Annotated in this window: 41 protein-coding genes and 8 tRNA genes (1 of these 49 running past the window's edge); 42 read left to right on the forward strand and 7 right to left on the reverse strand. The window is 36.8% G+C overall.

The genetic code is table 11. From position 1 onward, the window contains the following. From B3D94_RS02595 to B3D94_RS02635, 9 genes are all read left to right on the forward strand, one after another. On the forward strand, positions 1–1,208 hold the 3' portion of the coding sequence (locus tag B3D94_RS02595) for a penicillin acylase family protein (protein WP_291754333.1). The gene continues 1,162 nt to the left of window position 1, outside the view; 1,208 of the gene's 2,370 nt are visible here — the last part of the coding sequence; its start codon lies off the left edge, out of view; the stop codon is at positions 1,206–1,208. A 146-nt stretch (positions 1,209–1,354) separates the two neighbouring features. Then, positions 1,355–1,726: an ArsR/SmtB family transcription factor gene (locus B3D94_RS02600; protein WP_291754336.1), complete on the forward strand. Its 372-nt coding sequence runs from the start codon at positions 1,355–1,357 to the stop codon at positions 1,724–1,726. After that, entirely contained in the window at positions 1,707–3,830 is a 2,124-nt protein-coding gene (locus B3D94_RS02605) for a heavy metal translocating P-type ATPase (RefSeq protein ID WP_291754339.1), read from the forward strand. The genes B3D94_RS02600 and B3D94_RS02605 overlap by 20 nt, the downstream gene beginning before the upstream one ends. A gap of 164 nt (positions 3,831–3,994) precedes the next feature. Then, a complete protein-coding gene (locus B3D94_RS02610) occupies positions 3,995–4,297 on the forward strand; it encodes a late competence development ComFB family protein (RefSeq protein WP_069482844.1) in 303 nt (100 codons plus the stop codon). A gap of 122 nt (positions 4,298–4,419) precedes the next feature. Continuing rightward, positions 4,420–4,839, forward strand: coding sequence for a transcriptional regulator MntR (gene mntR / locus B3D94_RS02615; protein WP_008177112.1), 420 nt, complete (start codon positions 4,420–4,422; stop codon positions 4,837–4,839). A 29-nt stretch (positions 4,840–4,868) separates the two neighbouring features. Continuing rightward, a complete protein-coding gene (locus B3D94_RS02620) occupies positions 4,869–5,726 on the forward strand; it encodes a CvfB family protein (RefSeq protein WP_069482843.1) in 858 nt (285 codons plus the stop codon). 140 nt (positions 5,727–5,866) lie between these two features. After that, positions 5,867–6,781, forward strand: coding sequence for a DUF1002 domain-containing protein (locus B3D94_RS02625; RefSeq protein WP_069482842.1), 915 nt, complete (start codon positions 5,867–5,869; stop codon positions 6,779–6,781). A gap of 132 nt (positions 6,782–6,913) precedes the next feature. Beyond that, positions 6,914–7,195, forward strand: a complete 282-nt coding sequence (locus tag B3D94_RS02630) for a GNAT family N-acetyltransferase (protein ID WP_069482841.1) — start codon at positions 6,914–6,916, stop codon at positions 7,193–7,195. A gap of 443 nt (positions 7,196–7,638) precedes the next feature. Beyond that, entirely contained in the window at positions 7,639–7,947 is a 309-nt protein-coding gene (locus B3D94_RS02635) for a hypothetical protein (protein WP_008177106.1), read from the forward strand. A gap of 17 nt (positions 7,948–7,964) precedes the next feature. Here the strand turns inward: B3D94_RS02635 and B3D94_RS02640 are convergent, their stop codons facing one another. The 3 genes from B3D94_RS02640 to B3D94_RS02650 all read right to left on the reverse strand — a co-directional run bounded on the left by B3D94_RS02640 (position 7,965) and on the right by B3D94_RS02650 (position 11,748). After that, positions 7,965–9,107, reverse strand: a complete 1,143-nt coding sequence (locus tag B3D94_RS02640) for an MFS transporter (protein WP_291754356.1) — start codon at positions 9,105–9,107, stop codon at positions 7,965–7,967. A 120-nt stretch (positions 9,108–9,227) separates the two neighbouring features. Beyond that, a complete protein-coding gene (locus B3D94_RS02645; protein WP_069482839.1) occupies positions 9,228–10,748 on the reverse strand; it encodes a succinate CoA transferase in 1,521 nt (506 codons plus the stop codon). Between the two features lie 349 nt (positions 10,749–11,097). Continuing rightward, entirely contained in the window at positions 11,098–11,748 is a 651-nt protein-coding gene (locus B3D94_RS02650) for a LytTR family DNA-binding domain-containing protein (protein ID WP_008177095.1), read from the reverse strand. A gap of 505 nt (positions 11,749–12,253) precedes the next feature. On the opposite strand from B3D94_RS02650, the gene B3D94_RS02655 reads away from it, so the two are divergent. From B3D94_RS02655 to B3D94_RS02670, 4 genes are all read left to right on the forward strand, one after another. Next, a complete protein-coding gene (locus B3D94_RS02655) occupies positions 12,254–13,048 on the forward strand; it encodes a helix-turn-helix transcriptional regulator (RefSeq protein ID WP_069482838.1) in 795 nt (264 codons plus the stop codon). A gap of 168 nt (positions 13,049–13,216) precedes the next feature. Next, positions 13,217–13,975, forward strand: coding sequence for a membrane protein insertase YidC (gene yidC, locus B3D94_RS02660; RefSeq protein ID WP_069482837.1), 759 nt, complete (start codon positions 13,217–13,219; stop codon positions 13,973–13,975). A 51-nt stretch (positions 13,976–14,026) separates the two neighbouring features. Beyond that, positions 14,027–14,278, forward strand: a complete 252-nt coding sequence (locus B3D94_RS02665; RefSeq protein WP_175423086.1) for a hypothetical protein — start codon at positions 14,027–14,029, stop codon at positions 14,276–14,278. A 150-nt stretch (positions 14,279–14,428) separates the two neighbouring features. Continuing rightward, positions 14,429–15,211 (forward strand): D-alanyl-D-alanine carboxypeptidase family protein, encoded by a 783-nt coding sequence (locus B3D94_RS02670; RefSeq protein ID WP_069482835.1) that lies wholly within the window; start codon positions 14,429–14,431, stop codon positions 15,209–15,211. 52 nt (positions 15,212–15,263) lie between these two features. On the opposite strand, the gene cls is transcribed toward B3D94_RS02670, so the two are convergent. Together cls and B3D94_RS02680 are read right to left on the reverse strand one after the other, a co-directional pair. After that, positions 15,264–16,721 (reverse strand): cardiolipin synthase, encoded by a 1,458-nt coding sequence (gene cls / locus B3D94_RS02675; RefSeq protein ID WP_069483435.1) that lies wholly within the window; start codon positions 16,719–16,721, stop codon positions 15,264–15,266. A 167-nt stretch (positions 16,722–16,888) separates the two neighbouring features. Continuing rightward, complete coding sequence (locus B3D94_RS02680) at positions 16,889–18,049, reverse strand: MFS transporter (RefSeq protein WP_069482834.1); 1,161 nt, start codon at positions 18,047–18,049, stop codon at positions 16,889–16,891. Positions 18,050–18,384: 335 nt separating this feature from the next. Here B3D94_RS02680 and B3D94_RS02685 point away from each other — a divergent pair, with 335 nt between their 5' ends. Then, the gene (locus B3D94_RS02685) at positions 18,385–18,522 is read left to right on the forward strand and encodes an Lmo0850 family protein (RefSeq protein WP_164908744.1); all 138 of its coding nucleotides are present in this window, start codon (positions 18,385–18,387) and stop codon (positions 18,520–18,522) included. 57 nt (positions 18,523–18,579) lie between these two features. Here the strand turns inward: B3D94_RS02685 and B3D94_RS02690 are convergent, their stop codons facing one another. Next, on the reverse strand, positions 18,580–19,767 hold the full coding sequence (locus B3D94_RS02690) for an FtsW/RodA/SpoVE family cell cycle protein (RefSeq protein WP_069482833.1): 1,188 nt from the start codon (positions 19,765–19,767) through the stop codon (positions 18,580–18,582). 341 nt (positions 19,768–20,108) lie between these two features. Between B3D94_RS02690 and B3D94_RS02695 the strand changes: the two genes are divergently transcribed. The 8 genes from B3D94_RS02695 to B3D94_RS02730 all read left to right on the forward strand — a co-directional run bounded on the left by B3D94_RS02695 (position 20,109) and on the right by B3D94_RS02730 (position 28,839). After that, positions 20,109–20,861, forward strand: a complete 753-nt coding sequence (locus B3D94_RS02695; RefSeq protein WP_069482832.1) for a hypothetical protein — start codon at positions 20,109–20,111, stop codon at positions 20,859–20,861. A gap of 114 nt (positions 20,862–20,975) precedes the next feature. Then, positions 20,976–22,055: a D-alanine--D-alanine ligase gene (locus B3D94_RS02700; RefSeq protein WP_069482831.1), complete on the forward strand. Its 1,080-nt coding sequence runs from the start codon at positions 20,976–20,978 to the stop codon at positions 22,053–22,055. A gap of 11 nt (positions 22,056–22,066) precedes the next feature. Beyond that, a complete protein-coding gene (locus tag B3D94_RS02705; protein WP_291754378.1) occupies positions 22,067–23,434 on the forward strand; it encodes a UDP-N-acetylmuramoyl-tripeptide--D-alanyl-D-alanine ligase in 1,368 nt (455 codons plus the stop codon). 78 nt (positions 23,435–23,512) lie between these two features. Beyond that, positions 23,513–24,205: an alpha/beta hydrolase gene (locus tag B3D94_RS02710; RefSeq protein ID WP_069482829.1), complete on the forward strand. Its 693-nt coding sequence runs from the start codon at positions 23,513–23,515 to the stop codon at positions 24,203–24,205. Between the two features lie 352 nt (positions 24,206–24,557). Next, positions 24,558–26,087 carry a DEAD/DEAH box helicase gene (locus B3D94_RS02715; protein WP_069482828.1) on the forward strand — a complete coding sequence of 510 codons (1,530 nt, stop codon included), beginning with the start codon at positions 24,558–24,560 and terminating at the stop codon, positions 26,085–26,087. Between the two features lie 119 nt (positions 26,088–26,206). Next, positions 26,207–26,686 (forward strand): PH domain-containing protein, encoded by a 480-nt coding sequence (locus B3D94_RS02720; RefSeq protein WP_069482827.1) that lies wholly within the window; start codon positions 26,207–26,209, stop codon positions 26,684–26,686. After that, entirely contained in the window at positions 26,679–28,157 is a 1,479-nt protein-coding gene (locus B3D94_RS02725) for a PH domain-containing protein (protein ID WP_069482826.1), read from the forward strand. Before B3D94_RS02720 ends, B3D94_RS02725 begins: the two co-directional genes overlap by 8 nt. A gap of 106 nt (positions 28,158–28,263) precedes the next feature. Beyond that, positions 28,264–28,839 (forward strand): GNAT family N-acetyltransferase, encoded by a 576-nt coding sequence (locus tag B3D94_RS02730; RefSeq protein WP_069482825.1) that lies wholly within the window; start codon positions 28,264–28,266, stop codon positions 28,837–28,839. A gap of 73 nt (positions 28,840–28,912) precedes the next feature. Here the strand turns inward: B3D94_RS02730 and B3D94_RS02735 are convergent, their stop codons facing one another. Next, on the reverse strand, positions 28,913–29,536 hold the full coding sequence (locus B3D94_RS02735; protein WP_069482824.1) for a rhomboid family intramembrane serine protease: 624 nt from the start codon (positions 29,534–29,536) through the stop codon (positions 28,913–28,915). Positions 29,537–29,600: 64 nt separating this feature from the next. Between B3D94_RS02735 and acpS the strand changes: the two genes are divergently transcribed. The 20 genes from acpS to B3D94_RS02835 all read left to right on the forward strand — a co-directional run bounded on the left by acpS (position 29,601) and on the right by B3D94_RS02835 (position 40,458). Further along, the gene (gene acpS, locus B3D94_RS02740; protein WP_069482823.1) at positions 29,601–29,954 is read left to right on the forward strand and encodes a holo-ACP synthase; all 354 of its coding nucleotides are present in this window, start codon (positions 29,601–29,603) and stop codon (positions 29,952–29,954) included. A gap of 125 nt (positions 29,955–30,079) precedes the next feature. Then, entirely contained in the window at positions 30,080–31,138 is a 1,059-nt protein-coding gene (locus B3D94_RS02745) for a LolA family protein (RefSeq protein WP_069482822.1), read from the forward strand. A gap of 191 nt (positions 31,139–31,329) precedes the next feature. Then, positions 31,330–32,451, forward strand: a complete 1,122-nt coding sequence (alr, locus tag B3D94_RS02750; protein ID WP_069482821.1) for an alanine racemase — start codon at positions 31,330–31,332, stop codon at positions 32,449–32,451. 291 nt (positions 32,452–32,742) lie between these two features. Continuing rightward, positions 32,743–33,006 carry a hypothetical protein gene (locus B3D94_RS02755; RefSeq protein WP_036121020.1) on the forward strand — a complete coding sequence of 88 codons (264 nt, stop codon included), beginning with the start codon at positions 32,743–32,745 and terminating at the stop codon, positions 33,004–33,006. A gap of 4 nt (positions 33,007–33,010) precedes the next feature. Then, positions 33,011–33,361, forward strand: coding sequence for a type II toxin-antitoxin system PemK/MazF family toxin (locus B3D94_RS02760; RefSeq protein WP_008177055.1), 351 nt, complete (start codon positions 33,011–33,013; stop codon positions 33,359–33,361). A 352-nt stretch (positions 33,362–33,713) separates the two neighbouring features. After that, positions 33,714–34,115 carry an anti-sigma regulatory factor gene (locus B3D94_RS02765; RefSeq protein ID WP_193833228.1) on the forward strand — a complete coding sequence of 134 codons (402 nt, stop codon included), beginning with the start codon at positions 33,714–33,716 and terminating at the stop codon, positions 34,113–34,115. A gap of 57 nt (positions 34,116–34,172) precedes the next feature. Further along, positions 34,173–35,123, forward strand: coding sequence for a SpoIIE family protein phosphatase (locus B3D94_RS02770; protein WP_069483434.1), 951 nt, complete (start codon positions 34,173–34,175; stop codon positions 35,121–35,123). Between the two features lie 63 nt (positions 35,124–35,186). Beyond that, positions 35,187–35,519: an STAS domain-containing protein gene (locus B3D94_RS02775; protein WP_025114281.1), complete on the forward strand. Its 333-nt coding sequence runs from the start codon at positions 35,187–35,189 to the stop codon at positions 35,517–35,519. Beyond that, positions 35,519–35,989: an anti-sigma B factor RsbW gene (gene rsbW, locus B3D94_RS02780; protein WP_008177047.1), complete on the forward strand. Its 471-nt coding sequence runs from the start codon at positions 35,519–35,521 to the stop codon at positions 35,987–35,989. Before B3D94_RS02775 ends, rsbW begins: the two co-directional genes overlap by 1 nt. After that, positions 35,967–36,752: an RNA polymerase sigma factor SigB gene (gene sigB, locus B3D94_RS02785; RefSeq protein WP_069482819.1), complete on the forward strand. Its 786-nt coding sequence runs from the start codon at positions 35,967–35,969 to the stop codon at positions 36,750–36,752. The genes rsbW and sigB overlap by 23 nt, the downstream gene beginning before the upstream one ends. A 143-nt stretch (positions 36,753–36,895) precedes the next feature. Then, positions 36,896–39,067, forward strand: coding sequence for a Tex family protein (locus tag B3D94_RS02790; RefSeq protein ID WP_069482818.1), 2,172 nt, complete (start codon positions 36,896–36,898; stop codon positions 39,065–39,067). Between the two features lie 67 nt (positions 39,068–39,134). Next, positions 39,135–39,593, forward strand: coding sequence for a SprT family protein (locus B3D94_RS02795; RefSeq protein ID WP_069482817.1), 459 nt, complete (start codon positions 39,135–39,137; stop codon positions 39,591–39,593). 91 nt (positions 39,594–39,684) lie between these two features. After that, positions 39,685–39,761: transfer RNA gene (locus tag B3D94_RS02800), tRNA-Asn, on the forward strand. A 1-nt stretch (position 39,762) separates the two neighbouring features. Then, positions 39,763–39,834: transfer RNA gene (locus tag B3D94_RS02805), tRNA-Glu, on the forward strand. A 29-nt stretch (positions 39,835–39,863) separates the two neighbouring features. Beyond that, a tRNA-Asp gene (locus B3D94_RS02810) sits at positions 39,864–39,939 on the forward strand. Between the two features lie 5 nt (positions 39,940–39,944). Next, positions 39,945–40,019, forward strand: a tRNA-Gln gene (locus tag B3D94_RS02815). Positions 40,020–40,034: 15 nt separating this feature from the next. After that, positions 40,035–40,107: transfer RNA gene (locus B3D94_RS02820), tRNA-Lys, on the forward strand. Positions 40,108–40,173: 66 nt separating this feature from the next. Next, positions 40,174–40,259, forward strand: a tRNA-Leu gene (locus B3D94_RS02825). A gap of 30 nt (positions 40,260–40,289) precedes the next feature. Beyond that, a tRNA-Arg gene (locus B3D94_RS02830) sits at positions 40,290–40,366 on the forward strand. Positions 40,367–40,384: 18 nt separating this feature from the next. Further along, positions 40,385–40,458, forward strand: a tRNA-Gly gene (locus B3D94_RS02835). The last annotated feature ends 148 nt before the right edge of the window (positions 40,459–40,606 follow it).

Here is a 40,606-nt window from a genome sequence, read left to right on the forward strand (position 1 = left end):
AGCCAACTGCACAATTTTCCATGCAGTGGACAGCGCTTCAATCAACTGCAGAATTGCGTGCAGTAATTGGTTTTAATAAGGCGAAATCTTGGGATGACTTTGAAAAAGCTTTAGAAGACTTTAAAGCACCTGCACAGAACTTCGTTTTTGCCTCGAAGGATGGCACAATTGCTTATAAAGCAAATGGTCAAATTCCTATTCGTAAGCAAGGTGATGGTCAATTGCCAGTTCCAGGTGATTCTAGTGACTATGGTTGGGATGGTTTTATTCCATGGGATGAGCTACCAACAATAGTGAATCCAGAGGAAGGCTTTATTGCGACCGCCAATAATCAAGTAGTAGGAGAAGAATATCCTTATCACATTACAGATTTCTGGGCTCAGCCTTACCGTTTTGAACGAATTAAAGAAGTACTTGAGGCGAATGATTCGATAACGGTAGAGGATATGATGAACTTGCAAATGGATCAACATAATCTCTATGCAAGGGAATTCCTTCCTAGTTTATTAACATCTATGAAAGCGCAAGATCAGGATGGTAAGTACGCAGAGATTATTACCATGCTGGAGAATTGGGATATGGTGGATGCTAAGGAATCAGGAGCACCACTCGTATTCCATACGCTAATGACCAAATTACAGGAAGTGTTGTTTAAAGATCAAATGCCTGCAGATATGTACGACATTATGCATGGTAAATTTAATATTACAGACCAGCTTTTACGCACTGCCTATGCAGGGGGAAAGAGTATTTGGATAGAAGAGCAAGGTGGAGTTGATGCAACAGTTTACAAGGCACTTGAACTTACCATTGCACAATTAGAAGATCAATTTGGTAAAAATGCATCCAAGTGGCAATGGGGTGATTTCCACCAACTCACTTTTAATCATACTTTAGGTAGTGCTTCTCCAATTTTAGCTGCCTATTTTAATGCTAAAAAGGTTCCAATTGGAGGCTCCAAAGTGACGGTACAGGCCGCTGATAATGATCTTTCTGGCAATGTGGATCATGGTGCTTCTTGGCGTTTTGTTGTGGATGTGGGTGATTTAACTTCAGGCTATCATATTGTTGGACCTGGTCAAAGTGGTCATGTTAAGTCTGATTGGTACCAAGACCAAGTACTTGATTGGGCAAATGGTGATTATCATCAAACTTTTGTAAAACAGGAAGATATTAAAGGTAAAACATTAAAATTAAAAGCGAAGTAACAAAAAAGATTAGCGTACTGTTTTAAAGTACGTTAATTTTTTTTACTAGGATATAAATCACAACATTCAAATATTCATTTGAATAAGATGGAATAATATGTTACATTGAATACAATCAAACGAATATTTGAATGAGGTGAGGTACAATGCCAAAAGAAATTTGTGAGGTGACGCAAGTACATGAAGAAGCAGTCATTAAGGTACAACAACAAATGCCTGATCTATCAGGGGTAGCAAAGTTTTTAAAAGCATTATCTGATGAAACAAGGCTTAAAATCGCATTTGCTTTAACGGTAGAGGATGAATTATGTGTTTGTGATGTAGCATCGATTATTGGCTCGTCAGTCGCAACAGCATCACATCATTTACGTTATTTAAAAGATAATAATTTAGCAAAGTCACACCGCAAAGGGAAGCAGATGTATTACTCTTTAGCGGATGAGCATGTATTTCAAATTGTAACAATTGCCTATGAACATGCGAAAGAGGGGATTGCGAATGGTAGCGACGCCAACTAAACAAGAATACAGATTGCAAAATCTTTCCTGTGCTAGCTGTGCAGCGAAGTTTGAGAAAAATGTAAAGGCTATTCCTGAGGTGGAGGATGCACAAGTCAACTTTGGTGCTTCTAAAATAACGGTAGTCGGCAATATTAGTGTGAATCAAATTGAAGAAGCAGGTGCCTTTGATGGGATCAAGGTGTCGCAATCAGCAGTGAGAACAGTTGAAAAATCTACACCTTTTTACCGTAAAAAAGAAAATATTTTGGCAGGGATATCTTTGTTCTTTGTCATTCTAGGATATTTATTTGTTTCTATGCAGGGAGAAACAAACCCGATCCCAATAGCCATGTTCATCATAGCTATTCTTGTAGGGGGAATTGGTATTTTTAAAACGGGCTTCCGTAATTTAGCTCGCTTTGAATTCGATATGAAGACCCTTATGACAATCGCTATTATTGGAGCTGCTATTATTGGGGAATGGGAAGAAGCGGCAGTTGTAGTCTTTCTATTTGCGGTAAGTGAAGCACTTGAAGCTTACTCTATGGATAAGGCAAGACAATCTATTCGAGGGTTAATGGATATCGCTCCACCAACAGCTATTATTAAAAGAGCACATGGCGAGCATTTTCATGAGCTTGAACTGCCGACGGAAGATATCGAGATAGGGGATATTTTACTTGTAAAGCCTGGGCAAAAGATTGCGATGGATGGCATTGTCATTAGCGGGCTATCTGCAGTGAATCAAGCTGCTATAACAGGTGAGTCCATTCCGGTGAATAAAACAGTGAATGATGAAGTATTCGCAGGTACATTAAATGAAGAGGGTGCGCTTGAAGTTCGCGTGACAAAGCGAGTAGAAGATACAACAATTGCTAAGATCATTCATCTTGTAGAAGAAGCACAGGCAGAAAAAGCACCTTCTCAGCAATTTGTAGATCGCTTTGCCAAGTATTACACACCAGCTATTATAATTGTTGCTTTTTTAGTAGCTGTTATTCCACCTTTATTTATAGGCGATTGGCAGCACTGGATTTACCAAGGCTTAGCGGTGTTAGTGGTAGGATGTCCTTGTGCACTCGTTGTTTCTACACCGGTGGCTATAGTCACTGCGATTGGGAATGCTGCAAGACAAGGTGTACTTATTAAAGGCGGGATTCATTTAGAACAATTAGGACATATTGAAGCGGTAGCCTTTGATAAAACAGGTACATTAACCGAAGGACAGCCAGCCGTTACGGATATAGTGACAATGGATGGTTGGTCAGAGGACTATGTTTTACAACTAGTAGCAGCAGTAGAAAAACAGTCCCAGCACCCTTTGGCAAAAGCTATATTAAATAGATTACACGATAAAAATTTATTTGAGCTAGTGCCTACAGAATTCCAATCAGTCACAGGCAATGGAGCCTTTGCAACGGTCGATCAGCAGATTATTTACGTAGGTAGCATGAAGTGGGTATCCACATTAGCTTCTATCGATAAAAATATAGAAAATCAGGTTAAAAAACTACAGGAACAGGGTAAGACAGTAGTAGCAGCAGTTTCGAAAAGCCAACTCATTGGATTAATTGGGATTGCTGATCAATTGCGTCATGAAAGTAAGGATGTATTGAAAAAACTTAATGCCCTAAAAGTAAAGCATATGGTGATGTTAACAGGAGATGCAGAGCCTACTGCTAAGGCAATTGCTACATCATTACAGGTAACAGATGTGCGTGCTGGTTTATTACCAGAGGAAAAATTAATGGCGATTAAAGATTTACGTGCACAGTTTGGAGCCGTAGCAATGGTTGGGGATGGCGTTAATGATGCGCCAGCATTGGCCACTGCAAATGTGGGAATTGCAATGGGAGGAGCAGGCACAGATGCAGCCCTTGAGACAGCTGATATTGCCTTAATGGGTGACGATTTAACAAAGCTCCCATACACAATTGGGTTAAGCAGAAAAACACTACGCATTATTAAAGAAAATATTATTTTTGCCCTAGCCTTAAAATTAATTGCGTTATTGCTAGTTATCCCAGGATGGCTGACATTATGGATAGCAATTTTTGCAGATATGGGTGCAACCTTATTAGTTGTTTTTAATTCATTAAGACTAATAAAAGCAAAAAAGTAGTAGGTAAGATGTGATTTTACTGTAAAAAGTAGGAGATTAATCTTACTTTGACACTACTAATTTTGTGCGAATAGATGCTACTAGTGATTCTTGAAAAAGAACTTTTTAAAAGCTATTATAGTTTCAGGAGTAATGTAACCATTCAATATAAATGAGGCGAAAGTTTGAATAAGTCAGATCCTATTTTAGTAAACGTTACAGAAGAGATTGTGCGTGGTTTAGTAAGCTTTTTACTACGAGGACCGGAATATCAAACATTTTGTAAATGCGAAATCTGTGAACTAGACACGGTGGCACTTACACTAAATGCATTGCCGAGTAAGTATGTTACATCTATGGAAGCTAGAGACGCGGCATTTAAGGAAATGAATACTCCTGAAAGTATTGAGCGCATTAACAAAGAGATTATTCACGCGTTACATGTGGTAAATAAGTATCCTCGACACAAAGTGGAGCCTACTTCTTAAATGAAGAGGCTCTTTTTAAGTTGTACAGGTAGTGATTTTCTGGCATATGTATTTTCAGTTAACTTTTAAGCCAAGCTTGTAGTAAACTAGAGAGTAAGAAAAGGAAAGAGAGGGAAAAAGATATGCCAACACCTAGTATGGAGGACCATATCGAACAAATTTATTTACTAATCGCTAACAAAGGATATGCGCGAGTGTCTGACATTGCTGAAGCATTATCTGTTCTTCCTTCTTCTGTTACAAAAATGGTTCAAAAATTAGATAAAGATGGTTATTTAGTTTATGAAAAATACCGTGGACTGACATTGACGCCGAAAGGCGAAAAGCTTGGAAAGCGTCTTGTGCAGCGCCATGAATTGCTCGAGCAGTTTTTACGAATGATTGGTGTGGATGAAGAGCGAATATATAATGATGTTGAAGGAATAGAGCATCATTTAAGTTGGAATTCAATCGATCGTATAGCAGACCTTGTGCAAGTAATGGAAGAGAATCCAGACATCGTGAAAAAATTAGAGGCATCAAAGACACAGCACAATCTATAAAATGATGGTGTGAAGGAAAGGGAGACAATATGGACGCATTAAAATCAGGTGAAGTCGTTACATTAACGGTATTAGAGCAACAAACATCAAAATGGATTTTAACAAATGGAGTTGAAGAACTTCCTTTAAATGCTTCAGAGGTAACAGAGCCGCTAACAGTAGGTGATCGCCTTGAAGTATTTTTATTTGTAGATCGACGAGGGGATCTGGCTGCTACAACAGCTATCCCAGCTTTTACACAAGGAGAATATGGTTGGGCAAGAGTGCTAAAAGTAGTAGAACGTGAAGGGGCTTATGTAGATATTGGTTCCTCCCGTGAAGTATTAGTAAAAGCAGAGGATTTACCACCATTAAAAGAGGTGTGGCCGGTTTCAGGTGATCATTTATTTATGACACTACGCACAGATCGTAACGGTGATTTATTTGGACGATTAGCAACAGAAGAAAAGATTTCTGAGCTATATGAAGGTGCATTTGAAGATTTGCATAATAAAAACATTCAGGCACGTCCATATCGTTTGTTACCAGTTGGCTCGTTTTTGCTAGGTGTAGAACATCCATATCGTATTTTTGTGCATGAATCAGAGCTCAATGTGGAGCCACGCTTGGGACAAGATGTAGTAGTTCGAATTATTGATGTAAAAGAAGATGGTTCCATGAACGGTTCTCTTTTGCCGAGAAAACACGAGCGCCTTTCCGATGATGCGCAGCAAATTTTGAGCTATCTACAGGATGTTGGGGGCAAAATGCCATTTGGCGATAAATCCTCTCCTGAAGAAATTCAAGAAATGTTTCATATGAGTAAGGGTGCCTTTAAACGTGCCTTAGGAACATTGATGAAAGCTGGTAAAGTGAAGCAACAGGACGGCTGGACTGAGGAAGTCTAGTGAACGTTTAAAAATAAACCAAAAAATAGCGACAAGAGACATCCTTGAAACCTTCTCTTCTTTTTTACGTACTAATAACTGTATAGTGGTATACATTATACAGGCTAATTATGAGGTTTTATCGAAAGGGGTCACACGATTTGAAAAAAACTTGGATTAAAATACTAACAGCTACTATGTTGGTATTTGGTGTGATGGCACCAGCGACAGGGTTTGCATCTGATAATACGCCTCCGAAAGCAATTGATGAGAAGTTAGGCGTACCAATCATTGTATATGGGGCAAATTTATCTGAAGCTGAAAAAGAGTCAGTAAAGAAATCATTGAAAGTAAATGAAGAACCGGAAATCGAAGAAATAACGGTATCAGGTCAGGATTTAGTTAAATACATTAAAGATAGTAATTCAAGTTCCCGCATGTATTCTTCTGCTAAAATTACACGAAGAGATGCAGGGGAAGGTCTAGTAATAGAAATTGTCACACCAACAAATATTACACAGGTGACATCTGAAATGTACGCGAATGCAATGTTAACGGCGGGGATTGAAGATGCTATAGTACAGGTGGCTGCACCTAAGGCGGTAACAGGGCATTCGGCGTTAGTAGGTATTTACAAGGCATACGAGGTCACTACAGGTGAAACGCTTGATATTGAACGAACAGATGTAGCAAATGAGGAGTTATCAGTTGCGACATCTATTGCTGAATCTGCAGGTGTGGATGATGCAAAGGTAGCTGAATTATTAACAGAAATTAAAAAACAAATTGCTGAATTGAAGCCAGCTACACGTGAAGACGTTGAAAAAATCGTTCAAGAGCAATTAAACAAGCTTGAAATCAATTTAAGTGAAAAGGACCGTCAATTGCTTGTAGATTTAATGGATAAAATCAGTAAGCTGGATATTGATTTCAGTAAATGGTCTGAACAATTAAACGATATTAGTAATACGATTCAGGAAAAGTTTGGCTCTCTTATGGAAGATAAAGGCTTCTGGGAGAGTGTGAAAAGCTTCTTTGCTAATTTAAAAGATACTATATCTTCTTGGTTTAACTAATAATGAATAATAAAAGAATCTGTCATACTCATATACTTGAATGAGTGGACAGATTCTTTTTGTTTAGAAGAGTCGCAAGTTTTGGGAAAATCCAAAAAGCTATGGTACTATGAATAAAAGGAGTGGTGAAAAATGGAATTTCAATTACAGCAATTAGCAGGGAATAAATTTGCATTTTTGAATGAGCAAGCAGGGGAAAGACTTGCAGAAATTACTTGGCAGCAAAACGGGCAAGTAATGGTAATGGATCACACATATGTATCAGATAAACTCCGAGGTCAAGGGGTGGCCAAACAATTGCTTGATCAGGCAGCACAGTATGCGCGAGAACATGACTATAAGATGGAAGCGGTTTGTTCCTATGTAGTTGCGGCCTTTGCCAAATCAGATGCTTATAATGATGTAAAACGATAAAATAAAGGCAATCTGCTTATAGGGTAAGCGGATTGCCTTTTAATTGCTAAAGTAACTCATTCAAGTAGCTCCTTACAAAAGAATAACACCATAAATTAGTACGGTTAAAAGGCCTGCCCCACCTACTAATGAAGCCATGTCTATCCAATCATACGCTAAATCGAATTCCTTCATCATAATCACGCTCCTATTATTAGTATTAATTTATTAATTCCCTTTACTTGCCTTTTATAATCATAAAAAATTACATAATTATAATAAATGTCGAAAATTAAGCTAAATGTTAATAGAAGAATGGTTAGTACGGCGGATATTTAGGCAAGTATATTTCTTATTCTTATATATATGCAGATAGAGATAAAAAAATAAATGTTTATTCTTCTAAGAATAGGGAAAAACTATAGTACAGAGCTAGTTTCTATATTTTTAGGAGGTAATAAATTATGGCTAAACGAAAAGGAACAGGTGTTGTCATTGCAGGATTAGCGGGATTAGCAGCATCTTATTTAAGTAAAAAAGAGAACCGTGATAAAGCACTATCGATGTTTAATAATATGAAATCAAGATTAGAATCCTATCTGACTACAGGTCCTGATATGCACGACAATATTGCAGAACGCGTATCAACAGAGGTAGCAACAGAGGCTGGTACTTCTCCAACGAAGATCGCCTCAAATGAAATGGTCGCTGAAGGTGGAGGACATACTGGTGTCCACTTCTATAATGAGGAAATTCAAGATAAGGAAAAATAATGACAAAACCTTCTCATCTATGCATGAGAAGGTCTTTTGTGTGGGAATAGGATTACTCCTGCAAATATTAATAATACAATTCCCGTAAAGATAAAGCCGCTGATCACTCCAAGTGATAGCCATCCTAACAAGGAAGAACCTAATACTACACCGAGAGAGAAAAATGCATAGAAATAACCATATGCTTTTCCTCGTATTTCAGCAGTTGTGGAATCTATTAAAAGTGAATTGACGGAAGGGAAAAGGAATCCAAACCCTACCCCATAACATGCCATTGCTAGGTAAAGCAAAGAGCTAGAATCCGCTTGGCTAATTAATAATTGGCTTAATCCCATTAATCCAATACCGAGTGACAATGTTTTTAGAGGATTAACCTTATCAAAAATACGATTAGTTGGTAATAAAAAAACAAGTACAGCGATAATACCAAATGTGCTCATCAATGTGCCACTTAAACGGGAGTCAAAGCCTAGAGATTGAACTTTGAGCGGTAGAAGATATGCAATTACACCTTGTGAAAACATTAAAAAGAAGGCTCCTGAAAATGCCTTTAATGTTCCTGTATTATTAAAGAATACACTTATCGGAATATATGTACTTGGTGCCGCTTTCTCTTTTTTTACTTCATTTGCTCTTAGTAAAAAGAAAGAAAGGATACCTAATAAAAGCATGAAGCTAGCAGAGATATTAAAAACAAATGGGACACTTGTCCGGCTTGCTAGAATACCACTAAAAGCAGGGCCAATAATAGCAGCAATGCCAACAAATGCGCCAGAAATAGCACTACCCTTACCTCTTTTTTCTTGCTCAGTAGCATTTGCTAAAAATGTAAAGGCGGCAGGGACAATGAAGCCTGCAACAAGTCCATGAATAAAACGGACTGCTAAAAGCGCAATAGGCTCCTCTACTAAATTATAAAGTGTTAACGATAAACCAGTTGTTAAGAGACCAACGATGAGTATGATAAAAGGTCCTTTGCGATCCGTTAAAAAGCCTGAAATGATATTACCAAATGTATTGGATAATGAATACATACCTACTGCAAGACCTGTAAGGAATGCCGATGCGCCTAAAGACTCTGCATATGTACTCATAACAGGTAGCTGGGTAAAAAGGTCGAAAAAAGAAAAGAAAATAATTACATAAATAAATTTTTTCATAGCTCCTCCCATGAATTAGAACAAATTAGTAAGTTAGTTGCATATATTCTATTATAACATTTCCAATAAAAAAGAACGCCCAATAAGTTTTCACTTAGTAGGCGTCCAGAAAATTGATGATTAAGCTTTTGAAACTTCTTTTTTCATTGTTTTGTTTTTAGCAAGGTTTACATGCCAAGAAAGTGCTTCCTCTAAAAGGTGAGGCGTTTGATGGCTACCAGTTGCTTCGACAGCACGGTTATAGTAATCCCATAATTGCTCTTTATAATCTGGGTGTGCACAGTTTTCAATAATTAAAGGTACACGTTCTTGTGGTGCAAGACCACGTAAGTCAGCGATACCTTGTTCTGTTACGATAACATCTACATCATGCTCAGTATGATCAACGTGAGATACCATTGGCACGATAGAAGAAATTGCTCCACCTTTTGCGTATGATTTTGTAACAAAAATACCAAGGCGTGCGTTACGAGCGAAGTCTCCTGAACCACCGATGCCGTTCATCATACGAGTACCAGAGACATGTGTTGAGTTTACGTTACCATAGATATCTAACTCAAGAGCTGTGTTGATTGAGATAAGACCCAAACGACGGATAAGTTCAGGGTGGTTAGAAATTTCTTGTGGACGTAAGCAAATTTTATCAGCATATTTTTCTAAATTGCCATATACTTTTTGCTGTAATTCTTCAGTAAGTGTAATTGAAGTTGCAGCGGCAAATTTAACCTTACCTGCATCGATTAAGTTAAATACTGCATCTTGAAGTACTTCTGATGCCACAATTAAATCTTCAAATTCTGAATCTGCAAAGCCATCAAGTACAGCGTTTGCAACAGAACCAACACCAGATTGTAATGGCATTAATTGTTTTGTTAAACGACCTGCTTTAATTTCATCGCGGAAGAAGTCTAATAAAATGTTTGCCATAGTTTGTGTTTCTTCATCTGGAGGTACGATTAATGAAGGAGCATCTGGCTCTTCAGAAATAACAATTGCTTTAATTTTAGCTGGATCGACTTTAATACCGATATCACCAAGGCGTTGCATAGCGTCTGTCATTGGAATAGCTTCACGCTTACCTTGTTCGCCAGGTACATAAATATCATGGATGCCGATTAAAGCTTCGGGATGAGAAATGTTTAACTCGATAATAATATTTTCTGCATATTCTGCAAAGATAGGTGAGTTACCTACAGAGTTTGTTGGAATGATTAACCCATCTTCAGTAATAGCAACCGCTTCAAGAATTAAATACTTGATTGGTCCGATAATTCCTTGGCGCACTAGCTCAGCATTATGAGAAAGGTGAGCATCTACATATAAAACATCACCAGAGTTAATTAAATTACGGATACCAGCGTCTCCTTGGAATGGTCCACGTTTTCGAATGGCACCAGCTTCTGCTAAGTACTTATCCACTTCTGGTCCTAAAGATGCACCTGTGTATACATCAATTTTGAATTCTTCATTTTTTGCTCGCTCAACTAATGCCATTGGCACAACTTTTGCGTCCCCAGCACGAGTAAAACCACTCATCCCAACTACATCACCATTAGAAATAAGCGCTGCTGCTTCTTCAGCAGTGACAATTTTACTCTCAAGTTCTTTTAAACCTAGGCGTTTTTGAACATTTGCATCCATAAAAAAATCCTCCCCTAAATAATTTTGATGGAAACCGATTACAAAACTAGAAAAAACATTTGAGAATTTTCTGTTTATTCAGTTGTAGTATGACTCCAACCATTTGAATAATACTATCACCAAATTGTCACAATTACTTTATGAATAGCATTAAATTGAGTAAAAAAAGGAAAATCGAGCATTAAGATGATTTTTCGACAGAGAAAACGTTTTATTGTAGAGCTGTATAAATATAGGAAATTTCTACATAAAAACTATGCAAAAATTGTTAATAGAGGATAAGAGGGGGCACTTTAGGAATAAAAAAATACAGCGAACAATCCACATACATTGCTCGCTGTACTTAAAACTAGAAACCTAAAGATCGACGGAAATAGCTTGCATAGCGTTGGCTAACAGGGATACGAGTACCATCTTTCATAATTAATAAAAACGTTGAGTGAGAATCTGGTTGAATTTCATCGATGTAGTCAATGTTAACGATGTAAGAGCGGTGACAACGAATAAATGAATCAGGTGCTAAAAATAGCTCTAAATCACTTAGGTTTAAACGGTGATAACCTTCACGAGACATTGTTTTAACAAATGTTTTACGGAGTTGTGTTTCTAAATAAATCACTTGATCATGCTTAATTGGGTACCAGCAATCATCGATTTTAATGGTAATGTAGTTTGTTAAGAATGCTGATGGTTTTTGCGGGAAGATAGCAGTAATAGCTCCTTTAGTTTCGCCTTCCTCCATTAAAGGAATACTCATACCGTAATATGCTACACCGAAAACATCAGGTTCGATGTATGAGCTAATTTTTTGGCCATAGCTTAGGGCTTTATGAGCCGCTGAACCTTCTTTAATAGGATCGCCAGGTTTAATTTTTAAATCAACTTTTTTACTTGGCTGGTAATACAAATACTCATTGGTATCAGAGATAGCAATGGAAGTATTCTCAGGGAAGAATTCCTTAATAATCTCCATAATTTCTTCTATTTGTTTTGGTTCCACTTTATACACCTCGTCTAAACTTTTAAAAATAGTATTATCATCTATTTTACTACATAATCATATAAATTATATAGAGAAGATTTAGGAATAAAATAGAAAAATGTCGATTGACTCATTAGAATGGTGAAATTTGTCTTGTATAATTTGTAAATACATTTATATAATTACTAATTTATTTTGATACGTATATGGTAAAATTTAATTGTTAGGAATAAGTTTACAAGGTTTCTACTATGCCTATGTGATAAATTAGAACTAGAGTAGCAATTAAAATTTGGTTGAAAGGAAATCGCAGAATATGGTAAAATTCACTGTATAGTCTATTTTCTTGTGTTCTGGTGTTTAAGTTAGGTTATTTATAAGGTTGTTTTTTTAAAAAAATGTGAAATAGGACTCAGTTCTCAAGATAAATTAATAAATACTATTTTCTTATTTTTTATTCATTGGGATTGATGTCAAATATTGTAATGCAGTTCGTGCACTCTGAGGAAAGATGGGGAAGATTATGCAACTACATCAACATTCTATGTCAGAAACGATTTCCAAAAGATATTTCCAAGAAATCGATAATATAAATCAATATATCGGCGTCGAAGAATTTTTTAATATTGAGTCGAAATTAATTTTTGAAATTTACCATTTAGAATCCACCAAAGCGAAGAAATCTTTACATGAATTAATTGATATTCTTTCAATTCGTTTTGGGAAACAGGTCATTAAAATTGTTCGAGGTTATTTTTCCGTTTTGTCTTCGATCGTTGCTCGAAAATTGCTAGACAATCAAGTACCTTCGAAAAAGGCATTTGCTTTCAATATCGCTTGTAATGATATGATCGAAAACCAAATGAAAGACGCAGAATTTTTGCAATTTGCCGATGATTTAATTGATTTCTTTGTTTATTTTATTGCAGATCGCAAACAACCGACTTTCCGTCATCAGACTGTCAACAAAGTGATCATGTATATAAATGATGAATTAGAAAATGATTTAACTGTGGAAAGTATTGCTAACAACTTCCATATAAGTACTAGTCACTTATCACGTATTTTTAGAGAACATGTAGGTATTACATTAGTTGAATACTTAAATGTTAGACGTGTAGAAGAGTCTCAATACTACTTACGACATACAAACAAAAGTATTACATCTATATCTGATCAATTCCATTTCTGTAACCAAAGTTATTTTACACGTATTTTCAAAAAGTATACTGGTGTTACGCCAAAGCATTTTAGAGATGAGCTTCATCATGAATTTTATCGATTTGAAATGACTGAGACAGAATTACAAAATGCATAGCTTTTGAGCATAGAAAAATAATAGGTGCGGAGGTGTTAGCTATACTGCTATAGCTCGCACCTTTTTTTATGAAAATAACAAACATAAATAGTAGCACTTGCTATTTGATAAAGATAGACCCTATAAGGTATACTTCACAGTAGTTGATAAATTATAGTAGGTGGAAAAATGAAAAATTTGAAACTATTTTCAATGCTTGGGCTAGCTGTTTTTGTACTTAGTGGCTGTCAAGCAGTGCAAAACAAAGAAGGTTTTTTCTATAGTATCTTTGTAAAACCTATGGAATTTTTACTGGAATTTTTCGGGAACGATATCTTTGCAGGTAGTTATGGTTTAGCAATCATTGCGATTACTGTTCTAATCCGTTTAGTCTTAATGCCAATTATGTTGAAAAATTATCGTCAACAACAATTGATGAAAACAAAAATGGATGCGTTCAAGCCTGAAATGGAAGCAGTTCAGAAAAAAATGAAAGAAGCTAAGACAAAAGAAGAGCAAACGCAATATCAACAAGAAATGATGGCTCTCTATCAAAAGCATGGCATTAATCCATTAAATATGGGATGCTTACCAATGCTAATCCAAATGCCGATTATTATGGGTCTTTATTTCTCGATTTTATATTCAACAGATGTGAAGTCACATGAATTTTTATGGTTTAGCTTAGGGTCACCTGATATCGTCATGACGATTGTAGCGGGGATTGTGTACCTCGTTCAGGCACGAGTATCATTATGGACTGTACCTGAGCAGCAAAAAGCTCAAATGAAAATGTTTATTTATATTTCACCAATTATGATTGTCTTTATTTCAATGTCATCTATGGCAGCATTACCTTTGTATTGGTCTGTCAGCGGTGCGTTGTTAATTCTACAAACATATATTGGGCGAAAGTATTATTCGCAACATCCAGAAAAAGCAAAATAATTTATTCATGTCGAGGCGCCTCTGTTGCCTCGATTTTTTTAGGGGGACAACATGATGAACAGAAAATGGCTATCATCCATTTTAGTCGCTATTTTTAGTATTGCGGCACTTGTATTTATTATTATAGGGAAATTCAATTTTGCAGTACTTGCAATGACGATTATGTTTGCCATGTCAAATGGCTTTAGAGCAAAAAGTTTTGAAGAACAAGGGTATGGAAAAGAAGCGAAATGGATGAAGTATATGGCGATATTTTTTGCGATAGCTTCAATCATCGTATTCATCATTATTCTTACAGACTAATATTTACAAAATAACAGGTGAATTTCACACCTGAAAATGTGAACAGTGCTAAAATGAGATTATATTAATCAAGTAATAAAATAAGATAAGTATTTACAGAGGGAGGACCTACTCTTTTCGTATGTGCTATTTTTAAAAGGGGCATAAATAGTGAAAAACAATCGTCTTTTGCTCATCATGGGTGCTTTGATTTCTGTTGCGTTAATCGTATCTATTTTTGTAGTTTACAACTATAAAAATAATCAAGTAAATAGTGCATCTGATGAGCAACCAAAATCTACAGAAACAAATAAATCAACAGGGCAAGATTCTTCTACAACTGAGAAGACAGACACTACACCTGAAACACCTGAAAAGCCAGAGCAGCAACCAGACGAAAATGGCTATCTGCCTAATCAAACATTACCTACCGAACCAACTTATATAAAAGGCATTCTGCTAGCAAATAAAATTTATCCGCTTCCTTCTACCTTTGCACCTGAGGAAAATCCAGAAGCAAGACAAGCGCTAAATCAAATGCTAGAGGCTGCCAAGCAACAAGGGTTTGATTTAGTTGCTTTTAGTGGTTATCGTTCTTTTGAATATCAAACAACACTTTATAACAACTATGTTAATCGTGATGGACAAGCAGCGGCAGATCGATACAGTGCTCGTCCAGGCTATTCTGAACACCAAACAGGCTTAGCGTTTGATATAGGAGAGCGAGGAAAAGAAGATTTATGGCTGACAGAGGAATTTGGAGAAACACCAGCAGGGCAATGGTTATTTGCACACGCTCAAGAGTATGGATTTATTCTACGATTCCCTCAAAACAAAGAGGAAATTACAGGCTATATGTATGAGTCTTGGCATTATCGTTATGTTGGTAAGGATATAGCTAAAGAAATTGCTAAGCAAAGTATTACGCTAGAAGAATATTTAGGCGTGAAATAAGAAAAAGGAAGAGATGCCGTTCTACACGAACAAGCTCTCTTCCTTTTTCATTTTATAAGATAGGAGTTAATAACCGAGATATTGATTCTTTAAATTTGATCAATGATGAACGGTTTTGGTACATCTCCCACGTCAGCTCTGTACAATCAAAAATATCCTTTTCAAACAGCTCCGCCAGCTGATGCGAAATGTTGGCATCATAGATAAAGGCATTAACCTCGAAATTTAAGCTAAAGCTTCGAACATCGATATTAGCTGTACCAACAGAGGAAGCTTCATCATCGATAATAATGGCTTTGGCATGAATAAAGCCCTTTTCATATATATATACTTTTGCTCCTGCTCGAAGTAGCTGTCCAACATAGGAATATGTAGCCCAATAAACAAACATGTGATCTGGCTTGTTAGGGATCATAATTCGAACATCGATACCGGACAATGTCGCAATTTTAATGGCATCTAAGAAGCTTACATCCGGAATAAAATAAGGCGTTTGAATATAGATATACTTTTGGGCCATATTTATCAGCTTTAAGTAACCAATCTTAATTTGTTCCCAATCGGAGTCAGGTCCGCTTGATACAATTTGTAAACCAACATCACCTTTTTTCGGAATAGCAGGGAAGTAGCGGTCCGAATAGCCCATCTTTTGCTGGGAACTTGCTTGATTCCAATCTAATAAAAAGCGTGTTTGGAGTGGATGTACGGCACTACCTTCAATGCGTAAATGTGTATCTCTCCAATACCCAAACTTTTTTTGTAAGCCTAAATATTCATCCCCAACATTAAAACCTCCGATATAGCCAATACGGCCATCAATGACAACGATTTTTCGGTGATTCCTAAAATTTAAACGGGGATTAAGTAGTGGGAAGATGGAAGGGAAGAACACTTCTACCTCGCCTCCGGCATTAAGTAATTCTTTAAAATGACGTTTCTTCACATTACGTGATCCCATCTCATCATAGAGGAGGCGTACCTTGACACCTTGCTGTGACTTTTTAATTAGTGCTTGAACGATTCGTGTTCCTAAATCATCTAGGCGGAAGATATAGTATTGAATATGGATATGGTCCTTAGCCGCTTCAATATCTTTAAGGAGCTGTTCAAATTTATTGGCCCCATCATCAAAAATATCTAGATGGTTGTCCTGCGTTAAAACAGCATTGTTTGTTCTAAGGTGCATGTAAATCATCTCTTGATAATTCTCTGCATTTGAAATACGAAACTCAAATGTTTCATCACGAATGGCATCCATTTGATAGTTGATGAGCGTATCAATACCGATATCTTTACGCCCTTCCCAACGGAATAAATGTTTTTTTCGTAACTGTCTTCCAAGTAATAGATACAAAATAAACCCAGCTAATGGTATGAAAAATAGTACGAGAATCCATGCCCATGTAGATGTAGCATCTTTACGTTCTAAAAAAATGATAGTCATGGCTAATAAAATATTAAAAAATAAAGTTAAAGGAACTAAATATTCTATATCTGTAAAAATGCTCATTCCTACACCTGCCTTTACTATTGATAATAACATACTTAGTATAGCCTACTTCAAATGAGGAAAGAAGATTTTAAGTAGCTAGTTAGCATAGAAAAGGATTATCTCTATGACTTATTAGAGATAATCCGAATTGCCTGTTAATCATTCTATCGTAGCCATGATGAATGTTAATCAAAACGCAACGATTTTTTAGAGGCTTTAAAAATAAAAATTAAGCTAATGGAAAGAATGGCGATTACTGCTGATGTATAGTAACCGAGACTTGCATGCATTGTAAATAACCAGGTGAAAAATAGTGGGCCAAGTATCCGTCCTAGATTATCCATGGAATAAGATAGTCCTGCCGCTGTACCATATTGTCCGCCAGATTCTTTAGAGGATAGCGAAACAACACATGTTCTCGCAAGTGCGTTTCCAGCTGTAAAGACACATAATGCTAGCCCTGCGATAAATAGGTTGGCGGTTAACGTGAATAAAAGCATCCCTACGGCTGTTACAATTTGTGCACCGATTAGCCAAGTTGTCTCACTGCCGTTTTTAATTCGGCGAACGACACCACCTTGTATCGCAGCATCAACAAAACCACTAAACATAAATAAATAACCAATTTGTAATGGTGTAATTTGAATTTTTTCAATTTGGAACAGTTGGAATGTAGCTTCTACACCTGCCAACATAAATGTTACTAAAAACGAAAACATAAATAAGTAACGCACACGGTATCGTAGCATTTTCCCAGCACCTTTTGGCACAATAGCACGTTTATTTGAATCTTTTCGTTTTTCAGGTTCTTTTAAGACGAAACTTGCATAAATAAATAATAGTCCAATTAATATAGCTGATGCGATAAACGGTAATTGCAAGCTATAATGCCCTAGCATTCCACCAATTGCTGGGCCAAAAATAAATCCTAGACCGATGGACATACCCATAAAGCCCATATATTTATTACGTGTCTCCTCGCTAGACATATCTGCAATAAATCCTGTTACAGCCGTATATAAAGCTCCAGAAAATAATCCTCCTACAACGCGGGAAACATATAAAATAGCTAAGTTATCAATAAATAATGAAAAAATAACAAAGCTTAGGCTAAAACCAATTAGTCCCGTTAAGATTAGCTGTTTACGACCTACCTTATCTGATAGCATGCCCCAAAATGGCGCAGTGAAAAAGCTAGCTAATGAATAGACAGTCAGTAAGCCACCGACATGGAGATTATCCCAATTTTGCTGCACAATAACCTCTGGTAAGACTGGGATAATAATACCGAATCCTAGGTAAACGAGGAATTGAACTGACATTAATAATAAAATTGCCTTTTTCATACAGTTCCCTGCTTTCATACAATATTTCAATATGTATATTCTAACCCCGTTGTTCTTGCTATTACAAGAAAACGGAGGGAGAAACATAGATAGGCGACTTTTCTTTTGTTGTGAAATAAAGTAAATGAATAAAATATGGGTGTTTAGGTTAGTTTATAAATGTTTGGTGGTGAACATGGCAGGGTATAAAAAAATTACAATGTCACAAAAAAGAAAAATTTCAAAGCAAAGTTAAATGGTATGATAAACTTGTCAGACATCATACTCATAGAAAAATGAAACTTTTTTGCCAATTAAACGTTATATAAAATCGAGGAAAGATTGAGGTGGAATGTATGAGGAAAGAAGTAGATTTGAAAAAGATTGTTTCGAATTTATCTAAGTTGGGTGTAACAGCCACTGTAACAAAGTCTCGACTAGAACTTTTAAAAGTGCTAACACCACCAACGCAGACACCGCAAGTTCAAGCTTAACTCGTTTAAAATAGAAAAAGGGAAGTCTCTGTAATAGAGGCTTCCCTTTTTCTATTTTTATTCATCTTCATCATGTGTAGTAAACATGTAAGTCCGATAGTGGAATCTCATACTAAAGACAAGTCCGATAGCTAGAGCATTCCCCATTAATGAACTACCACCATAGCTAATGAATGGAAGTGGAATACCGGTAATCGGTAATAATTGAATCGTCATTCCTATATTCTCGAACACATGGAATGTAATCATAGCGATAATACCAGCACAAACATATGTTGAAAATGGATCTTTCAATAAAAGAGTAGTTTTTGTTAAATGATAAATTAGTAGGAAGAAAATACAAATAACAATACTTGCCCCAATAAAGCCCCATTCCTCACCGATTACAGTGAAAATGAAATCGGTATGGTTCTCTGCTACATATACTTCTCGGTTTCGAAAGCCCTTACCGAAAATTTCACCTGATCCAATAGCATTAAGTGATGTGATTAAATGGTAACCATCACTGGAAGAATAGGAGTAGGGATCGAGCCAAGAATAGATTCGAGCGAATTGATACGTTTTAAAACCGAATGTTTTCTCTAAGAAATCTTGCATATAGAGAGCCATCCATAGTAATGAACCACCTGCTACTATGCCACCTAAAAATGTAGGTAATATTATTTTCCATGAAATACCTGCTACAATAATAAGGGCAGCGGTAATGGCAAAGAATACAAGTGCTGAACCAAGGTCTGGTTGTTTCATAATAATAGCTAATGGAACGAAAAGGGTTAAACCGATTTTTCCTAATAATAAGAAGTCTGTTTTTAATGATCTTAATGAGTAGACTTCATGGTGCTTACTAATTAATCGTGCCAGTGCTAAGATGTAGAATGTTTTCATAAACTCTGAAGGCTGAATGTTTCCAAGCGGTGTATGGTACCAGCTTTTTGCCCCATTGACTGGTGCACCGATTTGGCCTTCTCCTTCAGGCATAAAAATAAGCAGTACCAATAAGGCAATCCCTGCTCCATACATATACCATGACATTTTTTTATATTGATCTGGCTCAAAAAACATCACTATGCCAATAATTACTGCACCAATTACATACCATTGCATTTGTTTTGGAACGTAGTTAATGCCATATTGACCGGATGTTTGGGCAGATGCAATAGCTAACAAACTAATGACTAGAAAAGTGAAAAGAATAAAAGCAAGGGTCCAGTCAAAACGATTTGCGAAATTTCGTTTATTTTCCATAAAATCCACCTAAATTAAAATAGTATCTCAATATGAGTAAATATAATGCGTTTCTCCCATTTTCGTTTATAATGTTGAAAGAATAAGCAAATGCAAAATCAGAAAGAATGAATGTCTACTGATAAGATTGCAATTTGCTTTGAACGTTGTCAATGGAACTTTTAAGCAAATATATTTTAACTCATTGAGTAATCGAAAACCTGTATGCAAATGCATGTTTAACATTCCTATTATAACGCAAAAAACACTTTTATGCCTGCGTATATAGTTGTGACGACAATTAACATAAAATGTTTCAAAAAAATCGAGTTTAGTCTTATAATGTAGTGAAGAATGGGGTGATGGTTGTGGCTAAAAAATTAAAGTCAGCTGATGATTTTATGTATCATATTTATGTTCATATGAATGATGTCGAAAAATTTGTCATTTTTAGCGGGTTGAAATTCTCTCAATTTGCGGCTTCGCTTGAACCACTGCATCACTTACTTTTATTAAAACATTCCTATGAAGACGGTTCTTTTAATATGCATACACAATTTGAATATGTATTGGATGAAGAGGTACCCCATTTTGTAAAAAAATCGGCTGAGTCCAAGGAATTATGTTGGGTCGATTTTATGGATGAGAAGAGGCTAGACCATCTAACGCCGATGGAACAAGGGGAATTGCTTTACATAAGTCATAAAAAAGAACCGATTACATCTGCATTTTTTAACAAATTGCAAAATAGATTCGTCTATTATTCTTCAGATTTAGAAAAAATGACAAAAATTTATTTCCGACATTTAAGTGATTCGGATTTATTGGTGGCAAATGTTTTTAATAGTTTAATTCGAGAAAAGGAACGTAGCTCTGGATTTTGGCGTCGAAAAGTAAAATCGAGTATCCCTACCATTTCACCTGATTTCTTACGTTCTTATCGATCCTTTGCTAAAGACGGTGCATTATTATCGTTGTATCGTATTGAAAAACCAAAAGTGGCTTATGGGATAGAAGTTCGCAATCTGTCAGAATATTCTTTTCCTGATGAAGTTTGGGACGATTTAAATACCATTTTGAAAACTGAGCACGATGAATTGATTTATATTATTTAACGAAATATACACTCAAATCTCACCGTCGAAAATTACGGTGGGATTTTTATGTCATTTGTCAAGACGTTTCGTGATAAACTAATAGTACTCAAGAAGTATGTGGAGGGCACAAAAATGAAAAAAAGAATCGGTTTATTATACGGCGGAAAGTCAGCGGAGCATGAGGTATCATTATCGACAGCTCGTGCAGTCACTGGTGCTTTGAATTTCGAGGAGTATGAAGTATATCCGATTTTCATAACATCTGAAGGAGAATGGCGACGCGGAGATCGTTTAGAAAAGCCTGTAAGTACTATCCAAGAACTACAATTTGGTGATAATACTACAATTTTAGAAAATAATATTACTGATTTTTTAATCGATGAACATGGCAATTCAGTGCAGTTCGATGTTATTTTCCCATTGCTACATGGAACAAATGGTGAGGATGGAACCGTGCAAGGTTTACTAGAAGTTCTAAATCTGCCCTATGTAGGAAATGGGGTTTTAGCATCTTCTGCTGGTATGGATAAAGTGGTTATGAAGCAATTATTCGAGATTGCTGGTTTACCACAAGTGCCCTATACGTACTTTGTTCGCAGTGAGTGGAAGAATGAACAACAAGCTATCATTGAACGCTGTGAAGAAAGATTGACTTGGCCAATGTTTGTGAAACCTGCAAATTTAGGATCTAGTGTTGGGATTAGCAAAGCAACAAACCGTGATGAATTAAAAAAAGCAATTGAGGTTGCCTTACAATACGATCGTAAAATTGTTGTCGAGCAAGGTATTATCGCTCGAGAAATTGAACTTGCCGTCTTAGGAAATGATTATCCGGAAGTTTCGGTACCAGGTGAAATTAAACCTGTTACAGAGTTTTATGACTATGATTCTAAGTACAAGGATGGCTCCACAGCACTGATTATTCCAGCTGAGCTACCAGAGGAAACAGAATCAAGCTTAAAAGATCTGGCAAAACGGGCTTTTAAGGCGATTGATGGTAGCGGCTTAGTTCGTGCCGACTTTTTTGTAACAGCTGATCATAGCGTTTACATTAATGAAGTAAATACACTGCCTGGCTTCACGCCAGTAAGTATGTATCCACTACTTTGGCAACATACAAATGTAAGCTATCCAGAGCTAATTAATCGTTTGATTACGTTAGCCATTGAACGTTTCGAAGAAAAACAACAGCTTCACTATAAAAAAGACTGAGTGGGATTATTGTGAAAAAAACATTAAAACAATTAGCTGCATGGTTAAATGAGGATATGTCGGCTTACGATGATACGGTTGTATCAGGAATTTCCATTGATACAAGAACGATTCAACAGGGGGATTTATTTGTACCATTTCGTGGTGAGCAAACAAATGGACACCGGTTCGTTGCTCAGGCAATTGAAAAAGGTGCAATTGCTTCTCTCTGGCAAAAGGATGAACCTAATCCGCCCAAAGGTGTACCTTTATTGTTTGTGGATGATCCAGAAATAGCTTTGCAGGAAATGGCACGAGCTTATCGGAAGGAACATAAAGCTAAATTTATTGGTATTACAGGCTCTAACGGTAAAACATCAACAAAAGATATTATAGCGGGTACACTCGCACCGTTTTTTAAAGTTCAAAAAACAATTGGGAATTTTAATAATCAACTTGGTTTACCGATTACCATTTTACAGCTTGATGAAGAAACAGAGGTAGCTGTCCTTGAAATGGGAATGAGTGGATTCGGGGAAATTGAATTTTTAACAAAGCTTGCTCAGCCACATATGACAGTTATTACAAATATTGGTGAGGCCCATATGCAGGACTTAGGGTCCCGTGCAGGTATCGCACAGGCAAAGTTTGAGATTATTCAAGGAATGCAGCCGGACGGCCTATTATTCTATGATGGAGATGAACCATTGCTACAGGAATTAGTGGCTAAGGAACAGCATTTAAATGCTGTAGCGTTTGGATTAGAGCCATATAACCTTTTATACGCTGATCATATTCATGCTAATGCTAATGGTAGTAGCTTTACTACACACGGTACGATAGAGGGTGACTTCTTTATTTCCGTACTTGGAAAGCATCAAGTAAAAAATACTTTGGTTGCCATGTTAATTTCTCATCAACTAGGTTTAAATAATGAGCAAATTCGTACATCCTTAGAGCATGTAGTATTAACAGATATGCGGATGCAACAAGTACAAGGTACAAATGGTGCGTTATTTATTAATGATGCTTATAATGCTGCACCAACCTCTGTAAAAGCGGCAATCCAATTTATCGCTACTTCAACTATTCGACCTGAAAAATGGCTTGTATTAGGGGATATGCTAGAACTTGGGCCAGATGAAAAACGTTTCCACGAAGGGCTAGCGGAGGATATAGATGAGCAAGAAATTGATTACGTTTGTCTATTTGGACCTCGAATGACTCATCTTCATAAAGTATTAAAAGAGCACTTTGAAGCAGAACGATTGTTATATGCCGAAGATGACTATACGGCTATTATTGAAAAACTAAAACTTGCTAATGAGTCATCTATTGTTTTACTGAAGGGTTCCCGTGGTATGAAATTAGAGACAATTTTACAAGCTTTTACGTCATAGTTTTCAGTGAATCGGTGGGATAAAATGCTCACCGATTCACTTATTTAAGAGGTTTCTTTGTTAAACGAGGTGAGGGATTTGTCAATAGGTGTACTATGTATACATGGGTTTTCAGGTGGTCCCTATGAGATGGAGCCGTTTACAACATACTTACGGATGCATACAGATTGGCTCATTGTAGAACCAACATTATCGGGGCATGGTGAAGACTTGCATATGGATGGATTTACTGCAAAGCACTGGTTAATGGATGCAGAGCTAGCCATACGGTTATTAGCTAAAAAAGTAGATGAGATCATCGTTGTTGGATTTTCAATGGGGGGCATTATAGCTTTATATTTGGCGAAACGTTATAAGGTAAAAAAGCTAGTATTATTGAGTGCTGCTGCAAAATATATTAGTCCCAAGCAACTAGTCATTGATTTCAAACTGCTTGCTACAGATGCATATCATCATAATTTAACGAATAATGAGCTGTTTTTACGTTATCGACATAAGTTTAATAATGTGCCATTAGCTTCAACAATTGAATTTATGAAATTGGTTCGAATTGTGGAACCGTATTATCAGCATATCCAAATTCCTGTCTTTATTGTGCAAGGGAAACAGGATGGAATTGTGCCATTTAACACAGCACAATTTCTTTATGATGAATTGGCTTCTGCTGATAAAATTTTGTATTTTTCTGATAATGGAAGGCATCATATATGTCTTGAGGAAGATTGCTCCGATTGGTTTCCGCGGGTTTTGCTGTTTTTAAAGAATACTTGAAGTAGTCAGATTATTACGACTCATGCGTTATCGTTGCATACGTATTAAAGCCATGTTAGACTAGTGTAAGCAATGGATACATTTTGTGCGAAGACTCTTCATATTTGGTTGAAGAGTACTTTTTTTTGAACACAACGGTTTTATTCTAAAGTGAATAATTACGACAGAATCGAACCGCTCGGTAAAGACCGGGCTTTCCTTTTCATATAAGAGAGCTCTATATGAACGATCATGTAGAGAGAATTTTTAAGTAACGGAAACGTTCCACTACACAGGCTCGAATTTGCCGACAACTTCATCTGAAAATGTAACCATTTGTCAACTTAAAAGGAAAAAAAGGAGATTGAGAAGTTTGACAAATTTTTCAGAATTAAATATTAGCGAATCTACATTACGCTCTGTAAAGCGTATGGGATTTGAAGAAGCAACACCAATCCAAGAAGGTACTATTCGTTTTGCTATTGAAGGCCGCGATGTATTAGGTCAAGCGCAAACGGGTACTGGTAAAACTGCCGCATTCGGGATTCCACTAATTGAAAAAATTGACCCAAAAAACCCTAATATCCAAGCATTGGTTATTGCTCCAACTCGTGAATTAGCTATTCAAGTATCTGAAGAGCTTTACAAGATTGGCTATGATAAACGTGTGAAATTATTATCAGTTTACGGTGGACAAGAAATTGGCCGTCAAATCCGTGCACTGAAAAATAGACCTCAAATCATTGTTGGTACGCCAGGACGTATTATTGACCATATTAATCGTCGTACGTTAAAATTAGAAGATGTGCAAACATTAGTACTGGATGAAGCAGATGAAATGTTAAATATGGGCTTTATCGATGATATTAATTCCATCCTAGAAAACGTTCCAACTGAACGTCAAACACTTCTGTTCTCAGCAACAATGCCGCCAGCAATTCGTAAAATTGCGGAGACATTTATGCGTGATCCAGAAATCGTAAAAATTAAAGCAAAAGAATTAACTGTTGATAATATTGATCAATATTTCGTGAAATCTGCTGAACGTGAAAAATTCGATGTTTTATCTCGTTTATTAAATGTTCACCAACCAGAACTTGCTATTATCTTTGGCCGTACAAAACGTCGTGTAGATGAGCTAGCACAAGCTTTATCAATTCGTGGCTACCTTGCTGAAGGTATTCATGGTGATTTAAGCCAAGCTAAGCGAATTTCTGTATTGCGTCAATTTAAAGAAAATAAAATTGATATCCTTGTTGCGACGGATGTAGCGGCACGTGGTCTTGATATTTCTGGTGTCACACATGTATACAACTTTGATATACCGCAAGACCCTGAATCTTATGTTCACCGTATTGGTCGTACTGGTCGTGCAGGTAAGTCAGGTCTTGCTGTTACGTTTGTAACGCCACGTGAAATGGGTTACTTACGTATCGTAGAAGAAACTACGAAAAAACGTATGACTCCACTTCGTCCGCCAACAACAGATGAAGCATTAGTAGGTCAACAACGATTAGCTCTTGATACTCTTGAAGGTCTAATTGCTAATAACAACTTAGGTGATTACCGTACACTTGCGTCAGAATTACTTGATAATCATGAGGCAATTGATGTTGTAGCAGCTGCTCTTCGCTCATTAACGAAAGAGCCAGATGATACACCGGTAACAATTTCAGAAGAACGTCCATTACCAATGCGTCGTGAACGCTCTAGCAGTAATCGTGGCGGTGGTGATCGTGGTCGCGGTGGTAATAATCGTAACTACGGTGGACGTCGTGATTCTCGTGGTGGAGATCGCCGTAATAGTAGCAGTCGTCGTGAAGGTGGTCGCCGTGAGGGAGGCCGTCGTGAAGGTGGACAAGGTCAAGGTCGTTCTCGTTCTCCTCGACGCCACGAAGATTAATTTTCGTAAGTGTTTAAACCTTGCAGTCATACTGGCTGTAAGGTTTTTTTTCGTTTATAGTTGAAACAAAACGGTCATTAATTCCGTATAACCTAATATAGAAAAGAGGGGGGACGACAATGAGAGCTCAACCAGTGCATCAAATTTCCCGTAAAGGGTTAACTGTATGGCGTTTATATGGTGTCATACAAACAGTGGTGCTATTAATTGCAGCAGTGATCGTAAGCTGTGGTACTTATTATTTTGAATGGCCAACGTTTATTTACTACATAGCTGGAGCAATTGTAGTATTAAGTGCTGTACTATCAGTTCTTATTTTTCCTAAAATTAGATGGGAACGATGGCGATATGAGGTACGGGAACATGAAATTGAAGTTCAACATGGCCTATTTGTAGTAAAACGTACGCTCATACCAATGGTTCGTGTTCAACATGTTGATACGACACAGGGACCGATTTTAAAGAAATATGATTTAGGTAACATCTCCATATCAACGGCAGCAACCGTACATACAATTCCTGCACTTATCATGGACGAAGCAGATTCACTTCGTGCTCGTATCTCTGAATTAGCAAGGGTGGCGGAAGATGATGTCTAAGGAGATTAATCGTTTACATCCTATATCAGCAGTAATTACGAGCGTCAAGGCATTAAAAAGTATGATATTACCTATTGCGATCATTATCATAACGAATGGCTTTAATTTTTCATTAAATTTCCGTAGTGATCATTTTTTTGATACCATTTTACTCTTCGGTGTATGGGGAGTAGCCGCACTCCTTGCATTGATTGGGGGCATTATAAAATGGCGGACATTTGTTTATTGGTTTGAGGATGGAGAACTCCGTATCAAATATGGATTGTTTGTTAAAAAAAAGCGTTATATTCCGTTTGAACGTATTCAAAGTTTGAACTATAATGAAGGAATTTTTCACCGTATTTTTGGATTAGTCAAAGTTCAGGTAGAAACAGCAGGGAGTAAAGGTGGCAAGCCGGAAGTAGAACTTACTGCAATTCGTAAAGAAGCGGCGGATGTTATTGAATTAGAAATGCGTCGTGTCAAAAATGAAGGTGTAAACCAACAACATGCTGAACAGACGGAGGTCGTAGACGATTCAATTTCAATTTCTGCGCCAACTATTTACCAGATGTCCATACGTGACTTATTAGTGTTAGCCACAACTTCTGGTGGGATTGGTGTTGTGTTATCTGGTCTTGCTGCTATCGCCTCTCAGTTTTCAGATATTATTCCTTATGAAACTGTTTTCCATGAGTTGGCTGATTTTGTGAAAGTCGGGGCCTTTATAATAGCGATATCGGTTATGTTAATTTTAATAGTAGCCTGGGTTGTTTCTGTCCTTATTACCCTGATTAATTACTATGATTATACAGTCCGTATCGAAGAAGATAAGCTGATCATAACTAAAGGACTTTTAGAGAAAAAGCGTATAACTTTACCATTAAACCGAATCCAAGCTATTCGTATTGTTGAAAATCCAGTGCGTCAATTAACAGGATTTGCAACGGTTGTTGTTGAGAGTGCTGGAGGTAATGGTGAAGAGGGGAAGGATAAAAAAATCACCTTATTTCCACTCATTAAGAAACAAGATTGTATGCAGACATTAGAGGATCTTTTCCCAGATATGAATTGGAATCCTTCCTTTACTCGATCACCTAAAAAAGCAAGGCCTTTCTTTTATCGCATAGATTTTATTTGGCTTGTCCCTATTATTGGTGCATGTAGTTATTTCTTCTATCCGTATGGTTTATTGTCATTGCTATTAATTCCATTAACGATACTACTAGGGGTTTGGCAGCATAAAACAGCAGGCTATCAAATTGATGGAAAACAACTGGCTTTACAATATAGAGTATTCAGTCGAATAACATTGATAGTGGAGAAAAAACGTATACAATCGATGGGAAGTACACAATCGTATTTTCAAAAAAGAAAAAACGTTATGTCTATAAAAGCGACTGTCATGTCCGGAGCATCCGGTACAACGGGTAGTGTTTCAAGTTTGGAACAACAAGATGCTGAAACGATATTATCTTGGTATGACCATTAAATGCACAGCTAATTCTTTCAATTTTATGGAAGGATTAGCTTTTTTACATACAAATATTTGGTAATGGGTTTATAATAAAATAAATAGAACAAAAGGGGTGGGGACTATGTTTAAATATGATATTAATGAAGACGCTTATTTGAAATTATTGGATTTAAGTGATGTTCATGATTTATTTGCATTGACTGATCGTTCAAGGGATACATTACGTGAATGGTTACCTTTTGTAGATGGTGTTCAAACAGTTAAAGATACAGAGGCATTTGTAAAAAAGGCTATGCAACAATACGCTGATAACGATGGGATACAGGCAGGAATTTACTATGATGGACAGCTCGCAGGTGTCATTGGGTATCATCAAATCAACTGGCAGCATAAATGGACAAGTATTGGCTATTGGTTAGGGAATGAGTTTGTAGGCAAAGGGCTTGTAACAAATTCAATGAAAGCATTAATTGATTATGCCTTTCATTATTTGAAGCTACATCGTATAGAAGTACGGGTAGCAGTTGGAAATATTTGCAGCCGTACGATTCCAAAAGTGTTGGGCTTTCATGAAGAAGGGCGATTAAGGGATGCGGAGTGGCTGTATGATCATCATGTAGACCAAGTGGTTTATGGTATAACGGCAGCTGAATGGAAAAAAATCAAGATGACCAATGAAGCTACGGTCGCCTTGTAAAAAGGGGGTTCGTATAAAGAGGAGCAGCGCCATGGGATCTAATTATAACCCATGGTGCTGCTCCTCTCTTAAATTATGGTCTACCCGACATTTTTTGTTTGCGCCAACTTAAAATTCTTTTTGGATGTAAATAAATGAGCCCTAGAATGAATCCAGTTACTAGCCCACCTAAATGTGCAAAAACGTTTACATTCGGTTGAAGAAAAGTCATAATGACACTGATAATGATGATTGGTAAAATAAGCTTACGAAGCATTGGCATTGTTCTGCGGGTATAATACACTAATGCCCCAAAAGCACCAAAAATTCCAAAAATAGCCCCACTTGCACCAAGACTCGCATAACTACTATCATAGAATATGTAGGTTGCCATGTTGCCTACAATACCGGATACTAAATAAATTGTAATAAAACGGGCTTTACCTGCAATCTTTTCAAGCTCTGGTCCAAAGAGATATAAGGAAAACATATTAAAAAACATATGCATAAATCCTGCATGTAAAAACATAGCAGAGAATACACGCCACCACTCACCTTTTTGAACCAGGAAATTCGCTTGAATTCCGTAATTCCACAAAAGAGTTCCTACACCGGGTAAAAGAGACAATACATAAAGAATTAAATTGATTGCTATTAACGTTGACACAACAGGGTAATACTTTGTATATTGCTTAAAATTTTCTGTTCTACTAAACATGGCTCCACCTCAATTTACAATTATTATACATGCCTTGTTGGAAATAGGTAAAGGAGAAGGTAACATGATTAAGGGAATTGGTCTTGATATTGTAGAAATGGACCGTATTGAAAAAGCGATGAAGCGTACAGATAAATTTAAAGACCGCATATTAACAACAAGGGAAAAAAAATTATTTGATGGTTACTCAGAAACTCGTAAAATAGAATTTTTAGCAGGACGATTTGCTGCGAAAGAAGCATTTTCGAAAGCGATGGGTACTGGCATTGGGGAACAATGTAAACTTCATGATATGGAGATATTACGGGGAGAGGCTGGAAATCCTGTTTTATATTTTAAGGAGGAACTTGCCAATGGTTTTGTTAGTATTACGCATTCCAAGCAATATGCAGCTGCTCAAGTAATCTTATTAGAATAGGAATGAAGTTGTCTAAAAAGGTTGGCCAGTAAATTTAAATATATTGCCTTTTCTACAAATGACATAACTGACAAATACGGTTCATATATTGTCGTAGTGGATTTGAAAGAAGAAAGGGTGAAAGCGTGGGCAACCGAATAGTTAAATGGCTCGTCTTATTTTGTACGATATTACTTCTGTCGGCATGTGGTGCAGCCTCACAGGAAAAAGTGTTGAAGAAAGTGAATGGTAAATGGGGAGAGACAAATGGCTATGAATTAAATGCTACGATGGAGATTAAATCTGGTGGGGAGCCTAGAAATTATAATGTAACAGTATGGCATACTAAACCTGATTTCTATCGGGTAGAAGTTATGGAAAGTGGAAAAGATGTTTCTCAAATGATTGTGCGAAATGCGGATGGCGTATTTGTTGTGACACCAACATTAAACAAAATGTATAAATTCCAAAGTGATTGGCCAAAGAAGAATAGTCAAGCTTATCTAATAGGAGCTCTAGCAGAAGATTTAGCAGAAGATAAAAATCTTGTCATGAAAGAGGAAGAAAAAGCATATATATTTGAAGCGGCTACTAGAAATAGCTATAAAAACAGTATGCCTCATCAAGTAATTACAGTAGATAAGAAAACTTTACTACCTACTTCTGTTGTCATTATGAATGATGTGAAAGAAGAACAAATTCGAATTACATTTAAGAAAATTAAATTAGGTGTGCAGCATGCTGCCAAAGAGTATGCAGTTGAGCAATTTACAGATAAAGATAACACTAAAGGTGAACAAGCTACACCAGCAGAGAAAGATGGTAACGAAGACAAAGATGACAAAGAAGCAGTTGGTGCAGAGGTAGAGTATCAAGAGTTCCAAACTAGCTACCCAGTATTGAATTGGGCACAATTGGCGAATGAAAAAGTCGTTCAAGAAAGTGGTATGGAACGCGTTATCCTAACATTTGAAGGAGAAAAAGCCTTTACAGTTATGCAACAGCCAGTGACAAAGGAAAACTCTATGTTACCAGTATCTTCGCCTGGTGATCCAGTTGATTTAGGATTTACAATAGGTGCGATTACAGATACTTCGATTAGTTGGGAAAAAGATGGTGTTGAATTCTTTGTAGCTTCCAGTAAACTAACGCGTGAAGAAATGATTGAAGTTGCTACATCCATGACGATAGGTAGTATGAAGTAACTTTTCTGCTACAGCTTTCTAGTCCAGGAAAGCTGTAGCTTATTGACAATATAAAAATTCCTGGGTTAGAAAATTAAATGATTATCTTTGAAGTAAAAGTTTCAGGACTAATAAACGCATAATTGTACAAGCTATATAAAAATATGTATGTAATACATAATGTTTTAATTAAAAATAAAGAGGGTATTCTTATGAAGACACAGCAATATTTTCGACCAACGAAAGCAATGATAAATTTACAAGCAATCCAACAAAACGTCAAAAATTTAAAAAAATTTATACGACCTAATGTTCAAATAATTGCTGTTGTAAAGGCGAATGCATATGGTCATGGAGATGTAGCCGTAGCACAGGCAGCTCTTGAGGCTGGTGCCACAATACTTGCAGTGGCAACGCCTGATGAAGCATTACATATTCGAGCACATTTTGAAGAACCAGACATATTAATATTAGGTGCATCTCCAGTTTCCTTTGCTCCTTTCGCAGCTCAACAGCGTATTATGCTTACTGTGTATGGAATTGAGTGGGTACGGCAAGTAGCACCACTTATAGCGAATGAAGCCCTTCCTTTACAACTACATATAAAAATAGATAGTGGTATGGGTAGAATTGGCATTCGCTCTGAGCAGGATTTGTTAGCATTGTATCAAACAATTGAGTCTACTGATAATGTAGAGTTGAACGGAATATTTACGCACTTTGCAACAGCAGATGAGAAAGATACAACGTATTTTGATCAGCAAGTACAATTTTTTGAAAGCTGTTTAGCAGCATTGCCAATAAAACCGCCACTTGTTCATGCATCTAATACAGCAGCTTCATTAGTAAAGGATTCTAACTTGCAGTATGATGCTGTTAGATATGGGATTTCGATGTATGGTTTATCACCGTCCTCCTATGTGGAGAGTATCTTACCTTTTGCCTTACATCCTGCATTTTCACTCGAAAGTGAACTTGTTCATGTGAAGGAAATAAAAAAAGGTGAATCTGTAGGCTATGGAGCTACATATGTTGCGCCAACTGATATGTGGATTGGAACGATTCCCATAGGCTACGCAGATGGTGTTATTCGTAAGTTAGGTGGACAAGAGGCTTTAATTGATGGACAGAGAATGCCGATTGTTGGACGAATTTGTATGGACCAATGTATGGTTGCCCTACCAAAAGCATATGCTATAGGTGAGAAGGTAACACTTATTGGCCAACAAGGACAGAATAGGATTTCTATCGATGAATGGGCAACTAAGCTTGAAACCATTAATTATGAAATACCATGCATGATCACAGCAAGAGTTCCTAGAATATACTTTTAATGAACACACTTATGCCAATATATTTTAGCTTTCAATTTATGCCAGTATGAAGAATTTGGTTAATTAATAAGCACTGGAGAACTTATTTCTTTTCCAAATGGTAGATGAAACATAATTGGTAATAAGTTGCAATAATAATTATTCGTCATATACCTTCGACAGCCAACATATTTTTACAATTTGTACTTCAAATTGTCAGATATTTTGTCATTTCATGTCTTTTCAACAATATCTTTCAATGATAGAATGGGAAGTAATGAAAAGTGTATGGTTCCGTTGGAGGTGCTTGCTGTGTACGAAAAAAAGTTAAGAGAAGCTACAATTGCTGTTCAAGACAGACTATTTCTACAAACAAAGGAAGTAATTGAAGGTGAATCTTTTGTGCGTTCTTTAGCGCGCAAAAATTTAATGCAGGAGCAACCAAATCAAATACGGGAAGCTATGATTAAAGGATATGTTGAAATGTCTCATATTAATTTAATGATCGCGAGTGAATGCTTGCATGCAGAATATGAAGCACAACATATGGTGGAGCGTCTCGTAAGCGGGGGATGACACTTTGAATGTAAAACGTGGTGACGTTTTTTTTGCAGATTTATCACCGGTAGTAGGCTCTGAACAAGGGGGTACTAGGCCGGTGCTGATTATTCAAAATGATATTGGCAATCGATTTAGTCCGACTGTCATCATCGCGGCTATCACTGCACAGATTCAAAAGGCAAAGTTACCGACACACGTTGAAATCAATGCTGAAAAGTATGGTTTTGAACGTGATTCGGTTATTTTGCTAGAACAAGTGCGGACAATTGATAAGTCAAGATTAACAGATCGTATTACACAACTTGACCATGCTGTGATGGAAAAAGTTGATGGTGCGTTGATGATTAGTTTAGGTCTGGTTAAATTTTGATATACATATATGTATAGAAAGCATCGAGATAACTGATATCTCGATGCTTTTTTGTCTTTTCTATTCCTTCAGTTATTTTGTATAATTTGAAATTCTTATGTCATTCCAACATAGGAAATATGTTGAAATGTTTAAGTTAGCAAAAATCTCATCATCATTATGCTAAGACGTATTTGATAAATAATAAAAAAAGATTTAAGATATACACAAGATTTTTAATAAAAATAGATTATTGAAAAAATTCTTAAAGGTATATGAAGATATACATAGAATATTCCATTTATAAATTCTATATAGTTTGTGTGTAGTATGTCGATTAAAAGTAAAAGGGTAAGGGAATGGGGGGACAGCAGTGACAAGTAAGTCTTCGGTTGAAATTATTACAGAGGGGGATATTATTGCAGCAAGACAACTGGGGCGTAATGAGGCAAAGGCACTTGGATTTGGCACTGTTGATCAAGCTCGTATAACCACAGCTATTAGTGAATTAGCAAGAAATATTTATTTATATGCAAGTATAGGTATGATTGAAATTGAAAGAATTGAGACAAATACTGAAAAGAAAATAGTAGTTATTGCAACTGATCAAGGACCTGGAATTAAGGATATTCGTAAAGTAACAGAGGATGGTTATTCTACTTCGGGAGGGCTAGGTGCTGGCCTTCCAGGGGTTAAGCGATTGATGGACAGCTTACACATCCAATCTGTCATTGGAGAGGGTACAACAATAAGGACCGAAAAATGGCTGCGTTAGGACGTGAAGAAATTGAAACAATTAGAAGCTCAGTATAAAAAAATATTGTCAGATTTTATGTTGAATCAAACAGAAAAAAATTTATATATTGCTCAAAATTTCACACGTCAATTAATTCAAAAAAGTATAGCCCCGGAGGATGTTGTTAGTATTCATAAAAATGCTGTAGAAGCAATATTTCCTAATCGAATGGGTGAATCGCAGCCGGCATATGATTTTCTTATTGAAGTTATGGTGCATTATGGTATGGCACATCGAGAGCATCAAAGTTTACTTCAAAAACAGGCTGAGTATGAATTGGAAATGAGAATTGCGACTAACATTCAAAAGACCTTATTAAAGTCATATGTGCCCAAGCTACAAAGTATTGATATAGGAATGATTTCTATTCCTATTCGTAAAATGAATGGTGATTATGTTCATTTTTTTCATGATGGAGAAGAGTATTTAAGTATGGCAGTAACAGATGTTGTAGGAAAGGGAGTACCTGCTGCCTTATGTATGTCTATGGTTAAATATGGACTTGAGACATTGGGTTATGCCTATAAAGATCCTTCATATGTTTTAGAAGTTATTAATAGGGTAATAGAAAAAGGTGTTGATGATAGTATGTTTGTTTCTATGTTCTACGGCTGCTTAGATATTCGCCAAAACATATTTTCCTATGCTTCTGCAGGACATGAGCCGGCTTTGCATTATAGAGCCAAGCAAGATGAATTTGTTTCTTTAGAAGCTAAAGGCTTATTACTAGGAGTGTTGTCCGAAACCAAATATACTTTTCATGAACTTGTTTTAGAAGAAAATGATTTGATCATCATGATGACCGATGGAGTAACAGAATTTAGAGGGCAGGATGACTTAAATTCAAGAGAAATTATTTCAGCACTCATAAAAGAAAATAAGTATTTATCAGCTCAACAATTGTGTCTGCTTCTATATAGAGAGATAGAGAAAGTACAGAATTTTAAATTGACCGATGATTTTACTGTAGTTATTTTAAAAAAATAGGTTTAGGTTTTAATGAAACAGGGAACAGAAAATAGTCTAACAAATATGGTGGAGGTGTGCTATATGGACGTTACAATACATTTTAAAGAAATTGATCATAAATTATTTGGCTTTGTTGAAGGTGAAATTGATACGTTTACGGCATCAGGATTACGTGAAGAATTGGAAGCTGTAAAAATTACAGAAGGATTGGAAATTGAACTTGATTTATCAAAGGTAAATTACATGGATAGTACAGGGCTCGGGATTTTTGTTGCCTTTTATAAAAGAACATTACGTGAAAATGGCAAAGTGAAGCTCGTTGGTTTATCGACTAGATTACAAAGATTGTTTGAAATTACAGGACTGAGTGATTTGATGGATATCGAAACTGATAAAAAGGTGGAATTAAGATAATGAAGGAATTTGACTATATTGAAATTAGAGTTCCTGCTAAACCGCAATTTGTCAGTGTTATTCGGTTAACTGTCTCTGGCTTAGCAAGCAGGATTGGTTTTAATTATGATGATATCGAAGACTTAAAAATTGCTGCAAGTGAGGCTGTCACTAATGTCGTGCATCACGCTTATAAAGAAGATGAAGAAGGTGAAATCGTCATCGGATGTGCGTTATACGACAATAAAATGGAATTGATGATTGCTGACTACGGTAATAGTTTTAATTTTGAGGAGATTAAGACTAAGATTGGACCGTACCATCCTGAGGAAAATATTGCAGGGCTAAGAGAAGGTGGGTTAGGACTTTATTTAATGGAAACTTTGATGGATGAGGTGATGATCAATAACGATGGTGGCGTAACTGTCTTTATGACAAAGTATGTCACTAGGGAGCAGGTGGAAAAAAATGTCGAAAGAATCACTACATAAATCTTCATCCAAGGAAGATGTATTAAAGTGGATTGAATTGTACCAATCAACGGAGGATGATGAAGCGCAAACGAATTTAGTGATTCATTATCGGTATCTAGTTGAGTCAATAGCACGCAAATATTCGAATGGTAAATCTTATTATGATGATATTGTTCAAGTAGGGATGCTGGGTTTATTAGGTGCAATCAGACGTTTTGATCCAAATGTTGGCCGTAGTTTTGAAGCATTTGCTGTACCAACAATTGTTGGAGAAATCAAGCGCTTTTTACGTGATAAAACATGGGATGTTCATGTGCCTAGACGCATAAAAGAAATAGGGCCGAGAATCAAATCAACAGTGGAGGCGCTGACTACTGAATTGCAGCGTTCTCCATCCATTCAAGAAATTGCCGAGCGTTTAGAGGTAGCGGAGGAAGAAGTATTAGAGGCTATGGAAATGAGCCGTAGTTATCAAGCTCTTTCTATGGATCATTCAATAGAGTCAGACTCAGATGGTAGCACCGTTACACTATTCGATATTTTGGGTAGGGAAGACGATGGCTATGAAATGACTGATAAACGAATGATTGTTTCAGAGGCAATGGTTGTTTTGAATGAAAGAGAAAAACAAATCATTCAGCTTACATATTTAGAGCAACTAAGTCAAAAAGAAGCTGGAGAACAATTAGGAATTTCTCAAATGCATGTATCTAGAATACAAAGAAAAGCAATCAAGAAATTACAAGAGGCTATTCTAGCAAGTGGCAGTATGTCGCTCTAATCCATCAATGGGTGTGCTGTGAATCATACTAAACACCTTTTAAATGTTTGAAAATAGTCTACTCATATTCGTTTGAGTAGACTATTTTTTTGCATTTTTAGTAAAGTGTAATGGTAAAATGAAAAGAAAAAGGTAGTGATGATGTGGAACAAAAGCAAATGTTACAGCTCATTGCAAAAGATGTAGCGGTTAAACCAGGGCAAGTTGATGCTGTTATTAAATTATTAGAAGAGGGAAATACAGTTCCGTTTATTGCGCGTTATCGAAAAGAAGTGACGGGATCTTTGGATGAGGTGCAAATTAAAGCTGTAGAGGATCGTTATCACTACATACAGCAGCTCGAACAGCGTAAAGAAGAGGTTATTCGATTAATCCAAGAGCAAGAAAAGCTTACACCAGAATTAGAAAAATCTATTCTTTCAGCAACAGTTCTACAGCGTGTAGAGGATTTATATAGACCTTACAAGCAAAAGCGACGTACTAAGGCTACCATTGCAAAAGAAAAGGGCTTAGAACCGCTGGCAGATCTTTTAGTAGCTTTTAGTCACGATACATTAGAGCAACTAGCTATTAAATTTGTCGATAATGATCAAGTAGCCAATGCTGAAGACGCGTTAGCAGGAGCGAGAGATATTTTAGCAGAACGCTTTGCTGATGATGCTGCTATTCGTGAGAAAATTCGTACGTATTCATTGAAAGATGGCGTACTTGTAACGAGTGTGAAAAATGCAGAAATAGACGAGAAAAATGTATTTGAAATGTACTACGAGTATGAGGAACCTGTTAATCGAATTGTTCCGCATCGTATTTTAGCGATAAATCGTGGGGAAAAAGAAGATGTTTTAAAAGTTTCGATTCATGTTCCGATGGATCGCGTATTGATGATCATGTGGAAAGAATGGATACCAGCAACGGGAACATCTCCTGCTATTGCTGAAGTGAAGCTAGCTATCGAGGATTCGTACAAGCGTTTAATTCAACCTTCTATAGAAAGAGAAATACGTAATGAGCTTACTGAAAAAGCAGAAACTCAGGCTATTCATATTTTCTCTGCAAACTTACGTAATCTACTATTACAGCCGCCTATGAAAGGCAAATATGTCTTGGGTGTTGACCCAGCTTATCGTACAGGTTGTAAATTAGCAGTTGTTGATGAAACTGGGAAAATGCTAGAGGTTACCGCTATTTATCCACATCCACCTAAACCAGATGTGGCAAAATCGAAAGCTGTTGTAAAAGCAATCTTAGCAAAATACCCAATAAGTATAATTGCTATTGGTAATGGGACAGCCTCCCGTGAAACAGAACAATTCATTGTTGATGTATTAAACGAGCTAAGTACTGACATAGCCTACGTTATTGTGAATGAAGCGGGAGCATCTGTGTACTCAGCATCGGATATTGCTCGGACTGAATTCCCTGATTTACAGGTTGAGCAACGAAGTGCCGTGTCAATTGCCCGACGTTTACAAGATCCTTTATCAGAGCTGGTGAAGATTGAACCAAAAGCAGTTGGAGTGGGGCAGTATCAGCATGATGTATCTCAAAAAAAATTAAATGAATCATTAACATTTATAGTAGAAACAGCTGTTAACCAAGTGGGTGTTGATGTAAACACGGCCTCTTCATCACTTTTACAATACGTTTCTGGTTTATCTAAAACAGTTGCAGAGAATATCGTGAAGGTTCGAGAAGAAAATGGTCAATTCACTACCCGTGTGCAATTAAAGAAAATTCCAAGATTAGGTGCGAAAACTTATGAACAAGCCATTGGTTTCTTACGTATCTCAGAGGCGAAAAATCCATTTGATGCTACTGGTATCCACCCTGAAAGCTATCATCTTGCAGAACAGATTTTAGCAGAGGCAAAGATCGATAAAAAAGAACTTGGAACGAAGAAAGCAGAAGAAGCTATTGCTGCTTTGGATATTCAACAATTAAGTGGGGTACTAGAGATTGGTGTTGTAACAATTCAAGATATTGTAGATACTTTGATGAAGCCAAGCCGTGATCCACGTGATGCGTTCCCACAGCCATTGCTGAAAACAGATGTATTGAAAATGGAAGATTTAAAAGTTGGTATGGAGCTACAGGGAACTGTGCGAAATGTAGTAGACTTTGGAGCTTTTGTTGATATTGGTGTGAAGCAAGATGGACTTGTGCATATTTCAAAACTTCAAAATAAACGTATTAAACATCCATTAGAAGTTGTGGCGTTAGGAGATATTGTAACAGTTTGGGTAGAACAGATTGATGTTAGTAAAGGGCGGATTTCTTTAACAATGCTCCCTCCTAAAAATCAATTAATAGATTGAGTAATAAATTTTTACCACGCTGTGCATACTACACAGTGTGGTATTCTTGTTGTTGGGGGTGATTAAGTTGGACAATGAGGAACTACAACAGCTTGTATGTCGAATTTCTTTGGAAAAGTTTCAAAAGCCATTTATACACCAGGCTTACTTTAATGGAAGATTACGTTCAACGGGCGGTCGATATCTTTTACAAACGCACAATATTGAGATCAATCCAAAAGCCTTTGAGTTATATGGTATTAAAGAAATTCAAGGCATTGTACTTCATGAACTGTGTCATTACCATTTACATATTGAAGGTAAGGGATATCAGCATCGGGATAAAGAATTCAGGGAACTATTAAAAAAAGTAAAGGCACCTCGTTTCTGTTCAGCGTTACATAGTTCTAGATCATCTATAAAAAAACAACGACGCTACACATATACATGTATTAATTGCCAGCAATTATATGTAAGAAAAATTAAAATGAATGTTGAAAAGTACTGTTGTAGCAAGTGTTTGGGCAGGCTTAAATTATTAGAGTAAAAAAATATAAAAAAAAGATTGACGTATTGTTGAGTTATCCCTATAATAGTAAAAGTCGACAAGATAACGACGACAATATAACACTCATTATTCCGAAGTAGCTCAGTTGGTAGTAGCACCTGACTGTTAATCAGGTTGTCGCAGGTTCGAGTCCTGCCTTCGGAGCCATGGCCCCTTGGTCAAGTGGTTAAGACACCGCCCTTTCACGGCGGTAACACGGGTTCGAATCCCGTAGGGGTCATTTTCATAATTTACTTTGCTAATAATATTGGTCCCGTGGTGTAGCGGTTAACATGCCTGCCTGTCACGCAGGAGATCGCCGGTTCGATCCCGGTCGGGACCGCCACTTATTGGGGTATAGCCAAGCGGTAAGGCAACGGATTTTGATTCCGTCATGCCTAGGTTCGAATCCTAGTACCCCAGCCATTCATTTCTTAATTTGAGCCATTAGCTCAGTTGGTAGAGCATCTGACTTTTAATCAGAGGGTCGAAGGTTCGAGTCCTTCATGGCTCATCTCTTTTAAGAAAAACGTTGACTTTCTATTGACGTATAGTATAATAAGAAAGTTACTAATCGAATGCGGTCGTGGCGGAACGGCAGACGCGCTAGGTTGAGGGCCTAGTGGGGGCAACCCCGTGGAGGTTCAAGTCCTCTCGGCCGCACCAAAGTCAATTACAAAGTCAACTATTTTATATGCGCCCGTAGCTCAATTGGATAGAGCGTCTGACTACGGATCAGAAGGTTGTGGGTTCGACTCCTGCCGGGCGCGCCATATTTTTATTAAAATAATGCGGGTGTAGTTTAATGGTAAAACCTCAGCCTTCCAAGCTGATGTCGTGAGTTCGATTCTCATCACCCGCTCCAAAAAAAGTGTTGACAACCTATTGGTTGTTTGATAAGATTGAATAGTTGTCTGATTCGACAATGTTATGAACCTTGAAAACTGAACAAGCAAAACGTAATCAATAAAGTTTTTAGTAGCTAGCCTCGCTAGTGAACAAAACAAAATTTT

Origin of the sequence: Lysinibacillus sp. UBA5990, assembly GCF_002429815.1 — a bacterium.
In the GTDB taxonomy this organism is placed as follows: Bacteria; Bacillota; Bacilli; order Bacillales_A; family Planococcaceae; genus Lysinibacillus; species Lysinibacillus fusiformis.

Coding starts and splice junctions, on each gene's coding strand:
- B3D94_RS02600 (WP_291754336.1), top strand. CDS start 1,355: ATGCCAAAAGAAATTTGTGAGGTGACGCAAGTACATGAAGAAGCAGTC.
- B3D94_RS02605 (WP_291754339.1), top strand. CDS start 1,707: ATGGTAGCGACGCCAACTAAACAAGAATACAGATTGCAAAATCTTTCC.
- mntR (WP_008177112.1), top strand. CDS start 4,420: ATGCCAACACCTAGTATGGAGGACCATATCGAACAAATTTATTTACTA.
- B3D94_RS02620 (WP_069482843.1), top strand. CDS start 4,869: ATGGACGCATTAAAATCAGGTGAAGTCGTTACATTAACGGTATTAGAG.
- B3D94_RS02630 (WP_069482841.1), top strand. CDS start 6,914: ATGGAATTTCAATTACAGCAATTAGCAGGGAATAAATTTGCATTTTTG.
- B3D94_RS02635 (WP_008177106.1), top strand. CDS start 7,639: ATGGCTAAACGAAAAGGAACAGGTGTTGTCATTGCAGGATTAGCGGGA.
- B3D94_RS02640 (WP_291754356.1), bottom strand. CDS start 9,107: ATGAAAAAATTTATTTATGTAATTATTTTCTTTTCTTTTTTCGACCTT.
- B3D94_RS02645 (WP_069482839.1), bottom strand. CDS start 10,748: ATGGATGCAAATGTTCAAAAACGCCTAGGTTTAAAAGAACTTGAGAGT.
- B3D94_RS02655 (WP_069482838.1), top strand. CDS start 12,254: ATGCAACTACATCAACATTCTATGTCAGAAACGATTTCCAAAAGATAT.
- yidC (WP_069482837.1), top strand. CDS start 13,217: ATGAAAAATTTGAAACTATTTTCAATGCTTGGGCTAGCTGTTTTTGTA.
- B3D94_RS02665 (WP_175423086.1), top strand. CDS start 14,027: ATGATGAACAGAAAATGGCTATCATCCATTTTAGTCGCTATTTTTAGT.
- cls (WP_069483435.1), bottom strand. CDS start 16,721: ATGAGCATTTTTACAGATATAGAATATTTAGTTCCTTTAACTTTATTT.
- B3D94_RS02680 (WP_069482834.1), bottom strand. CDS start 18,049: ATGAAAAAGGCAATTTTATTATTAATGTCAGTTCAATTCCTCGTTTAC.
- B3D94_RS02685 (WP_164908744.1), top strand. CDS start 18,385: ATGAGGAAAGAAGTAGATTTGAAAAAGATTGTTTCGAATTTATCTAAG.
- B3D94_RS02690 (WP_069482833.1), bottom strand. CDS start 19,767: ATGGAAAATAAACGAAATTTCGCAAATCGTTTTGACTGGACCCTTGCT.
- B3D94_RS02695 (WP_069482832.1), top strand. CDS start 20,109: ATGGTTGTGGCTAAAAAATTAAAGTCAGCTGATGATTTTATGTATCAT.
- B3D94_RS02700 (WP_069482831.1), top strand. CDS start 20,976: ATGAAAAAAAGAATCGGTTTATTATACGGCGGAAAGTCAGCGGAGCAT.
- B3D94_RS02720 (WP_069482827.1), top strand. CDS start 26,207: ATGAGAGCTCAACCAGTGCATCAAATTTCCCGTAAAGGGTTAACTGTA.
- B3D94_RS02725 (WP_069482826.1), top strand. CDS start 26,679: ATGTCTAAGGAGATTAATCGTTTACATCCTATATCAGCAGTAATTACG.
- B3D94_RS02730 (WP_069482825.1), top strand. CDS start 28,264: ATGTTTAAATATGATATTAATGAAGACGCTTATTTGAAATTATTGGAT.
- B3D94_RS02735 (WP_069482824.1), bottom strand. CDS start 29,536: ATGTTTAGTAGAACAGAAAATTTTAAGCAATATACAAAGTATTACCCT.
- acpS (WP_069482823.1), top strand. CDS start 29,601: ATGATTAAGGGAATTGGTCTTGATATTGTAGAAATGGACCGTATTGAA.
- alr (WP_069482821.1), top strand. CDS start 31,330: ATGAAGACACAGCAATATTTTCGACCAACGAAAGCAATGATAAATTTA.
- B3D94_RS02770 (WP_069483434.1), top strand. CDS start 34,173: ATGTTGAATCAAACAGAAAAAAATTTATATATTGCTCAAAATTTCACA.
- B3D94_RS02775 (WP_025114281.1), top strand. CDS start 35,187: ATGGACGTTACAATACATTTTAAAGAAATTGATCATAAATTATTTGGC.
- rsbW (WP_008177047.1), top strand. CDS start 35,519: ATGAAGGAATTTGACTATATTGAAATTAGAGTTCCTGCTAAACCGCAA.
- sigB (WP_069482819.1), top strand. CDS start 35,967: ATGTCGAAAGAATCACTACATAAATCTTCATCCAAGGAAGATGTATTA.